The sequence below is a fragment of the Stakelama portus genome, assembly GCF_003171655.1.
Taxonomy (GTDB): Bacteria; Pseudomonadota; Alphaproteobacteria; order Sphingomonadales; family Sphingomonadaceae; genus Sphingomonas; species Sphingomonas portus.
In genome coordinates, this window is the sequence record NZ_QFZL01000001.1 from 685,653 (window position 1) to 741,580 (window position 55,928).

The 55,928-nt window shown below is 63.5% G+C and carries 57 protein-coding genes and 1 tRNA gene (2 of these 58 cut by a window edge); 38 read left to right on the forward strand and 20 right to left on the reverse strand.

Annotation, left to right across the window (positions count from 1 at the left end; all coding sequences use genetic code 11):
* The 3 genes from DKB74_RS03135 to DKB74_RS03145 form a co-directional block, all read left to right on the forward strand.
* Positions 1–891: the 3' portion of a glycoside hydrolase family 1 protein gene (locus tag DKB74_RS03135; RefSeq protein ID WP_239987349.1), read on the forward strand. 459 nt of this gene lie to the left of the window's left edge; the window shows 891 of its 1,350 coding nt (coding positions 460–1,350); its start codon lies beyond the left edge, outside the window; it ends in the stop codon at positions 889–891.
* 177 nt (positions 892–1,068) lie between these two features.
* Positions 1,069–2,253 (forward strand): RsmB/NOP family class I SAM-dependent RNA methyltransferase, encoded by a 1,185-nt coding sequence (locus tag DKB74_RS03140; RefSeq protein ID WP_109806620.1) that lies wholly within the window; start codon positions 1,069–1,071, stop codon positions 2,251–2,253.
* A 32-nt stretch (positions 2,254–2,285) separates the two neighbouring features.
* A complete protein-coding gene (locus DKB74_RS03145) occupies positions 2,286–2,792 on the forward strand; it encodes a tetratricopeptide repeat protein (RefSeq protein ID WP_109806621.1) in 507 nt (168 codons plus the stop codon).
* 8 nt (positions 2,793–2,800) lie between these two features.
* On the opposite strand, the gene rsmA is transcribed toward DKB74_RS03145, so the two are convergent.
* From rsmA to DKB74_RS03165, 4 genes are all read right to left on the reverse strand, one after another.
* Positions 2,801–3,619, reverse strand: a complete 819-nt coding sequence (gene rsmA / locus DKB74_RS03150; protein ID WP_109806622.1) for a 16S rRNA (adenine(1518)-N(6)/adenine(1519)-N(6))-dimethyltransferase RsmA — start codon at positions 3,617–3,619, stop codon at positions 2,801–2,803.
* Entirely contained in the window at positions 3,616–4,599 is a 984-nt protein-coding gene (gene pdxA, locus DKB74_RS03155) for a 4-hydroxythreonine-4-phosphate dehydrogenase PdxA (RefSeq protein WP_239987393.1), read from the reverse strand. The genes rsmA and pdxA overlap by 4 nt, the downstream gene beginning before the upstream one ends.
* A 37-nt stretch (positions 4,600–4,636) precedes the next feature.
* Positions 4,637–5,959, reverse strand: coding sequence for a peptidylprolyl isomerase (locus tag DKB74_RS03160; RefSeq protein ID WP_239987350.1), 1,323 nt, complete (start codon positions 5,957–5,959; stop codon positions 4,637–4,639).
* A gap of 144 nt (positions 5,960–6,103) precedes the next feature.
* On the reverse strand, positions 6,104–8,389 hold the full coding sequence (locus tag DKB74_RS03165; protein ID WP_109806624.1) for an LPS-assembly protein LptD: 2,286 nt from the start codon (positions 8,387–8,389) through the stop codon (positions 6,104–6,106).
* Positions 8,390–8,521: 132 nt separating this feature from the next.
* On the opposite strand from DKB74_RS03165, the gene DKB74_RS03170 reads away from it, so the two are divergent.
* Together DKB74_RS03170 and ndk are read left to right on the forward strand one after the other, a co-directional pair.
* Complete coding sequence (locus DKB74_RS03170) at positions 8,522–8,959, forward strand: DNA polymerase III subunit chi (protein WP_109806625.1); 438 nt, start codon at positions 8,522–8,524, stop codon at positions 8,957–8,959.
* 83 nt (positions 8,960–9,042) lie between these two features.
* A complete protein-coding gene (gene ndk, locus DKB74_RS03175) occupies positions 9,043–9,465 on the forward strand; it encodes a nucleoside-diphosphate kinase (protein WP_109806626.1) in 423 nt (140 codons plus the stop codon).
* A gap of 37 nt (positions 9,466–9,502) precedes the next feature.
* Here the strand turns inward: ndk and DKB74_RS03180 are convergent, their stop codons facing one another.
* From DKB74_RS03180 to DKB74_RS03190, 3 genes are all read right to left on the reverse strand, one after another.
* Positions 9,503–10,843: a sensor histidine kinase gene (locus DKB74_RS03180; RefSeq protein ID WP_239987394.1), complete on the reverse strand. Its 1,341-nt coding sequence runs from the start codon at positions 10,841–10,843 to the stop codon at positions 9,503–9,505.
* On the reverse strand, positions 10,843–11,562 hold the full coding sequence (locus DKB74_RS03185; protein ID WP_109806627.1) for a response regulator: 720 nt from the start codon (positions 11,560–11,562) through the stop codon (positions 10,843–10,845). The genes DKB74_RS03180 and DKB74_RS03185 overlap by 1 nt, the downstream gene beginning before the upstream one ends.
* A 99-nt stretch (positions 11,563–11,661) precedes the next feature.
* Positions 11,662–12,234, reverse strand: a complete 573-nt coding sequence (locus DKB74_RS03190) for an EF-hand domain-containing protein (RefSeq protein ID WP_239987351.1) — start codon at positions 12,232–12,234, stop codon at positions 11,662–11,664.
* A gap of 403 nt (positions 12,235–12,637) precedes the next feature.
* Between DKB74_RS03190 and DKB74_RS03195 the strand changes: the two genes are divergently transcribed.
* Positions 12,638–15,376, forward strand: a complete 2,739-nt coding sequence (locus DKB74_RS03195; protein ID WP_193504376.1) for a TonB-dependent receptor — start codon at positions 12,638–12,640, stop codon at positions 15,374–15,376.
* A gap of 123 nt (positions 15,377–15,499) precedes the next feature.
* On the opposite strand, the gene DKB74_RS03200 is transcribed toward DKB74_RS03195, so the two are convergent.
* Positions 15,500–16,750, reverse strand: coding sequence for a TetR/AcrR family transcriptional regulator (locus tag DKB74_RS03200; RefSeq protein WP_109806630.1), 1,251 nt, complete (start codon positions 16,748–16,750; stop codon positions 15,500–15,502).
* 173 nt (positions 16,751–16,923) lie between these two features.
* Between DKB74_RS03200 and DKB74_RS03205 the strand changes: the two genes are divergently transcribed.
* The 5 genes from DKB74_RS03205 to DKB74_RS03225 all read left to right on the forward strand — a co-directional run bounded on the left by DKB74_RS03205 (position 16,924) and on the right by DKB74_RS03225 (position 22,199).
* Complete coding sequence (locus DKB74_RS03205; protein ID WP_109806631.1) at positions 16,924–18,180, forward strand: acyl-CoA dehydrogenase family protein; 1,257 nt, start codon at positions 16,924–16,926, stop codon at positions 18,178–18,180.
* 33 nt (positions 18,181–18,213) lie between these two features.
* Positions 18,214–19,299 (forward strand): Zn-dependent alcohol dehydrogenase, encoded by a 1,086-nt coding sequence (locus DKB74_RS03210; RefSeq protein WP_109806632.1) that lies wholly within the window; start codon positions 18,214–18,216, stop codon positions 19,297–19,299.
* A complete protein-coding gene (locus DKB74_RS03215; protein ID WP_109806633.1) occupies positions 19,296–20,315 on the forward strand; it encodes a phosphotransferase family protein in 1,020 nt (339 codons plus the stop codon). Before DKB74_RS03210 ends, DKB74_RS03215 begins: the two co-directional genes overlap by 4 nt.
* Before the next feature lie 14 nt (positions 20,316–20,329).
* The gene (locus DKB74_RS03220) at positions 20,330–21,130 is read left to right on the forward strand and encodes an SDR family NAD(P)-dependent oxidoreductase (protein WP_109806634.1); all 801 of its coding nucleotides are present in this window, start codon (positions 20,330–20,332) and stop codon (positions 21,128–21,130) included.
* A gap of 376 nt (positions 21,131–21,506) precedes the next feature.
* A complete protein-coding gene (locus DKB74_RS03225) occupies positions 21,507–22,199 on the forward strand; it encodes a TonB-dependent receptor (RefSeq protein WP_109806635.1) in 693 nt (230 codons plus the stop codon).
* 7 nt (positions 22,200–22,206) lie between these two features.
* Here the strand turns inward: DKB74_RS03225 and DKB74_RS03230 are convergent, their stop codons facing one another.
* The 6 genes from DKB74_RS03230 to DKB74_RS03255 form a co-directional block, all read right to left on the reverse strand.
* Positions 22,207–22,605: a hypothetical protein gene (locus DKB74_RS03230; RefSeq protein WP_161956784.1), complete on the reverse strand. Its 399-nt coding sequence runs from the start codon at positions 22,603–22,605 to the stop codon at positions 22,207–22,209.
* Between the two features lie 71 nt (positions 22,606–22,676).
* Entirely contained in the window at positions 22,677–23,567 is an 891-nt protein-coding gene (locus DKB74_RS03235; protein WP_109806637.1) for an acyl-CoA thioesterase, read from the reverse strand.
* Positions 23,568–23,644: 77 nt separating this feature from the next.
* On the reverse strand, positions 23,645–24,757 hold the full coding sequence (locus DKB74_RS03240; protein ID WP_109806638.1) for an acyl-CoA dehydrogenase family protein: 1,113 nt from the start codon (positions 24,755–24,757) through the stop codon (positions 23,645–23,647).
* 35 nt (positions 24,758–24,792) lie between these two features.
* The gene (locus DKB74_RS03245) at positions 24,793–25,974 is read right to left on the reverse strand and encodes an acyl-CoA dehydrogenase family protein (RefSeq protein ID WP_109806639.1); all 1,182 of its coding nucleotides are present in this window, start codon (positions 25,972–25,974) and stop codon (positions 24,793–24,795) included.
* A 61-nt stretch (positions 25,975–26,035) separates the two neighbouring features.
* Positions 26,036–28,060: a 3-hydroxyacyl-CoA dehydrogenase NAD-binding domain-containing protein gene (locus tag DKB74_RS03250; protein ID WP_109806640.1), complete on the reverse strand. Its 2,025-nt coding sequence runs from the start codon at positions 28,058–28,060 to the stop codon at positions 26,036–26,038.
* A gap of 38 nt (positions 28,061–28,098) precedes the next feature.
* Entirely contained in the window at positions 28,099–29,319 is a 1,221-nt protein-coding gene (locus DKB74_RS03255) for a serine hydrolase domain-containing protein (RefSeq protein WP_239987352.1), read from the reverse strand.
* A 212-nt stretch (positions 29,320–29,531) separates the two neighbouring features.
* On the opposite strand from DKB74_RS03255, the gene DKB74_RS03260 reads away from it, so the two are divergent.
* Together DKB74_RS03260 and DKB74_RS03265 are read left to right on the forward strand one after the other, a co-directional pair.
* Positions 29,532–31,232: a class I adenylate-forming enzyme family protein gene (locus DKB74_RS03260; RefSeq protein ID WP_109807093.1), complete on the forward strand. Its 1,701-nt coding sequence runs from the start codon at positions 29,532–29,534 to the stop codon at positions 31,230–31,232.
* A 42-nt stretch (positions 31,233–31,274) separates the two neighbouring features.
* Complete coding sequence (locus tag DKB74_RS03265) at positions 31,275–31,730, forward strand: GNAT family acetyltransferase (RefSeq protein ID WP_205007832.1); 456 nt, start codon at positions 31,275–31,277, stop codon at positions 31,728–31,730.
* A 46-nt stretch (positions 31,731–31,776) separates the two neighbouring features.
* Here DKB74_RS03265 and DKB74_RS03270 read toward each other — a convergent pair whose 3' ends face one another.
* Positions 31,777–33,249: an FGGY family carbohydrate kinase gene (locus tag DKB74_RS03270; RefSeq protein WP_109806642.1), complete on the reverse strand. Its 1,473-nt coding sequence runs from the start codon at positions 33,247–33,249 to the stop codon at positions 31,777–31,779.
* A gap of 184 nt (positions 33,250–33,433) precedes the next feature.
* Between DKB74_RS03270 and DKB74_RS03275 the strand changes: the two genes are divergently transcribed.
* The 3 genes from DKB74_RS03275 (at position 33,434) to DKB74_RS03285 (ending at position 35,205) form a co-directional block, all read left to right on the forward strand.
* The gene (locus tag DKB74_RS03275) at positions 33,434–34,588 is read left to right on the forward strand and encodes an AI-2E family transporter (protein WP_239987395.1); all 1,155 of its coding nucleotides are present in this window, start codon (positions 33,434–33,436) and stop codon (positions 34,586–34,588) included.
* Positions 34,589–34,631: 43 nt separating this feature from the next.
* Positions 34,632–34,708, forward strand: a tRNA-Asp gene (locus DKB74_RS03280).
* A gap of 131 nt (positions 34,709–34,839) precedes the next feature.
* Positions 34,840–35,205 carry a PRC-barrel domain-containing protein gene (locus DKB74_RS03285; protein ID WP_161956785.1) on the forward strand — a complete coding sequence of 122 codons (366 nt, stop codon included), beginning with the start codon at positions 34,840–34,842 and terminating at the stop codon, positions 35,203–35,205.
* A 15-nt stretch (positions 35,206–35,220) separates the two neighbouring features.
* On the opposite strand, the gene DKB74_RS03290 is transcribed toward DKB74_RS03285, so the two are convergent.
* The 4 genes from DKB74_RS03290 to DKB74_RS03305 all read right to left on the reverse strand — a co-directional run bounded on the left by DKB74_RS03290 (position 35,221) and on the right by DKB74_RS03305 (position 36,673).
* Positions 35,221–35,445: a DUF2842 domain-containing protein gene (locus DKB74_RS03290; RefSeq protein ID WP_109806644.1), complete on the reverse strand. Its 225-nt coding sequence runs from the start codon at positions 35,443–35,445 to the stop codon at positions 35,221–35,223.
* A complete protein-coding gene (locus DKB74_RS03295) occupies positions 35,442–36,008 on the reverse strand; it encodes a 5-formyltetrahydrofolate cyclo-ligase (RefSeq protein ID WP_109806645.1) in 567 nt (188 codons plus the stop codon). Before DKB74_RS03295 ends, DKB74_RS03290 begins: the two co-directional genes overlap by 4 nt.
* A gap of 171 nt (positions 36,009–36,179) precedes the next feature.
* Entirely contained in the window at positions 36,180–36,482 is a 303-nt protein-coding gene (locus tag DKB74_RS03300; protein WP_109806646.1) for a cell division protein ZapA, read from the reverse strand.
* A complete protein-coding gene (locus tag DKB74_RS03305; protein WP_109806647.1) occupies positions 36,482–36,673 on the reverse strand; it encodes a hypothetical protein in 192 nt (63 codons plus the stop codon). The genes DKB74_RS03300 and DKB74_RS03305 overlap by 1 nt, the downstream gene beginning before the upstream one ends.
* Before the next feature lie 482 nt (positions 36,674–37,155).
* Here DKB74_RS03305 and tkt point away from each other — a divergent pair, with 482 nt between their 5' ends.
* The 7 genes from tkt (at position 37,156) to thiE (ending at position 45,706) form a co-directional block, all read left to right on the forward strand.
* The gene (tkt, locus tag DKB74_RS03310) at positions 37,156–39,123 is read left to right on the forward strand and encodes a transketolase (protein WP_109806648.1); all 1,968 of its coding nucleotides are present in this window, start codon (positions 37,156–37,158) and stop codon (positions 39,121–39,123) included.
* Between the two features lie 4 nt (positions 39,124–39,127).
* Complete coding sequence (gene gap, locus DKB74_RS03315; protein ID WP_109806649.1) at positions 39,128–40,132, forward strand: type I glyceraldehyde-3-phosphate dehydrogenase; 1,005 nt, start codon at positions 39,128–39,130, stop codon at positions 40,130–40,132.
* Complete coding sequence (locus DKB74_RS03320; protein WP_109806650.1) at positions 40,132–40,590, forward strand: MOSC domain-containing protein; 459 nt, start codon at positions 40,132–40,134, stop codon at positions 40,588–40,590. Before gap ends, DKB74_RS03320 begins: the two co-directional genes overlap by 1 nt.
* Positions 40,591–40,718: 128 nt before the next feature.
* A complete protein-coding gene (locus DKB74_RS03325; RefSeq protein ID WP_109806651.1) occupies positions 40,719–41,915 on the forward strand; it encodes a phosphoglycerate kinase in 1,197 nt (398 codons plus the stop codon).
* Between the two features lie 127 nt (positions 41,916–42,042).
* Entirely contained in the window at positions 42,043–43,821 is a 1,779-nt protein-coding gene (locus DKB74_RS03330) for a methyl-accepting chemotaxis protein (protein WP_109806652.1), read from the forward strand.
* Positions 43,822–43,976: 155 nt separating this feature from the next.
* The gene (locus DKB74_RS03335) at positions 43,977–44,882 is read left to right on the forward strand and encodes a fructose bisphosphate aldolase (protein ID WP_109806653.1); all 906 of its coding nucleotides are present in this window, start codon (positions 43,977–43,979) and stop codon (positions 44,880–44,882) included.
* 137 nt (positions 44,883–45,019) lie between these two features.
* Entirely contained in the window at positions 45,020–45,706 is a 687-nt protein-coding gene (thiE, locus tag DKB74_RS03340; RefSeq protein ID WP_109807096.1) for a thiamine phosphate synthase, read from the forward strand.
* Here the strand turns inward: thiE and DKB74_RS03345 are convergent.
* Positions 45,703–46,782, reverse strand: a complete 1,080-nt coding sequence (locus DKB74_RS03345) for a potassium channel family protein (protein WP_109806654.1) — start codon at positions 46,780–46,782, stop codon at positions 45,703–45,705. The genes thiE and DKB74_RS03345 overlap by 4 nt on opposite strands.
* 133 nt (positions 46,783–46,915) lie before the next feature.
* Between DKB74_RS03345 and DKB74_RS03350 the strand changes: the two genes are divergently transcribed.
* The 15 genes from DKB74_RS03350 to nuoF all read left to right on the forward strand — a co-directional run.
* The gene (locus DKB74_RS03350; protein ID WP_239987396.1) at positions 46,916–47,593 is read left to right on the forward strand and encodes a M23 family metallopeptidase; all 678 of its coding nucleotides are present in this window, start codon (positions 46,916–46,918) and stop codon (positions 47,591–47,593) included.
* Positions 47,594–47,635: 42 nt separating this feature from the next.
* Positions 47,636–48,199, forward strand: a complete 564-nt coding sequence (gene efp, locus DKB74_RS03355) for an elongation factor P (protein ID WP_109806655.1) — start codon at positions 47,636–47,638, stop codon at positions 48,197–48,199.
* A gap of 129 nt (positions 48,200–48,328) precedes the next feature.
* On the forward strand, positions 48,329–49,144 hold the full coding sequence (locus DKB74_RS03360) for an inositol monophosphatase family protein (RefSeq protein ID WP_109806656.1): 816 nt from the start codon (positions 48,329–48,331) through the stop codon (positions 49,142–49,144).
* On the forward strand, positions 49,141–50,028 hold the full coding sequence (locus DKB74_RS03365) for a YncE family protein (protein ID WP_109806657.1): 888 nt from the start codon (positions 49,141–49,143) through the stop codon (positions 50,026–50,028). The genes DKB74_RS03360 and DKB74_RS03365 overlap by 4 nt, the downstream gene beginning before the upstream one ends.
* 99 nt (positions 50,029–50,127) lie before the next feature.
* The gene (locus DKB74_RS03370) at positions 50,128–50,502 is read left to right on the forward strand and encodes an NADH-quinone oxidoreductase subunit A (protein WP_109806658.1); all 375 of its coding nucleotides are present in this window, start codon (positions 50,128–50,130) and stop codon (positions 50,500–50,502) included.
* Positions 50,493–51,032 carry a NuoB/complex I 20 kDa subunit family protein gene (locus tag DKB74_RS03375; RefSeq protein WP_109806659.1) on the forward strand — a complete coding sequence of 180 codons (540 nt, stop codon included), beginning with the start codon at positions 50,493–50,495 and terminating at the stop codon, positions 51,030–51,032. Before DKB74_RS03370 ends, DKB74_RS03375 begins: the two co-directional genes overlap by 10 nt.
* Positions 51,032–51,568 carry a hypothetical protein gene (locus tag DKB74_RS03380; protein WP_109806660.1) on the forward strand — a complete coding sequence of 179 codons (537 nt, stop codon included), beginning with the start codon at positions 51,032–51,034 and terminating at the stop codon, positions 51,566–51,568. The genes DKB74_RS03375 and DKB74_RS03380 overlap by 1 nt, the downstream gene beginning before the upstream one ends.
* Complete coding sequence (locus DKB74_RS03385; RefSeq protein WP_109806661.1) at positions 51,565–52,413, forward strand: NADH-quinone oxidoreductase subunit C; 849 nt, start codon at positions 51,565–51,567, stop codon at positions 52,411–52,413. Before DKB74_RS03380 ends, DKB74_RS03385 begins: the two co-directional genes overlap by 4 nt.
* The gene (locus tag DKB74_RS18760; RefSeq protein WP_161956786.1) at positions 52,410–52,565 is read left to right on the forward strand and encodes a hypothetical protein; all 156 of its coding nucleotides are present in this window, start codon (positions 52,410–52,412) and stop codon (positions 52,563–52,565) included. Before DKB74_RS03385 ends, DKB74_RS18760 begins: the two co-directional genes overlap by 4 nt.
* Positions 52,558–53,793, forward strand: coding sequence for an NADH-quinone oxidoreductase subunit D (locus tag DKB74_RS03390; RefSeq protein WP_109806662.1), 1,236 nt, complete (start codon positions 52,558–52,560; stop codon positions 53,791–53,793). The genes DKB74_RS18760 and DKB74_RS03390 overlap by 8 nt, the downstream gene beginning before the upstream one ends.
* The gene (locus DKB74_RS03395) at positions 53,790–53,984 is read left to right on the forward strand and encodes a hypothetical protein (protein WP_145960889.1); all 195 of its coding nucleotides are present in this window, start codon (positions 53,790–53,792) and stop codon (positions 53,982–53,984) included. The genes DKB74_RS03390 and DKB74_RS03395 overlap by 4 nt, the downstream gene beginning before the upstream one ends.
* 90 nt (positions 53,985–54,074) lie before the next feature.
* Positions 54,075–54,314, forward strand: a complete 240-nt coding sequence (locus tag DKB74_RS03400; protein WP_145960890.1) for a hypothetical protein — start codon at positions 54,075–54,077, stop codon at positions 54,312–54,314.
* A complete protein-coding gene (locus DKB74_RS03405) occupies positions 54,304–54,981 on the forward strand; it encodes a complex I 24 kDa subunit family protein (protein ID WP_109806665.1) in 678 nt (225 codons plus the stop codon). The genes DKB74_RS03400 and DKB74_RS03405 overlap by 11 nt, the downstream gene beginning before the upstream one ends.
* A complete protein-coding gene (locus tag DKB74_RS18675) occupies positions 54,978–55,139 on the forward strand; it encodes a hypothetical protein (RefSeq protein WP_154670826.1) in 162 nt (53 codons plus the stop codon). Before DKB74_RS03405 ends, DKB74_RS18675 begins: the two co-directional genes overlap by 4 nt.
* Positions 55,136–55,928, forward strand: partial view of an NADH-quinone oxidoreductase subunit NuoF gene (gene nuoF, locus DKB74_RS03410; protein WP_109806666.1) — the 5' portion only. The gene runs 524 nt beyond the window's last position; 793 of the gene's 1,317 nt are visible here — the first part of the coding sequence; it begins with the start codon at positions 55,136–55,138; its stop codon lies beyond the right edge, outside the window. The genes DKB74_RS18675 and nuoF overlap by 4 nt, the downstream gene beginning before the upstream one ends.

Sequence of the window (55,928 nt, forward strand, 5' to 3'; positions counted from 1 at the left end):
CATTTCACCACGCCGATATGGTTCGCTGCGCGTGGCGGGTTTGAAGTCGCCGATTCCCCCGATCTTTTCGCGCGCTTCTGCGGTCGCGCGGCGGAACATCTCGGCGGTCTGATGCACATGGCGACGACGTTCAACGAAGCGAATATCCAGCTGTTCGTCGCGCTGTTTCCGCTGGCCGAAACTGTCCGCAACGCCGCGCAGGCGATGGTCGATGCGTGCCGCCGCGCGACCGGTTCGCCGCGGTTTTCCCGGCTGGCCTTTGCCGACCCGGCGATCAGCACGCCGCTGATGATCGAAGCGCATCGCAAGGCATATGACGCGATCAAGGCGGTTCGCCCCGACCTCCCCGTCGGGCTCAGCCTGACGACCACCGATATCCAGCCGGTCGGCGAAAATTCGCTCGCATCGCAATATCGCGACAGGCTCTATGGCGATTGGGTCGCGGCGGGGCGCAGCCATGCCGATTTCATCGGCGTTCAGACCTATACCCGGCTGCTTGTCGATTCGCGCGGCTTCGTGGCACCGCCCGAAGGCGCGGAAATGACCGATGCCGGATATGAATTTTATCCGGCCGCGCTCGGCAACACGATACGCTGGGCGCATGGCGCGATCGGAAAGCCGATATTCGTCACCGAAAACGGCATTGCGACCGATGACGACAGCCGGCGGATAGCGTTCATCGACGCCGCGCTCGACAGCCTTGGCGACTGCATCGCCGACGGCATTGCGGTGCACAGCTATATCCATTGGTCGCTGATCGACAATTTCGAATGGACGTCGGGGTACGACAAGCATTTCGGGCTCGCCGCGGTGGATCGCCGGACCTTCCGTCGGACGCTGCGACCCAGCGCAACGCATCTGGGGGCGATCGCCAAAGCCAACCGGATCTGAGATGCCCCTTCCAAATTAGGATTTCGTCTGCTTTGGCTCGCGGATGGAATGTACCGCTTCTCACCGGGCTTTCGGTGCCGTCGATTCTATCGCCTCCCTCGCGTGCGCGCAGATGCATGGGTGCGCGCCCGCGCGTAGGGGTGCGAACCGGTGCGAACTTTGCACGGAAATCCGCCAATGACGCCCGCAGCACGAACCCGGTCGGCGATTGAGCTGCTCGATGCGATCATCGCCGCCGCGCGCGATGGCGGTGCGGCAGCCGATACCATTATCGCGCGCTGGTTCGCCGAGCGCCGCTATGCCGGGTCGAAGGACCGGCGCGCGATCCGCGAACGGGTCTATGATGCGATCCGCCTGTGCGGCGAACGCCCCGAAAGCGGCCGGGCGGCGATTCTGGCGCTGCTGGCGTTGCAGCCCGAACTTGCCGACACGTTCGACGGGTCGTCCTATGGCCCCGCGCCGATCGCCGATGGCGAAGCTGCGGCGGTGCCGGGCGTCGCGCCGGCATGGCTGGTCGATGCGCTGACTGCATCGGGGCTCGACGAAGCGCAGCAGGCCGCGTTGCTCGATCGCGCGCCGCTCGACATTCGTGTCAACCGGCTGAAGGGCGATCGCGACCAGTTGCTTGCCGAACTGGAAGGCGCCGAACCGCTCGATTTCGCGCCCGATGCACTGCGCCTTCCGTCCGACACACGCGTCGATCAGTCGCCCCGCTATCGCGAGGGCTGGTTCGAGGTTCAGGACGCGGGCAGCCAGCTGGTATCGCTCGCCGCGCCGTTGCAACCGGGGATGCAGGTGATCGATCTGTGCGCAGGCGGCGGCGGCAAGACACTCGCGCTCGCCGCGGCGATGAACAATCACGGCCATATCCTTGCCTGCGATATCGATCGCCCGCGGCTTTCGCGGCTTGTGCCGCGTGCCGAACGGGCGGGGGTCAGCATTGCCGAAACCCGGTTGTTCGATCCGGGGCGCGAGCATGCGGCGCTCGACGGCTGGGCGGAACGCGCCGATCTGGTGCTGATCGACGCGCCTTGTTCGGGCACCGGCACCTGGCGGCGCAATCCCGAGGCGCGGTGGCGGCTGACGCCCGCGCGGCTCGATCGGCTCGTGGAAACGCAGCGGCATTTGCTCTCGCTGGGCGCGGAGCTGGTGCGGCCGGGCGGTGCGCTGGTCTATATCGTCTGTTCGTTGCTCGATGCCGAAGGCGCCGATCAGGTCGCGGCGTTTCTGGACGCGCATTCGGGATGGGATGCAGAGCCGCCGCAACTCGCGATCGGGACGCCGCGCGGCCATGGCATGCGGCTTACGCCAAAGTCGCACTCGACCGACGGCTTTTTTGTCGCGATGATGCGCCGGTCATGATAGCCATGCGTGCAACACCTGCGGAGATTTTCATGCGTTTCACGAGCGTTTCTGTCGCCATTGCCCTTGTCGCGCTGTCGGTTTCGACGTCGCTCTATGGCCAGCGTGCGGATGATCAGATCGATGCCCGCTCGATGGCGCTGTTGCAGCAGGGGCGTCAGGCACAGGCGGCGGGCGATCTGAGCGGCGCAGTCGATTCGCTCGAAACCGCGCTGGCGGTCGATCCGCGCAATCGCGAAGCCTTTGTCACGCTCGGCGATATCGCCCGCGCGCGCGATCTGCCGGGCAAGGCGATCCGCTATTATCGCCATGCGCTGACGCTCGACCCCAATGACACCGTCGCGATGCGCGGCGAAGGCGAAGCGCTCGTCGCCAAGGGGGCGATGGACAAGGCGAATGAAGTGCTCGCCAATGTCCGCACCATTTGCAACGGCGGTGCATGTCCCGATGGCGACCGGCTTGCCGCTGCGATCGCAAAGGGGCCGCCGCCGACCGCTACGGCATCGACCGAAACGCCCAGCCCCGAAACGGCGCAATAGCCCTCGGGCTAGTCGGACAACAGCTTCGCCAGCGCGACATATTCGGCAACGCTGACGGTTTCTGCCCGTCGGCTCGAATCGATTCCGGCGGTTTCCATCGCGGCGATCGCGCCGGGCACCGATTTCAGGCTCTGGCGCAGCATCTTGCGCCGCTGGCCGAATGCGGCGGCGGTCAGTGCCTCCAGCCGATCGAACCGCACCCCCTCGGGCGCGGTTTGCGGCAGGATATGCACCACTGCCGACATCACCTTGGGCGGCGGGGTGAAGGCCGACCGATGGACCGGCATCGCGATCTTCGCGCTCGATCGCCATTGGGCGAGAACCGCCAGCCGCCCATAGGCGTCGCTTCCCGCCGGCGCGACGATCCGGTCGGCAACCTCGCGCTGGAACATCAGCGTCAGGCTCTGCCACCACGGCATCCACTGCGCCGACAGCCAGCGGACGAGCAAGGCGGTGCCGACATTATAGGGAAGGTTGGCGACGATATGCGGCTTGCCGGTGAACAGGGCAGGGACGTCGATTTCCAGCGCATCGCCTTCGATCACGGTCAGCTTGCCGGGATAGGCATCGGCCAGTTCGCCCAGCGCGGGGATGCAACGCCGGTCGCGCTCTACCGCGGTAACCCTCGCCCCGGCACGCAGGAGCGCGCGGGTCAGCCCGCCGGGGCCCGGGCCGACTTCGAACACTTCGGCGCCGTTCAGATCGCCGGGCACCGCCGCGATGCGATCGAGCAACTGTTCGTCGAACAGGAAGTTCTGGCCAAGCGCCTTGCTGGCGCTCAGTCCGTGGATGCGGATCACTTCGCGCAGCGGCGGCAGGTCGCTCACGCTGCTCCTGCCGAGGCCAGTTCCGCGCGGTGCTCGGCGGCGCTTGCCGCCATGCGCAGCGCGGCAATCATCGCGCCGGGCTCCGCCTGATCGGTGCCGGCGATGTTGAACGCCGTGCCGTGATCGGGCGATGTGCGCACGATCGGCAGGCCGAGCGTGATGTTGACGCCCTCGTCGAAATGCAGCGTCTTGATCGGGATCAGCGCCTGATCGTGATAGAGGCACAGCGCCGCGTCATATCCGGCACGGGCGCGGGCATGGAACATCCCGTCGGCCGCCCAGGGGCCGACCGCGTCGATCCCTTCCTCACGCAACTGCGCGATGGCGGGCTTCAATATGTCGATTTCCTCGCGCCCGATCGCGCCACCTTCGCCCGAATGGGGATTGAGCCCGGCAAAGGCGAGGCGGGGATTTTCGATGCCGAAATTGCGATACAGGCCACGCGCGGTGACCCGCGCCTTGTTGAGCACCAGTTCGATCGAAATCAGCTCTGGCACTTTGGCGAATGCGACATGCACCGTCATTGGCACCACCCGAAGCGTGGGGCCGGCCAGCATCATCACGGCGTTTTCGACCGACACGCCGCAGCGTTCGGCGACGAATTCGGTCTGTCCGGGATGCGAGAAACCGACCTGATAGAGCTGTCCCTTGGACACCGGACCGGTGACAAGCGCACCGGCCGCGCCCGACCGGGCCAGCCCGGAAGCGGTCTCCAGCGTCTGAAGCGCACAGCGCGCGCCTTCGATGCTCGGTTCGCCGGGCGTGATTTCTCCGGCATCGGCGACCGACAGGACCGGCAGCGCATCGGCAAAGCAATCGGGCGCCTGAGCCGGGTCGTCGATTTTCGCGACCGGGCCGTCCCACACGCGCGCAATCGCGCGAACGTCCCCCACGGCAAAGAACGGCGCCAGCGAATGAAGCTGGCGCGCATTCCATGCCTTGGCCACGATTTCCGGGCCGACCCCCGCGGGGTCGCCCATCGCCACTGCCAGCGGCCGGATGGTCACCAGCCTCCGCTCACCGATATTCGATCAGGGCGTCCCGCCGCAGGTCGCGCAGCATACGCTGAGCGCGAAGCGAGGTGCGCTGCTGTTCGATCTGATCGCGGACCTGATCTTCCGACGGCAGAAGCGGTTCGGACGGGGCATCGCGACCGCACAGGACCAGAACGCTCACGCCATCGTCGAGCGATCCGAACGGCTGGGTGGCGGTGCCGATTTCCATCGTCTGCATCGTATCGCGCAGCTGGACCGGCAGGTCGCGGACCCGCATCGAATCATTGTCCACCACCGTCGCGCCGATCTTCTCGGCGGTCGCGGCCACGTCGCCGCATCCGCGCATTGCCTGGGTCGCGGTTGCGAAGGCCGATACGAGCGATGTTGCCTGGGCCTGTGCCGTGCCCGGGGGGAAGCGGATCGTCATCTGCCGCAGGCTGAGACGCGCATCGCCCGGATCGGCCGTCAGCACCTTGCGCTTGTCGACCAGATAGAGGAGCGAAAAACCACCGCCGACATCGATCGGTCCTGCGATCTGACCCACTTCCATCGACTGTGCGGCCTGCGCCAGCGGCTGCGGCACCATCCCGGCACGGACCCAGCCCAGATCGCCGCCAAGCGGTGCGGTCGTGGCTTCCGAATATTGCCGGGCAAGCATTTCGAAGGGCGTGCCTTCGCGCATCTGCGAGGCCATTTGCTGGAAGGCGTCATAGACCTGACGCTGACGCTCCGGCGTGGACGCGGAAATATAGATTTCCTTCAGGTGAAACTCCTCGGTTCCGCGTGCTTCGCGGATACGGTCGATCGTCGCGCGCACTTCGTCGTCGCTGACGTTCACCTGCACCTGCTGGCGAAGCAGCTGCTGCCACGAGATTTCACCTTCGATCTGGCGCTTGACCGTTGCCGCCGACGATCCGATCGAGGTGAGCCACGCGGTCATTTCTTCGGGCGTCTTGTTGAAGTTCCGCTGTGCATAGACGGCGAAATACCGATCGATCTGATCGGGCGTGACTTCGATCTTGTTGGCCTTGGCTTCCTGAATCTGCAGCGTTTCGTCGATCAGCTGCGACAGGATTTCCCGGCGAAGCTGAAGCTTGTCCTCGTCGCTGAGTTCGAAATTGTTGACCGCAGTGACGAAGGCAAGGCGTTGGTCGATATCGGTCCCGGTGATCACCGTATCGTTGACGACCGCCGTCGGCTTGCGAACGTCCGGATTGGGATCGCCGAAAATCTGAAGATTGGATGGCAGATCGAGGCCGGTCGAGGGGAGCGGGGCATCGTCGGGGACGGTTTGCGCGCCAGCAGCGGGCGCGAGAGCCATGAGTCCCAAGGCCAGCGCGGCCATGCCGCCCATCCGGGCCGCCTTCGCAACAAGTTTCACGAGAACCAGAACCTCACCATCTACCGGAAGAATTGGCGGCTTTAATCGGCAATTGTGCCTGAACCAAGGCTGACTTGCCGATCGTTTCCGGTCCGCCCTGTCTTCCGATTACCCGCCCAGATTGGTGAATGCAAAGGTCAGAAGATAGGTATTGCCCCGCACAGCGTCGCCGGTGGTCTGATAGTCGCGTTTCCAGGTGACGCCGAGCCGCAGACAATTGTCTTCATACAGGACACCGAGCCGGTGGCGGACCGGCTCGAATCCGTCCGAACTCGACAGCAGATCTTCGTTGCTGTCGGTCAGATCGACGAGAATCGATCCCGATATCGACCAGAAGCGCGAAATCTGAACGCGGGCACCCAGTCGCGCTTCCTCACGGTCCTGCAAATCCTCGAGCGCCGGCCCGATATCGCGATTCAGCCGCAGATACCCGAGCTGGACATACGTCGCGCGCGATCCGATCGTCGCATCGACTTCGTTGCGGCGGAACGCGACATTGTCCTTGTCGATCCGGAAGCGATGGGTGAGGGTAAGGAAATCGCGATAGCGGACCACCGTCCGCCCCACGAAATCCGATACCCGGTTGGTAAGGCCGGTTCCGTCCGGAAACAGCGTTTCCCGCGACGTCAGCCGATAGCTCTGCCCGACATTGGCGTCGATCGACAGGCCGGGCAAATAGAGGGCATATTCGATGCCCCAGGTGAACCGCGTCGAATCCTCGAACCGGTCATATCCCGGAAAGCGATTGAGCGCGAAAAGGTTCGAATCCTCCAGATCGACTGCGCGAGCATCCTCATTCGGTACCGCCAGATTGTCGAGCTTGGGCGCCGCCACTACCTGAAATCGCGGCGTGATGCGCTGGGTGCCGCCGAATGCCGGGCCGATCAGCGGCCAGCGCATGTCGAGCGCGACGGCGCCGATGGCGCGGCCGTGAACGCCCTCGCGCCCGCGATAGCTTTCCACCGTGGTCGCGAGCGTATCACGGGCATTGTAAACGTCGCCGCGACCAAAGGCGGTCAGCGTGATTTCCTGACCCCAGCTGGTAAGCCGGCGCATATCCCAGCGGAGCGAGGCGAAGGCGCGTTGCGTGTCCTGGCCGCCGGTGCGTGTCAGCGCCAGCGTATTGACCTGTGCTTCCACCTTGCCGCCCAGCGGTCCGTCGAACCGGCGACGATAGTCGATTTCGGGAAGCGCGATCGGCTGAAGCCGTTGCAATTCGCCGACGCGCAGCGTCTGCACCGCCCAGCCGTTGATCGCGAAATAGCTCGATTCGTCGATCCGCTCGACCCGGATGTTGTTCCGTAGCCGATCGTCGCGCGAGATATCATAGCGACGCAGGAACGTGCGATCGGTGGCGACGCGTACCGAGCCGCTGACCGACCAGTTGGGATCGATCTGGAAATTGGCGATGCCGTCCAGATATCCGCGGAAACTGTTGGTCGATGTGGCGGGCGTCAACGGCACCGTGAGGTCGTCGCTTCTGCGGCTATAGGTGCCATAGGCAGCGACCCGGAACGCGCCGAGCGAGTTGAGCTCGCGATATTCGGCGCGCAGCATCGGCGCGACATCGGAAAAAACCGTCGGCGTGATCGTCAGGTCGCGGTCGGGTGCCAGCGCGATGAAATAGGGCAGCGACACCTGAAAGCCGTTGGTGCGCGTATAGCTGATCGACGGTGCCAGGAGGCCGTCATCGCTTTTTCCCCCGGCCGGATGCGAAAATGCCGGTAGCGGCAGCGTCGCGAACCCGAATACCGAAACGCGCGCGCCATGATAGCGGATACGACCGCTACCGGGATCATAGACGACTCGGTTTGCCGTGATCTTCCAGGACGGTTTTTTGGGACATCCGTCCGAATCCACAACGTCGCAGGGGGTGTAGGCAGCGTCATACACCGTAACGATGCCGTCCGAACGCTCGCCGCGCCTTGCCGCGATTCGCCCGCCGGTTTCAAGCACGACGAGCATGTTATCGACCACACCGTCCTTCAGCGTGTCGGTCAGTTCGATGCGATCGCCATAGGCCGCGTCGCCACCGGCATTGATGACGACGATATTGCCCTCGGCAATCACTTCGCCGGTCTTGCGGTTCCAGGTGACGCTGTCGGCACGCAGCCGGTCGCTCCGGCGATAGACGCGCACGTCGCCGCGCGCCGTCACCACATCGTTTTCGTAGTTATATTCCAGTTCTTCGGCACTGAACTGAAGTTCGTCGGGATCGTCGCTCGGCGCGGTTTGCGAAGGCGGGGGCGGATCCTGTGGCCGGTCCTGCAGCCGGGCATCATCGGCCGTCAGATGATCGGCCGGTGGGGGCGACGCGTCCTGAGCGCGCGCGCCATCGGCGAAACAGAGTGCCAGCGGCAGCGCACTCGATAGCAGCAATGCCTTGCGCGTCACGGAAACGCCTACCCCTTTGCAATATGAACCCGCGCGATGCGCGCAAACTGGCCCTATCGCACCGGAAGCCGCGCATCGCAACGCCCGGGCAACACGCTGGCGGTGCATCCTGCCGCACGTTAGGGAAAGGCGATGCAGGTCGATTTCTATCATCTTACCCGTTCGCCCATCGATCGCGTGCTGCCGCAGATCGCCACGCGCATCCTTTCCGATGGCGGACGGCTGCTGATCGTGGCGGATGCGCAGACGATTCGTACACGTCTGGACGCCAGCCTGTGGACCTGGTCTGCGGAAAGCTTCCTGCCGCACGCACAGACGGGGCGGGGGGATGATTCGCTTCAGCCGGTGCTGATCGCTGGCGCGATCGGTCAGGCCAATGGCGCGCGCAATGTCGCGCTGGCCGATGGCATGTGGCGCGACGAGGCGCTCGATTTCGACCGCGCCTTCCACTTTTTCGACGAGGACCAGATCACGCAGGCGCGTGCCGCGTGGAAGGGACTTGCCGGGCGCGACGGCGTGGAGCGCCGATACTGGAAACAGACTGACACCGGCTGGGAACAGGCCGGATAGCAGCAACGTCTTGCATCCGATAATCGGCGGGACTAGTGGGACGCGACTTTTCCGTAACATTCAGACATAGGAGCCGCACGGCCATGGCCGCGACCCGGACCTTTTCGATCATCAAGCCCGATGCCACTCGCCGCAACCTGACGGGCGCGGTCACCAAGATGCTGGAAGATGCGGGTCTCCGCGTCGTCGCATCGAAGCGAATCCACATGACTCGCGAGCAGGCCGAGGAGTTTTACGGCGTTCACCGCGAACGTCCCTTCTTCGCCGATCTGGTTGCCTTCATGACCTCGGGCCCGGTCGTCGTGCAGGTGCTCGAAGGCGAGGACGCCGTGACCCGCAACCGCGACGTGATGGGCGCGACCAACCCTGAAAACGCCGCGGAAGGCACGATCCGCAAGACCTATGCCGAATCGATCGAAGCCAATTCGGTCCATGGTTCCGATTCGGCCGAAAACGCCGAAATCGAAATCAATTTCTTCTTCAAGCCCGAAGAAATCGTCGGCTGAGCGACTGTTTCCCTTCCCGGTTCCGGGAAGGGAAGCCTCAGCGCGGTAGCGTGATGGTGGCGGTCAGGCCGCCGCGATCGCGATTCGCGAGCGTGATCTCGCCCCCCGCCTCGCGCACGATGGCGCGTGCCAGCGCCAGCCCCAGACCGATCCCGCCGGTTTCGCGATTGCGCGATGTTTCCAGCCGCGTGAAGGGATCGAACACCAGCGCGATCTGGTCGGGCGCGATACCCGGGCCGCGATCGGCCACTTCGATCCGGACCGCGCGTGCTTCAGGCACCAGCCGGACTTGCGCACCGCCGCCATATTTGACTGCGTTTTCGATAAGATTGCGTACCGCGCGGCGCATCAGCGATGGCCGCAGGTGCATGGTCAGCCGGGCGGCCTCCTCAAAAGCGACATTCGCGCCCAGATCCTGAAAATCATCGACCACAGCGTCGATCAGCGCCGCCATGTCGACATCGGTCGCCGGTTCGCTGGGGCGGCCGAGCCGCGCGAGCGAAAGGATATCGTCGAGCGTCCGGTTCATCTCGTCGATCGTGTCGGCCATCTTTGCACGATCCTCATCATCCTCGACCGATTCGATCCGCACCCGCAGCGCAGCCAGCGGCGTCCGCAGGTCATGGCCGATCGCGCCCAGCATCTTGTCCTTCTCGTCGATCATCGCGTTGACGCGCAGGCTGAGTGCATTGAACGCCGCAATCACGGCACGCACATCGCTGGGCCCGGCTTCCTCGACCGGCTCGGCTGGTTCGCCGGGACGGAAATGCCTCGCCGCCTGGGCCAGACCGTTGAGGGGGCGGGCGATCCGATGCCCCGCCCACAAAACGGGAACGAGCACGACGATATAGAGGATCAGCGTCTGCAACAGCAGCTGAAAGATCAGCCCGCGCTCGGTGCGCGGCCAGGGTGCGTGGAGTACCAGCCAACCCCGTCCTGGCATTTCCACGGCGATATGCAGTTCGCCGCCGCGGCGCACGATGCGTTGTTTGCGTGCGGCCGACAGGTTTTTCAAACGCGGGTCATCGGGAGAAACATCGTCGATTCGCGTGATGATCGCACCCGCGCTCAGCCCGGCATCCGAAAGCCCCTGGCGAATTGCCGTTTCGACATCGCTGCGGTGCCGCGCCGAGGGGTCGATGGGATTGCGCGGTTCGAGCTGCACCCGCGTGCGCCGGTCGCGTTGAAATCGGCCGCTCGTCAGCCGTTCGGCGGCGTCGACGACGCGCGTCACCGACGGCGCGATGATTTCCGCGAAACGGACCTGCTGGCGTTCGCGAAGCAGCATGGTGAAATTGATCGCCTGCGCGACGAACAGCGCGATCGCCACCAGCACTGCGATCTGGCCGGGCAGGCTGCCGGGCAGGCGACGCGGGATCACAGCCGCGTGACCTCTGCAGAGAGCGTATAGCCGCCACCCCACACCGTCTTGATGATCGCCGGATTTTTCGGATCGTTTTCGATCTTCTTGCGCAGACGGCTGACCTGATTGTCGATCGCGCGATCGAATGCTGCGGCTTCGCGGCCCTGTGTGATGTCGAGCAGCTGGTCGCGGGTGAGCACCTGGCGCGGCCGCGTGACCAGCGCATGCAGCAGGCTGTATTCGCCGGTCGAAAGCGGCACCGATACGCCTTCGCGGTCGACCAGCGCCCGCTCGCCGGTCTTCAGCACCCAGCCGGCAAAGGAGAAGCTGCCCGATTCGGGCGCGTGCTGGCGCGTTCCGCCCGCCGAAAGACGACGCAGCACGACCTTGATCCGTGCGGCGAGCTCGCGCGGGCTGAAGGGTTTCACGACATAATCGTCCGCGCCCATTTCCAGGCCGATGATCCGGTCGGTCTCTTCGCTTTTCGCAGTCAGCAGAATCACCGGCGTCTCGCTGGTCGCGCGGATATGACGGCAGAGGCTGAGGCCGTCCTCGCCCGGCATCATGATGTCGAGGATCACCAGGTCGATACTATAGGCGTTGAGCCGCGCGCGGGCACTTTCAGCATCGCCGCACTGGGTGACGCGAAAACCCTGTTTGGTTAGATATTGCGCGAGCGGCTCCCGGATCGAGCGTTCGTCGTCGACGAGAAGAAGGTGCGGTGTGTCGGACATGGGGTGGCGTTAGCATATCCTGGGGAAGTCGGAAGCGCCGGGTGGGCAGGGGGGAGCCCACCCGGCGTGCCGCATGCATCGTCGGTGCGCAAAAGCGCCTTAGTCTGCAGGCGGCGGGGGAGGCGGCATTTCACCAGCGGGAGGCGGCGGCGGACCCTGACGGTGCCGCATCGCCATCATGCGATCGCGCATCGCCGCACGTTCGGTCTGGTCGATCTTGCCGTCCTGATTGGTGTCGACCATGGCGAAACGCGCAAGCGCCGCATCCCGCGCTTCGGCGAGCGTGACCTGACCGTCGCCGTTCGCGTCGACCCGGGCCATCATGCGTTCATGCTGGGCGCCGCGGCGTTCGCCATGTCCGCGTCGTCCGGCGCGGCGGCGATCGGGCGCGTCGCCATTTTCGGCGCGCTGGCTGCGGCGTTCGCGCATCCTTTCGCGCATCGCCTCGCGTGCCGCTTGCCGTTCCTCGGCGGTAATCACGCCGTCGCCATTGGTATCTACCCGGGCAAAGCGGCGCTCGGCATCGGCAATCACTTCTTCGCGCGTGACGATCCCGTCATGGTTGGCGTCGGCCATCATGCCGGGTCCGTGGCGCGGCGGGGTCTGGCTTGCGTCCTGCGCGACGGCCGCGCCGATACCCGTAAGCATCGTGGCGGCAAGCGCGGCGGACATCAGGGATGTTCTGTATTTCATCATCTGCTCCAAATTTCGCTGCTGACAAGGTTGTCGTGGCAGGCTGTTTTCTGGAGCGTCGCTGTCGCGCCGGTATGTCAGATTGCTCGAAAACTGTCGCAAATTGTCGCGGGGGCATCGCGCGCACCCGTCAGACCCGCTTAAAATCGCCCGGATCGCACCGGCAAGAATGCCGCGGAGCAGCATTTTCAAATATTCGGTATTGTGGGCCTATTTGGCGGCCGCTGCTGCAGTGCATGAAAATAGCTATGGCTTTTACGCAACATAGCGTGCTCTTGCGGCATTCGAGTGGCGGTTATGCTTGACGTCCTTGGGCTGAAATAGTGTATTCGAGTTTGGGGTACGGAACCTTCAGTGTTCCGACCAAACGGAGGAGAGGATGATGCGCTATCGCCTTTTGTCGGCATGTGCGGTGCCGGCGTTGATTATTTCGCTTGCGGCTCCGGCCCAGGCTCAGGAGGCCACTGCCTCTCAGGATGCGGCCGCGCAAAGCCAGGACGTATCGCAATCGGAAATCGTCGTGACGGCGCAGGGGCGCGCTCAGGTGCTGGCCGACGTGCCGGTCGCCATCTCTGCGGTTTCCTCCGAACAGCTGGCGGAAAGCGGAACGAACGATATTCGCGAGCTCAATCAGCTTGCGCCTTCGCTGCTGGTTTCTTCGACCGGTAACGAAGCGAATGGTTCGGCCCGTATTCGCGGCATCGGCACGGTTGGTGACAATCCCGGCCTCGAAAGCTCGGTCGCGGTGTTCATCGACGGCGTCTATCGTTCGCGCAGCGGCAATGCGCTCGGCGAACTCGGGCCGATCGAACGTATCGAAGTGCTGCGTGGTCCGCAGGGCACGCTTGGCGGTCGCAACTCGTCGGCGGGCCTGTTGAGCATTTTCACGGCACCGCCCGAATTCGAATTTTCGGGCTATGGCGCCTTTACCTATGGCAATTATGATGCGTTCCGCGTCGAGGCGGGCATCAACGCACCGATCGGCGAAACCGTCGCGGCGCGCGTCGATGGCGTCTATTTCAAGCGGGACGGCTTTTATCACGATGTGGTGAATGACACCGACATCAACAATCGCGACCGCTATCTGGTTCGTGGTCAGTTGCTGTTCGAACCGAGCGCCGACCTGTCGGTTCGGATCATCGGCGATTATTCGGAAAAGAGCGAAGATTGCTGCGCGGCGACCTTTGTCCAGACCGATTCCGCGCCGCTCGCCCGGATCAGCCCGGGCCTTGATCCCTATAATCGACCGCTCCCCGGTTCGCCGGCACTGACCAGCACGTCGAATCCGATCATCCCGATCCTGCTCGCGCTGGGCCAGAATCCCGACGGGCTGAACGGCAGCACCTATGATCGCGACATCTACAACACCGCCGGTCGTTCGTTCGCGGGCAAGACCAAGGATTACGGCATTTCGGGCCAGATCGATTATTCGTTCGGTTCGGTGAACTTCACCTCGATCACCGCCTATCGCGAATATTCGAACTATCAGGGTTCGGACACCGACTATACCCAGGTCGACATCCTGTATCGCGCGCCGAACGAAGATGGCGCGTCGCGTGCGTTCAAGACGTTCAGCCAGGAACTCCGCCTCCAGGGTTCGGCGTTCGATGACAAGGTCGACTGGCTGATCGGCGGCTATTACGCCAATGAAAAGCTCGAAACGCGCGATAATCTGCGCTTCGGCACGCAATATGGCGCATTCGCGCCGTGCCGTGTGACGATCGGGCTTGCCGGTGCCGGATTCGGCCCGGGCGCGATCAACCCGGCCAATTCGGGCTGCCTCGGCAATGTGACGCGCGCGCAGCTCAACAGCGGCCTTACGCCGTTGGGGGCCGCGGGTGGGTTGCTGGTCGCAGGCCTCGACCAGCTGTCGACGCTGAACGACATGGGATCGACGCGCGACGTCTATAACCAGGAAAGCAATAACTTCGCGCTGTTCACGCACAACATCATCCATCTGACCGATCGCTTCGATGTCACGCTCGGCCTGCGCTATACGAGCGAGAAGAAGGATTTCGCCGCGACCTTCGGCAACGACAACACTGTCTGTCCGGCGAACCGTGCGCTGCTTTCGGGCTTGCTCGGCATCAATCCGACGCTCGACAGCCTTGCCGGCGGAATCATCGCGCTTTCGTGTCAGGGCAACTCGACATCGGAACTCAACGGGGTGTCGATGTCCGACAGCCGCAGCGAGGATGAGTTCACCGGTACGGCGATCCTGTCCTATCGCCCGACCGATGACCTGATGATCTATGGCAGCTATTCGCGCGGCTATAAGGCTGGCGGCTTCAACCTCGATCGTTCGGCGCTTCAGGCGAGCCCGGTGCTCGGCAATCCGGCGACCACGGGTTCGACTGCGAACCTTCAGTTCGACGCGGAAACGGTCAATGCGTTCGAAATCGGTGCGAAATACGCAACGCGCGATTTCATGGTGACCATCGCCGGCTTCCGTCAGGAATTCAGCAATTTCCAGCTGAATACCTTCAACGGTTCGGTCTTCCTGGTTCAGAATATCAACGGCTGTAGCCAGGATCTGGGCACCGCCGATCAGGATGCCAGCGCTGCCACCGGTTCTTGCGCTGCCGGTGATGTCACTGCGGGCGTTATTGCCCAGGGCGTCGAACTGGAAGGCACGCTGCGTCCGACCCGTGACCTGACCTTCACGATGGGCATCACCTATGCCGATACCCATTATAAGGATGATCTGGTCGGCACCGACAATGGCGCCCCGCTGGATCCGGCACTGCGCCTGCTGCCCGGCGACAATCTGTCCAATGCTCCGGAAATCGTTGCGACTGCGTCGATGTCGTGGACGCCGGAAATCGGCAGCACGGGTCTGTCGGGCCTGTTCTACCTCAACGCCCGTGCGGTCGACGATTACAACACCGGTTCCGACCTGCTCTATGGCAAGGAACAGGACAGCTATGTGATCGTCAACGGTCGCATCGGTATCCGTGGACCGGACAATCGCTGGGGTATCGAGTTCTGGGGCCAGAACCTGTTCAACGTCGACTATACCCAGGTCGCGTTCAACACGCCTTTCGTGGCGCCGCAGCAGACCTATTCGGCCTATCTCGCCGAACCGCGCACCTATGGCATCACGCTGCGCGCGGGTTTCTGAAGCCTTTGGAGGGGAGCCGGCCGTAAAGGCCGGTAACAGGGGGAAGCGGTCGGCATTGCCGGCCGCTTTCTCTGTTTCGGGGAACGAAAATCCGAACTGCCGCCGGTCGTGCGGAAAGGCAGGTCAGCCGGCGAGAACGCGGTCGTCGAACAGCCCGAACGCGAGGGTCGAGGCGTAAAATGCGACGGCCTTGTCGCGCGGCATGGTGCTGGCCCATTTGCGCATGTCGAAGGCCGCGTTCTGCAGCGCCATCAGCGCCTGGCTGGCGATCAGCGGATCGACTGCGCGAACCGAACCTTCGGCGATCCCGTCCGAAATCATGCCGGCGAAGCGCCGCGCGATGCGATTGGACCGGTCGACCATCGCGCTGCGCGTTTCCGGCGGCAGGCCGAACAGCGCGGTCGTGCGCAGCAGCGGGCCATGTTCGGAAAACTGCACGTCGAGCAGGGTCGCGACGATATTGGTAAGCCGTTCCCAATAGCTTCCCGGCTGTTCGGCACCCAGCCGCTGTGCGTCGGTGAGCACATCGAAGCTGCGTTCGTGGCACGCGACGGCAAGATCGTCCTTGGCATCGAGGTGATGGTAGAAACTGCCCTTGGTGACGTTGAGTTCGGACGCGATCCGCTGCACCGACGCTCCGCGATAGCCGAGTTCGTTGATCAGCCGCGTCGCCGCCAGCAGAAATGCCTCGCGACCCGGTTCGTTGCCCGGCGGCTCGAGGTCGAGCAGGTGCGGGTGCCAGCTGCTTCCCGGCGCGGCGATGCCGTGCAGGAAAATCTCCATCTGGCGCGCTTCGACCCGCGGATATTCGTCAAGCTCGTACCGATCGAGCCATGCCGGCAGCCAGAAGGTGTTTTCCAGCAGCACATGGGCGCGCCCGCCCCATAGATTGATCTCTTCGCGTGAGCGCGCTTCATCGCCCCAAAGTGCGCGGGCGCGGCGAAAGACGCCGCGCCATCCGTCGAGCAGGCGCCGTTTGATCGGCTCTTCCATTGCGCGAAGGTCGGACAGCGTCGCCGCCGAATGCGCCTCACCGCGGCGAATGCGCGCAAGACGCTCCATGTTTACCGCCAGATAGCGTGCGACGCGATCGCGCGGGGTCGTTTCGCGTTCGGCCTCTGCCAGCATGCTGTGCAACAGATCGAGCGTCTGTTCGAAACAGGCGGCGGCAAGGTCTTCCTTGCGCTTGAAATAATAAGTGACGCTGGTGGTGTTGAGCCCGACCCGCCGCGCCACATCGGCGAAGGTCATGCCTCGCGCGCTTTGCAGGTTGATCGTTTCCGCAGCCGCCGCGAGGATCGCGTCGCGCTTTTCGCGGAATCGCTGCGTACCCTGTGCCTCGTCCTCCTCGCGGACGTCTTTCGGTTTCGACATCAGATCAGTTTAGCGAATTTGGCGCCGCGCCAAAGCGTTTTTTGATGTTGCGGCATGCCAAAATTCGATAAAAAATTGCTCTGCAACAGCGTTCGTTTCCCTTTACCGAATATCCGGTACGTTCTAAGCCGGGTCGGTTGGTATGTCTGGGCGGTATAAGAGAGGATGGAAAGATGGATTTCACGCTGACCGAACGCGAAACGCATTTTCGCGACCGGGTTCGCAATTTCATAGCGCGCGAAATCCTCCCGCGCACGCCGCAATATCGTGCCCAGCTCGCCGAAGGCGACCGGTGGCAGCATGTCCCGGTGATCGAGGACGTCAAGAAGCTCGCACAGGCCGAGGGGCTGTGGAATCTCTTCATGCCGCCGCATTCGGGTCAGAAGCATGTCGATGAAAGCTTCCGGTTCGAAGGCGAACAGCTCACCAACCTCGAATATGCGCTCTGCGCCGAGGAAATGGGGCGCAGCGAATGGGCGTCGGAATGTTTCAACTGCTCGGCGCCCGATACCGGCAATATGGAAGTGTTCCATCGCTATGGCACGCTGGCGCAGAAGGAAGCGTGGCTGCGCCCGCTGATGAATGGCGAGATTCGTTCGGCCTTTCTGATGACCGAGCCGGCCGTGGCAAGCTCGGATGCAACCAATGTCCAGACGCGGATCGAGCGCGACGGCGACGAATATGTGATCAATGGTCGCAAATGGTGGTCGTCGGGCACGGGCGATCCGCGCTGCAAGGTCGCGATCGTGATGGGCAAGACCGATCCGACAGCGTCGCGTCACGCGCAGCAGAGCATGATTCTGCTGCCGCTCGACACGCCGGGTGTGAAGATCGAACGGATGCTGCCCGTCTTCGGCTATGACCATGCGCCGCACGGCCATGGCGAAGTGTCGCTGACCAATGTCCGCGTGCCCGCCGACAACCTGTTGCTTGGCGAAGGGCGCGGGTTCGAAATCGCGCAGGGTCGTCTGGGGCCGGGGCGCATCCATCATTGCATGCGCACCATCGGCGCTGCGGAAGAGGCGATCGACGCAATGGGCCGCCGCCTTGTCAGCCGGATCGCATTCGGAAAGCGGATTTCGGACCATTCGGTCTGGGAACAGCGGATCGCGCGGGCGCGCATCGATATCGAAATGACGCGCCTTTTGTGCCTCAAGGCCGCTGACATGATGGACAAGGCCGGGAACAAGGCCGCGCATCTCGAAATCTCGATGATCAAGGTTCAGGCGCCGAACATGGCGCTGTCGATCCTCGACGATGCGATTCAGGCGCATGGCGGCGGAGGCGTTTCCGACGATTTCGCACTGGCCGCCGCCTGGGCGAATATCCGGACGCTGCGGTTCGCCGACGGGCCGGACGAAGTGCACAACCGCACGATCGCCCGGCACGAATTCGCGAAGCATGGCGAACATATGGCGGAGCGGCCGTAAGCGCCGACCGCGCCGGGAAGAGGGAGAAGAGGCATGAAGGCTGCGGTACTCCGCGAGGCAGGCAAGCCGTTGACGATCGAGGAGGTCCGGGTTTCGAAGCCCGGGCCGCGCGAAGTGCTGATCCGTACTGCGGCGGTCGGTGTTTGCCGGTCCGACCTCCATTTTATCGACGGCGCGTTTCCGCATCCGTTGCCGACCGTGCCGGGGCACGAAGCGGCGGGTATCGTCGAAGCGGTCGGCAGCGATGTGGCGCAGATCAGGCCGGGCGATCATGTCATTACGTTCTTCACGGTATTTTGCGGATCGTGCGAAATGTGCGTGACGGGGCGGCCGTCGCTTTGCATCGATCCATCGACGCGGCGCGCCAAGGGTGAGGAACCGCGCCTCAGCCTCGCGGACGGTACGCCGCTGGCGCCGTTTCTGAACCTGTCGGCCTTTGCCGAAACGATGCTGGTGCATGAAAATGCCTGTGTCGCGATTTCGAAGGAAATGCCGCTCGACCGTGCCGCGCTGCTGGGTTGCGCGGTGATCACCGGGGCGGGTGCGATCTTCAACGACAGCCGGGTGCGACCGGGCGAAAGCGTCGCGGTGATCGGGGCCGGGGGCATCGGCCTTTCGGCGATCAACGCTGCCAAAATTGCCGGAGCGGGCATGATCCTGGCAGTCGATCCGGTGCCCGAAAAGCGGCAGCTCGCGCTGAAGATGGGCGCGACGCATGTCGTCGATCCGGGCGAGGACGGCATCCTGAAAACCGTCCTGAAAATGACCGATGGCGGCGTCCATTATGCGATTGAGGCAGTGGGCCGTCCCAATACTGCCGAGCTTGCCTGGAACATCCTGCGGCGCGGCGGGACCGCGACGATTTTGGGGATGATCGCGCCGGGCAACAATGTGTCGATCCCCGGCCCGACATTCCTGACGGGCAAGAAGCTGCAGGGATCGCTGCTCGGCTCCACGCGCTTTCCGATCGACATGCCGCGATTGGTGCAGATGTATCTCGACGGCAAGCTCGACCTCGACACGATGGTGGCCGAACGGATCCGGCTGGAAGATATCAACGATGCGATGGAAAAGCTGCGCAAGGGAGACACCGTGCGTTCGGTGATCGAATTCGCATGAGCGACCTTGATTGCGAGAGGCTCGCCGACTGGATGGCCGCGAATGTGGCCGGTTTCGAAGGACCGGTCACTGCGGAGAAATTTCCGGGCGGGCAGAGCAATCCGACCTATCGGCTTCAGGCCGCGAGCGGCGCCTATGTGCTGCGGCGCAAGCCGTTCGGCCCGCTGCTGCCTTCGGCGCATGCGGTCGACCGCGAATATCGCCTGATTGCGGCGCTGCATCCGACCGGCTTTCCGGTCGCGCGGCCCTATGGCCTGTGCGAGGACGACGACGTCATCGGTTCGGCCTTTTACATCATGGAGATGGTGGTCGGGCGGACGATCTGGGACGGCAGCCTGCCCGACATGGCGCCCGATCTGCGGCGCGATCATTATTGGGCGATGGTCGACACGCTGGCCGCGCTCCACAATATCGATCACGAAGCGGTCGGGCTGGGCAGTTACGGCAAGCCGGGCAATTATTTCGAGCGGCAGGTGGGGCGCTGGTCGAAACAATATCGCGCCAGTCAGACCGACGATATTCCCGAAATCGAAAAGCTGATCGAATTTCTGCCGGCGACGGTGCCCGAGCAGACGCGGACGTCGATCGTCCATGGCGATTACCGGATCGACAATATGATCTATGCGCCCGATCGGCCCAGGGTGCTGGCAGTGCTCGATTGGGAATTGTCGACGCTGGGCGATCCGCTTGCTGATTTTTCGTACCTGTTGATGAACTGGGTGACGCCCGCCGATGGCCGCGCGGGAATCGAAGGGCTGTCGGGCGGCGACAGCGGCATTCCGACGATCGAGGAGACGGTTGCACGTTATTGCGCGGCGACCGGACGCGATGGCGTGCCGCAGCTCGACTGGTATTTTTCGTATAATTTCTTCCGCCTGGCGGGGATTGTTCAGGGCATCAAGAAGCGGATGATCGACGGCAATGCTTCGAGCGATCAGGCCGCCGCGACGGTCGCCCGCTTGCCGGCGCTCGCCGCCGCCAGCTGGAAATTCGCGCAGCGCGCGGGCGCGCGCTGACAGGAGACAAAGCGATGGGCAGATTTGACGGCAAGTCGGTGATCGTCACCGGCGCGGGATCGGGCATCGGTCGGGCGACCGCGACATTGTTCGCCGCCGAAGGCGCCAGCGTGATCGCGGCGGACCTGTCGGACAGCGTGCAGGCGACGGTTGCTGCGATCCGCGATGCCGGCGGCACGGCGCAGGCAGTGCAGATGGATGCCGGATCGGAAGACGATGTTGCGGCGCTGGTCGCAACCGCGTGCGCGGCATATGACGGGCTCGATATTTTCTATGCCAATGCCGGAGTTTCGGGCGGCGCCGCCGGAATTTTCGACCAGAGCGCAAGTGATTGGGCCGATATATTGCGGATCAATCTGATCGGCCCGGCAATGGCGATCAAACATGCCGGCCCGAAGATTGCCGAACGCGGCGGCGGCGCGATTATCTGTACCGCCAGCGTCGCGGGGCTTCGTTCGGGCGCAGGCGGGCCGGCCTATTCGGCGTCGAAGGCGGGCGTGATCAATCTGGTCCAGACCGCTGCGCAGCAATTTTCGGGCAGCAATGTGCGTATCAACGCGATCTGCCCGGGGCTGATCGAAACCGGTATGACCGCTTCGGCATATGAATATGCCCGCGCCAAGGGGGTTGAGGACAGGATCGGGCGGCTGAACCCGATGCGCCGCGGTGGCGTGCCCGAGGAAATTGCGCGGGTTGCGCTGTTCCTTGCCTCGCCGGACGCCAGCTATGTCAACGGACAGGCATGGGTGGTCGATGGCGGGCTTTCGACCAGCCATCCGGTGACGCGTCAGGAATTCGGAAAAACGAGCTTTTGACGCGGCGACGGACGCCGGTGCACTTTTGCTCGCCATTGTCCCTTCCGGCGACCGGCTGATCCATCGGCACTGAGAAAGAGCGGCGAGGGCGGGGCGATCCGGCCTCCGGCCCCGAGAGTGTTCGCGGCAAAAACCACGCAAATCCGTGCAAAGTTCGCATCGGTTCGCACCGTAACGCGCGCGCACCTGCGCATGCGCGCGCGCGAGCGATGCGATCCGCAGTGTAACTATCGATCGCCTCAATTGTAGGACAGCGAAAAATCGCAGTGCCGCTGATCGTGTCGGAGCGGCGCCATTTACCTGCGTCTTTGTCATTTGACTTGGCGGCAGTCGTCGCCGAACCTTGCCTGTCGGCAAGCGGCGGGGGGAGAGAGCGATGAAGCGCATTTTCATGGCGGCGGCGGTATTTTCCGCATTGCTGCCGTCGGTTCCGGCATTCGCGCAGGAAATCGTCGTCATTGCCGCGCGGCGCACCGATTACACCAGCATTCCCGTCATACGGCTGAAACGGACCGCCGATTTCGCGATCCTGGAAGTCGTGGTGTCGGGCGACACGCGCGACAGCGCGCAACGCCAGGAAGAGATTTACGGCATGGTGCGCAAGGCGATCGAGCTGGCGCCGCGCTATGGCGTCGAACTGGCGACAGGCCAGCTTGTCGTCGAGCCGCTGACGATCGACAATTATCGCGATCTCGGCCTGGAAAAAGGCGAGCGCGAGGACAGCGACGAAGCGCGTTTCTATGTCAAGGCGCGGCTCGAATCGGGAATGGGTTCGGCCGACGCGCTCGGCCGGATCACACGCTTTGTCGAAGCAGTGCCGACCGTTGGCCGCGCGCTGATCGAAGCGGACGGCGATCTGGCGCTGTCGGTGGTGCAGCCCGACCAGTATCGCGGGCAGATCATCGCGCTGATCGCAGAGGATGCCAATCGCACCGCATCGGCATTCGGACCCGGATATGGCGTGCAGGTTTCGCAGCTGGAACAGCCGGTGCGTTGGGTGCGGGCCAGCCTGACCGAAGTGTTTCTGTATCTGCCGATCAGCTATGCGGTGGTGCCTCGCGGCGAATAGCGCCGCTTCACTGGCATTGCGGGGAGGTGATTTCGCGCCCCGTGGCGTGGAACAGGCCGTCGCTGCCTTCGGCCACTTCGACTGGCTTCACCGTGAAATAGCTGCCGCCGTTGAGTGCACGATCGAGCACGCAGATGCGGATCGTGTCTCCGCTCGCGCCGAGCACGCGGATGCGGAACACCCATTCGCCATCGGCGCGGGTCAGCTGTGCGGTGCCGCCATCGTCGGTGATTTCGGTAAAGCCATAATCGGCGAACCGATGCTTGTCCGCCTCACGGCGCGGCCCGATCGAATTGGGAAAGCTGGTGACGTCGAGCCGTTGCGCGATTTCGGTCGCGTCGAACATCGACGTTTCGGCGAGCAACGCGTCTTGCGGCAGGGCCAGCATCAGCAGGGCGACGATCATGGGCGCTTTCCGTGGCATTCGGGACTGGATGCCTTTGGCAACGCCCCGATACCCCCAGCGTTCCCGCGCGGTCAGTCCTTTGCCGGTTTGTCGCGCAGGCGGATCAGCCCTTCCTGACTGGTGCTTGCGACCAGCCGGCCGTCCCGGGTGAAGATCTTGCCGCGGTTGAAGCCGCGACCATGACCCGCCCAGGGGCTGTCGCAATGATAGAGCAGCCATTCGTCGGCGCGGAAATCCTCATGCAGCCAGACCGCATGGTCGAGGCTCGCAGTCTGCATCCGGGTGTTGAGCCAGTTGACGCCGTGCGGCAGCATCGACGTGCCCAGCAACGCCATGTCGGAGGCATAAGCGAGGATCGCGCGATGCAAAGCGGGATCGTCGGGCGCCCTTCCGACCAGCCGGAACCAGCTGTTCTGGACCGCGGGGCGCGGTTCGGGGTGCGTCCAGTCGCGCGGATCGCAGGGGCGAATTTCGATCGGGCGTTCGCGCAGGAGAAAGGGGCGGAATTTCTCCGGCAACTCGGCGGCATGTTCGCTGCGCACTTCCTTTTCGGATCGCAGCGTTTCGGGTGCCGGCACATCGGGCATTGCGTCCTGATGGCGTAGCCCTTCCTCGGGCCGCTGGAACGAGGCGATCATGTTGAGGATGGGCTGACCCTGTTGCAACGCGATGATGCGGCGATTGGCGAAGCTGCCGCCGTCGAAATCGCGCACGACGCGAAAGATGATCGGATAATCCTCATCGCCCGGCCGCATGAAATAGGCGTGGAGCGAATGGGCGATCTTGCCCTCGACCGAGCGCTGCGCCGACTGCAGCGCCTGTGCGATCACCTGACCGCCGAAGACGCGGCCGACGCCGCCGGGCTGGCGACTGCCGCGATACAGGTCGCGGTCGATTTCCTCGACATCGAGCAGGGTTACCAGCTGTTCGACAAGCTGTTCGGCGGTGGGTTTGTCAGTCATGCCAGATCCAATGTTCCAACCGGCGGCGGCAGGCAAGTTTCGTCAGCGTTCGGTGCGAGGGTCTTCCCCGCCGCTCGCTAGAACCCCGCCATCCGCGCCACGGCGTCGGCGTGGAAATTGGTGTCGCCGAACATTTCGGCAAGGACACGGCCGCGCTTCATGTAAAATCCGATGTCATGCTCGTCGGTCATGCCGATGCCGCCATGCATCTGGATGCCCTCCTGCACCGCCAGCGTGGTGGCGAGGCCGGTCATCGCCTTGGCGACAGCAGCGGCCATTGCTGCTTCGTCCGAACCGGTGTCGAGCAATTGCTGTGCCTTGAGCACGGCGGCGCGGGCGACTTCGAGTTCGGAATAGAGGTGCGCGGCGCGGTGTTGCAGCGCCTGAAAGCTGCCGATCGCGACGCCGAACTGCTTGCGGTCCTTGAGATAGGTCATGGTCCTGTCCATCGCGCCGCCGCCGACACCGAGCATTTCCGCCGATGCGCCGATGCGCGCGGCATCGAGCAGCCGGGCATAGGCGGCGCCGCCATCCTCGCCACCGATCACGGCGTCGCCATCGAGCTGAACCTCGTCGAACTGCACATGTGCGGCGATGCTGGCATCGGTCAGCCGCTCGGGCGTGGCGGTAACGCCGGCAGTGCCCGCGGGGACGGCGAAGAGCGTGACATCCGCATTGTCTTCGACATGCGCGGCGACGATCATCAGATCGGCGACATGGCCATGGGTGACGAACTGCTTCGCGCCTGACAGGCGATAGCCGTTGCCCGCGCGCTTTGCCTGCATCGCGACCTGGCCATTATGTTTGGGCTTTTCGTCGATCGCGAGCGCGGCGACCGTTTCGCCGGCGAGGATGCCGGGGAACCAGCGGTCGCGCTGCGCCGATCCCCTGAGCGCTTCGACCGCCGCGACGGCAGTGGTGAGGAAGGGGGAAGGGGACAGGTTGCGGCCGATCTCCTCGAGCACCACGCCCGCTTCGACATGGCCGAGGCCGAGGCCGCCATCGGCCTCTGGAATCAGGATGCCGGTAAAGCCCATTTCGGCGAAGGATTTCCAATGGTCGCGCGAGAAGCCATCGGCATTCTTCTCGTCGCGCAGCTTGCGCATATGGGCGACCGGCATTTGTTCGGAAACGAAATCGCGCGCGGTGTCGCGCAGCATCGTCTGTTCGTCATCGAGGAAGAGAGGCATTTGCTGTTTCCTTGATCGTCGCTGCAGCGGGGGCCTCAGGCGCCCGGCAGGTCGAGAATCCGTTTGGCGATGATGTTGAGCTGAATTTCGCTGGTCCCGCCTTCGATCGAATTGGCCTTGGTACGCAGCCACGCGCGCGCCGCAGCGCCGCCGTTGGATGCGTCGCTTTCCCATTCGAGCAGGTCCGATCCGCCCGCCGCCATCATCAGCTCGTTGCGGGTCTTGTTCAGTTCGGTGCCGTAATATTTCATCATGCTCGGCTGGGCAGGGTGCGCTTGCCCCGACTTGAGTTCATCGATGAAGCGTTCGGACATCGCCTTGAACGCGCGGCTGCGCACTTCATAAAGCGCCATCTGCGCGCGCAGCAGCGGGTCGGCGAGGCGGCCTTCGCCATCGAGCCCGATCTTTTCCCGGGCAAGGCTGTGGAGCGCGCGATTGCCGCTTTCGCCGCCCATGCCGGAGATCATCTCGCGCTCATGGCCGAGCAGATATTTGGCGACATCCCAGCCGCGATTAAGCTCGCCGACCAGATTTTCCTTGGGCACCTTCACATCGTCGAAAAAAGTTTCGCAGAAGGGGGAATAGCCCGAGATCAGCAGGATCGGCCTGGTCGAAACGCCCGGCGTTTCCATGTCGAACAGGACGAAGCTGATGCCGCGATGCTTGTTCGTCCTGTCGGTGCGGACAAGGCAGAAGATCCAGTCGGCCTGATCGGCATAGCTGGTCCACACTTTTTGCCCGTTGACCAGGAAATGGTCGCCCTTGTCCTCCGCCGAGGTGGCGAGGCCGGCGAGGTCCGATCCGGCATTGGGTTCGGAATAGCCCTGGCACCAGCGGATTTCGCCGCGCGCGATTTTAGGCAGATGTTCGAGCTTCTGTTCCTCGGTGCCATATTTGAGCAGCGCCGGGCCGAGCATCGAAATGCCGAAGCTGTTGAGCGGATTGCGACAGCCGAGCCGGGCCATTTCCTCGCGCAATATCTTGGTTTCGGCAGGCGAAAGCCCGCCGCCGCCATAGGCTTTGGGCCAGTCGGGCACGGTCCAGCCGCGGCTGGCCATCGCGTCCATCCAATCCTTCTGCCCCGGCTGGTATTCCGCGTTGCGGCCACCCCAATTGGCGTCCTTTTCGCTGCGCATCGGCTGCCGCATTTCCGGCGGGCAATTTGCCTCAAGCCATGCGCGCGTTTCAGCGCGAAAGGTGTCGAGCGCTTCAGTCATCTAATCTCTCCGGGAGCCCGGCGGGGAGCGGAAAGGGAGAAACGCTCCCCGCCGGACAAGCTTAGTTGAACCGTTCGCCCTTTTCCGCCTTTTCGCGGAGCAGCGGGGCGACTTCGAGGCCGTATTTCTCAAGGCCTTCGACCACCGTCCTGGCGCCGATCGTGTCGGCCCAGAACATCGGGCCGCCGCGATAGGGAGGCCAGCCATAGCCATAGATCCAGACGACATCGATGTCCGACGCACGCTGGGCGATGCCTTCGGCAAGGATCTTCGCGCCTTCGCTGACCATCGGATAGAGCGTGCGGGCGACGATTTCCTCGTCGGTCACTTCATGCTGCTGCGCGCCGGTCTTCTTGCGGAAATCATCGATGATTTCGGCGACGCGCGGGCTGGGCGAGGGCTGACGCTTTTCGTCATAATCGTAAAAGCCCGCGCCCTTTTTCTGGCCCCAGCGATCCTCGGCGCACAGCGCGTCGCGGATATTCTCGATCCGGCTGGGATCGCGGTGCCAGCCGATATCGACGCCGGCGAGATCGGCCATCTGAAACGGGCCCATCGGCATGCCGAAATCGGTGTGCACCTTGTCGACCTGCGACGGCGTGGCGCCTTCCATCAACAGCTTTTGCGCTTCGAGCTGGCGCGGGATCAGCATGCGATTGCCGATAAAGCCGTAGCAGACGCCCGAAACCACGGCGACTTTCCGGATTTTCTTGGACAGCGCCATGACGGTGGCGAGCACGTCCTTGTCGGTTTTTTCGCCGCGCACGACTTCGAGCAGCTTCATGATATTCGCGGGCGAGAAGAAATGCATGCCGACGACGTCGCCCGGACGGCTGGTCGAAGCGGCAATCTCGTCGATCGAGAGATAGCTGGTGTTCGACGCGAGGATCGCGCCTGGTTTGGCGATCTTGTCGAGCTTGCCGAACACGTCCTTCTTGACGTCCATGCTTTCATAAACGGCTTCGATGATCAGGTCGCAATCGGCGAGATCCTCCATGCTGAGCGTCGGGGTGAGCGCGCCCATCGCGGCTTCGACCTGATCCTGCGTGATCCGGCCCTTTTTCGCCGTGCTTTCGTAATTCTTGCGCATGATGCCGACGCCGCGATCGAGCGCTTCCTGCTGCATCTCGACGATCGTCACCGGGATGCCGGCGGAGAGGAAGTTCATCGAAATGCCGCCGCCCATCGTGCCGGCGCCGATCACGCCGACGCGCTTGATGTCGCGCAATTTGATGTCTTCGGGCACGTCGTCGATCTTCGACGCCTTGCGTTCGGCGAAGAAGACGTGGCGCAGGCCCGCCGATTGCGTGCCCATGATCAGTTTCATGAAGCTCTGACGTTCGCGCTGCACGCCTTCGGCATAGGGCTTGTCCCAGGTCGACTGGACGACGTCGATGATTTCATAGGGCGCTTCATAGCCGCGCATCTTGCGCGCATTGGCGGTCCTGAATTCCTCGAACATCGCGTCGTTGCCTTCGACCGTGCGCTCGCTGGTGCGGGGCAGGGGGCGCGTTTCGGCGACTTCGTTGGCAAAGGCGATGGCGTCCTGAAGCAGGCTGTCTTCACCGGCGAGGCGATCGAGCAGCCCGGCCTGCTTTGCCTGTTTCGCAGAGATCGGCGAACCGCCGGTCATCATGCCGAGCGCGGCGGGGATGCCGATGACGCGCGGCAGCCGCTGGGTGCCGCCCGCACCCGGCAGGATGCCGAGCTTGACTTCGGGAAGGCCCATTTTCGCCGAGGGAACGCCGATGCGATAATGGCAGGCGAGCGCGACTTCGCAGCCGCCGCCCAGCGCGGTGCCATGGATGGCGGCGACGACCGGCTTGTCGAGCGCTTCGATCGCGTCGACGACGGTCGGCAGGCCCGGCTCCTTCATCCCCTTCGAGAATTCGGTGATGTCGGCCCCGGCAAAGAAGGTGCGGCCCTTGCACGCGATCACGACTGCCTTGACGCTGTCGTCGCCAGCGGCTTGCTGAATCCCTTCCTGCAGGCCGAGGCGCACGGCATGGCCGAGGGCGTTGACCGGCGGATTATCCGACGTGATGACGAGAACGTCGCCATGGCGTTCGGTGGTGATGACGGACATTGGTTGCTTTCTCCTATAAACTGTTCTGCGGCGCGATTTCAGGTCAGCGCCGAGTAGATGAGCGTTTTGAGTTCGCGCCGGATCGGGAAGGCGGTCGAGGGCGAAACCTGGGTCATGAACACCATGTGCATGTCTTCGACCGGATCGATGAAGAACGCCGTCGCGAACATGCCGCCCCAATAATATTCGCCTGCGCTTCCCGGAATCAGCGAGCGCGCCGGATCGACCGTCACTGCGAAGCCGAGGCCAAAGCCAGTCCCGGCATTGGTCGCCTCGCTGAACAGCGATTGCGACATCGCCGTCAGGTCCGAACCGCCGGGCAGATGGTTCGCAGTCATCAGATCGATCGTCTTGCGACCGACGATCCGCGCGCCGTCAAGTTCCCCGCCATTGAGGCACATGCAGCAGAAACGATGATAGTCGAGCGACGAGGAGACCAGCCCGCCGCCGCCGGAAACCAGCGTGGGCGGCTGGCTCCAGTGCGAATCCGCGCCGCGATCGAACATCACGCGGCCCTTGCCCGGCTGCATCGTGTAGCAATCGACCAGGCGATCCAGCTTGTCGGCCGGTACCTGAAAGAAGCTGTCGTCCATTCCGAGCGGCGCAAAGATGCGCGTGGCGAAGAATTCGGCGAGCGGCATGTCCGCCACGCGTTGCACCACGGCGCCGAGCACATCGGTCGACACCGAATAATTCCACGCCTCACCCGGCGAGAATTCCAGCGGGATTTTGCCGAGCGCGGCGATAAACCCGTCGAGATCGAGATTGCCCCACCAGTTTTCGATCTTGCCTTCGCGATAGGCCGCGTCGACGTTCGAGCGATTCTGGAAGCTGTAAGTCAGGCCCGATGTGTGGCGCAGCAGATCCACCATCTGCATCGGCCGCGCAGGGCGCGTGGTCGCGAACGGTACGCCAGCGCCGCCACCGGCATAGACGCCGACACTCGCGAGTTCGGGAATGACTTTGGCGACCGGCGTGTCGAGCGCCACCTTGCCCTCTTCGACCAGCATCATGAATGCGATCGACGTGATCGGCTTGGTCATCGAAGCGATGCGGAACAGCGAGTCCTGATCGATCGGGGCGCCGCCTTCGCGCGCCGCGCCCTGATGCGAGAAATGGACGATTTCGCCGTGCCGCGCGACCAGCAGCTGGGCATGCGGAAGCCGCCCGGTGTCGAGATAGCGTTCCTTCAGATAGGTGTCGATGCGGGCCAGCCGCGCGCTGCTGAACCCATGAGACTCGGGCGCTGCCAATTGCATGTTCAGGTCCATACCCCTTATTCGAAAAAGTAACAAAGCAAATCGGCGCTTTGCCGGTTCGCGGTTTCTATTGCCTTGAGAGTGCGTCAAATCAACAGTAACATTGCCTGCAAAGAGCGGATAACGCCAAACCCGATATTCAACACTCCAAAGTGCGGAGAGGATTTTTGACCACCCAAGCGCTAGTGCCGCTCGACCCCTCCTGGCCGCGCATGACGCTCGCCCAGACAGAGGCGTTGCTAACCGCCCCCAATGCGAAGTTCGAGATGGAAACCGTGAATATTCGCGGCATTCCAACCCGCGTGTGGAAGAACGCGCCACCGTCGCTGCGGTTTCTGGCGCAGGCAGTACGCGCCCATGGCGATCGCGTCTTCACGGTCTATCAGGACGAGCGCGTCACCTATGAAGCCAATTGGCGCGCGACGACTCAGCTTGCCAACCGGCTGTGGGAAATGGGCGTGCGCAAGGGCGACCGGGTGGCGGTCGCGATGCGCAACCTGCCCGAATGGCCAGTCGCATTCTTTGCTGCGGCGAGCATTGGCGCGATCGTGGTTCCGCTCAACGCATGGTGGGTTGGCGAAGAGCTGGAATATGGCCTGCGCGATTCGGGGACGAAGGTGGCGATCCTGGACGGGCAGCGCCACGAGCGGCTGCTGTCGCATTATGATAATCTGCCCGAGCTGGAACGCGTGATCGTCGCGCGGGCGCGCGGTCCGATCGAAGGGCCCAGATTCAGCCGTCTGGAAGTGCTGATCGGCACGCCGCACGACTGGGCGGGGCTGGACGACATGCCGCTCCCCGATGTCGCAGTGGGGCCGGAGGACGACGCCACCATTTTCTACACCAGCGGCACCACCGGCATGTCCAAGGGCGCGCTGGGCACCAATCGCAATATTTGTTCGAATATCGTCACTTCCGGCTATGTGCAGGCACGCGCGATGCTGCGACGGGGCGAAACGCCGGGCGAGCCGGAACCCAAAGTGTCGCTGCTGGTCATTCCGCTGTTCCATGTGACGGCATGCAGCGCGGCGCTGATGTCGGCTATCGTGTCGGGCTCGACGGTCATCTTCATGCGCAAATGGGACCCGGTCGAAGCGATGCAGATCATCGAGCGGGAAAAGGTGCAGTTCACCGGCGGCGTGCCGACGATCGCCTGGCAGCTGCTCGAACATCCCGATCGCGACAAATATGACCTCTCGTCGCTCGACACGATTTCCTATGGCGGCGCGCCGTCGGCGCCCGAACTGGTCAAGCGCATCTATGAGGAATTCGGCGCGCTGCCCGGCAATGGCTGGGGCATGACCGAAACCATGGCCACCGTGACGCAGCATAGCGGCGAGGATTATCTCAACCGACCGACCAGTTGCGGACCGGCGGTGCCTGTCGCGGAGCTCAAGATCATGGCGCGCGACGGGACCAGCGAATTGCCCGTCGGCGAAGTGGGTGAGCTGTGGGCCAGCGGGCCGATGATCGTGAAATGCTATTGGAACAAGCCCGAAGCGAGTGCCGAAACCTTTGTGAACGGATGGGTGCGGACCGGCGATCTGGCGAAGCTCGACGAGGAAGGCTTTTGCTATATCGTCGATCGCGCCAAGGACATCGTCATTCGCGGCGGCGAGAATATCTATTCGAGCGAAGTCGAGGATGTCCTCTATGCCCACCCCGCCGTGACCGATTGCGCGCTGATCGGCATTCCGCACCGGACGCTGGGCGAGGAGCCGGTCGCGGTGGTGCATCTTCAGCCCGGCACATCGGCGAGCGTCGAGGATCTGCAGCAATGGGTGGGGCAGCATCTGGCTGCGTTCAAGGTGCCGGTGGCGATCAAATTCACCGACGAAGTGCTGCCGCGCAACGCCAATGGGAAGATATTGAAAACGGATCTGCGCGGGATGTTCGAAGAGGAAGCGGCCTGATCGCCGCTTGCGAAGCATTGGAGGCGGCGGCACGGGAGGTTGATGACCGACGCCGACTCGCTGTCCGGGCCGATAATCCGGCCGATAATTCGGATGTATCGCGATTCCGATTTCGACGGAGTCGATCGATTGTGGCGCCGCGTCTTTCCCGATGATCCGCGGCGCAATTCGGCGCCGCAATCCATTCCCCGCAAGCTGGCGTTTCAGGGCGAGCTGTTTTTTGTGGCGACGCTGGGTTCGGCCGTGATCGGGACGGTGATGGCCGGTTATGACGGGCATCGCGGATGGCTCTATTCGGTTGCGGTCGATCCGGATCATCGCCGCGCGGGGATCGGCAAGGCGATGGTGCGCCATGCCGAGCGGGCGTTGCGCGACCTTGGCTGCGACAAGATCAATCTGCAGGTGCGCGAGCGCAATGCGTCGGTCGTCGCTTTCTACGAAAGCCTTGGATACGCCGTGGAGCCGGTATTGGGGATGGGGCGTTATTTCGGGCCGTGAGGGCCGGGCGGCAGGGACGCCGGTATCCACTTTTCCTGAAAATGCCCTAGCGCTCCCTATGCGCAATGACGTTCTTCACCGTTGCCTGCCACCCCGCGAGCCGGGCCTGACGCGCATCTTCGTCGAGTTTGGGTTCGAAGGTTTCGACTGCGCTGCGCATCGCGTCGGCGTTCTTGAGCGAGGTGAAGATGCCGCAGCCGCGCGCCGCGAGCATCGCTGCGCCGAGCGCGGTGGTTTCGGGCATTACCGGGCGATCGACCGGGATGCCGAGCATGTCGGCCATGTCCTGCGCGATCCAGTCGTTGCACACCATCCCGCCATCGATGCGCAGCCGCGTCCAGTCGGCGCCGTCGGCGGCAAAGGCGGTTTTGAGGTCGTGCGTCTGTAGCGCCTGCGATTCGAGCGCGGCGCGGACGATATGCCGCTTGCCGGTGGCGAAGCTGAGGCCGGAAATGGCGGCGCGCGCCTCCGGCTCCCACCATGGCGCGCCGAGCCCGGCTAGCGCAGGGACGCAATAGACGCCGCCATTGTCGCTGACCGACCGGGCGAGCTTTTCGGTTTCGTCCGCCGATCCGATCAGGCCGAGCGAGTCGCGCAGCCACTGGATCAGGCTGCCGGCGACGAACACCGCACCTTCGAGCGCATAGGCGCGGCGACCGTCGAGTTGCCACAGCACGGTGGCGAGCAGCCGGTTCCGCGACGAAGGCGGGGTGGCGCCGGCATTGGCGAGGACGAAGGCACCGGTGCCATAGGTCCCCTTGGCCTCGCCGCGCTGAAAACAGCCCTGGCCGATCGTCGCCGCCTGCTGGTCACCGGCAAGCCCGCAAATCGGAATCTCGCCCCCCAGCAGCTTTGTGGTGCCGAATTGCCCGGCGCTGTCGACAATGCGGGGCAGGGCAGTGCGCGGTACGCCGAACAGATCGAGCAGGCCATCGTCCCAGCTTCCCGAGCCAAGCGCCATCAGCAGCGTGCGCGAGGCATTGGTCGCATCGGTGACATGGAGCCCGCCGGTGAGTTTCCAGACCAGCCAGCTTTCGACCGTACCGATGGCGAGACGATCGCCCGCACCCTTTAGCTGGGGCCAGTGTTCCATCGCCCAGGCGATCTTGGTGCCCGAAAAATAGGGGTCGAGCAGGAGTCCGGTGCGCGCCTGTACCCCCGGTTCCTCGCCGCGCTCCTTCAGCCGGCGGCAGATCGCGGCGCTGCGCCGATCCTGCCATACGATCGCGGGGGCGAGCGGTTCGCCGGTGGTGCGATCCCAGAAGACGATGGTTTCACGCTGATTGGTGATGCCGATCGCGGCGATGGATTCCGGTCCGCCCGCCTTGCCGACCACGGCGAGCGCGCAATCGAGCGAATGGCTCCAGATTTCGTTGGCGTCATGTTCGACCAGACCATGGGCGGGATAATGTTGCGTCAGCGCGATCGCATGGCTGGCGCGGACGCGTCCGTCCGGGCTGAACAGCATGGCGCGCGTCGAAGTCGTCCCTTCGTCGATGACGAGCAGCATCTCTCCCATTTCCTCTGCCTAGCCGGGATTACAAGCGCTGCAAACCACGCTAGAGCAGAGCTTCCATACTATGTCATCGTGGGTTCGATGACCGATATCGGCGGCGAGCGCGGGAAGAGGGGCAGTGGAAGGCGAGTTCAGCGCGCAGGACGGCGAAACGACGAACGCGGCGACGGCGCCGCCTTCGGCGCCGGTGCAATATCCGGACGAAAGCGCGATCGAACTGCGCCGCGACCGATTGCTTGCCGGGCTGACGCTGATGGGCGGTGTCGCGCTGGTGCTTGCGCTGCCCTTTGCATTGCAGGCGGGATCGGAGTTTTTCCTGCCGCTGACCGCCGCGCTGGTGATCGCCGTCGCGCTGGTCCCGTTGCTCGAATGGCTGGAGCGGCATCGCGTGCCCGCACCGCTCGCGTCGCTGATCTGTGTGCTGTTGTTCATCGTCGCCGTGAATGCGGCGCTGGCGCTGATCGTCGTGCCGGCATGGCAATGGCTGCGGATGCTGCCCGACCGGGTGGATCTGATTCAGTCGAATCTGCGTCCGCTGATCGATTTCTATTCCAGCCTGCAGCAATTCATCGACGACACGCTGCGCAATTTCGTTTCCGGGCCGATTCAGGAACCGGTCGCGGTTTCGGGGCCGCCGCCGCAATCGCTGGTCGATCTGGTGACGAGTTCGGCGCCCAATGTGCTGATCCAGCTCTTCTTTGCCGTGCTGGTCATTTATTTCTTCCTGTCCGGATGGACGCGGTTGCGCAAGAAGGCGATCACCAGCCGGTCGAGCTTTGGCGGCGCGATGGCGACGGCGCGCGTCATTCAGGATGTGGTCGACGATACATCGGCCTATCTGGGCACGATCACGCTGATCAATTTGTTGCTCGGCATGTTCGTCGCGGGATGCCTGTGGCTGCTCGGCATGCCGACGCCGCTGATGTGGGGCGGCATCGCGACTCTGCTCAACTATATCCCCTATTTCGGGCCGGTGCTGGCGGCGATCCTGCTCGGTCTGGGCGGGCTGATGACCTTTCCCGACCTGTGGCTGGCGATGCTGCCGGGGCTGATCATGATCGGTGCGCATCTGGTCGAGGCGAATCTGATCACGCCGCTGGTCGTCGGGCACCGCCTGACGATCAGTCCGCTGATGATTCTCGTGTCGCTGAGCTTCTGGAGCTGGGTATGGGGTACGCCGGGCGCGCTGCTGGCGGTGCCGCTGCTGATTATCATCCAGACGGTGATGGAAGCTGCCGGAACGCCGGATATCGCCGGATTCCTGTTCGAACACGGCACGCTGGTCCATGATAATAGCGGGCGTCGCAAACAACGTGGTGCAGGGGATGAGCATTCGGGTTGACAGCCCCCAACGCCTCCCCTAACAGCCGCGCTCTCGCAAGAACGCGGGTGTAGCTCAGTTGGTTAGAGCGCCGGCCTGTCACGCCGGAGGTCGCGGGTTCGAGCCCCGTCACTCGCGCCATTTCCTGCATCGGAAATGGCGCTGCGGTTCCCCGGAAAATTCGAATCATCGAACGCAACGCGATGGGCCCGCCATGCGTTTTTCCTGCACGGCCGCAATGTATGCGGCGTTTGCGTAACAGGAGAGACAGGATGGATGTCGACGCCCATGAAACGAACCGGCTGATTGCGTCGGACAAGGTGGAAGGTACCGCCGTTTACAACCGCAGCGGCGAGCGACTGGGGAGCGTCGAGCGCTTCATGGTCGATAAACGCTCGGGACAGGTCGAATATGCCGTGATGGCGTTTGGCGGGCTGTTCGGGCTGGGGCACCGCCATTATCCGCTGCCCTGGCGTGCGCTGACCTATGACACCGATCAGCAAGGCTATGTCGTCGATGTGACGAAAGAGCAGCTTGAAGGCGCTCCCAGCTATGATCCCGAAGGCGAGAGCGAACCGGTCTATGACCGTATGTTCGGCGAGACCATCTATGCCTATTACGGGATCACCTTTCCCTGAGGCGCGGACCGGAAATCAGGCGCGCCAGCGCCCGGTTTCCATCCAGCGCAGCAGCGGCTTCAATGGCGCGATCCAGATGATGCCGGTGACGATGTAGAATAGCAGCTGAAGCAGGAACGGCAGCGTCGCCAGCCATTCGGACAAGCTGGCGACCAGCACGACCCACACCAGGATCAGCCCGCATATGGCGAGCATCCCCGCCGGTTTGCGCCAGGTGGGTTGCCATTCGGGTTCGGTCATAACGGCGCCTTGCTGAACAGGCCGCGTTCGGTGACGACGGCGTCGAGGGGTTCGTCCCAGCTGTCGACGGGAACGGCGGCTACTTCCTGAATCGACCAGGCGACGCCGATGCGCAGTGCCTGCCCGAAATGGGCGAAGGCGCGGTCATAATAGCCGCGCCCCTGTCCCAGCCGGTGCAGCGCATCGTCGAACGCCATCAGCGGTGTCAGGATGATGTCGGGAGCCAGTTCCTCCGCATCGGCGCGCGGCTGGCGAATCGCATGTTGATTGACTTCGGTTTCATCGCCCGGTTGCCAGGCGAGGAACCGCATCGGAACTGCGGGAGTCTGAATATAGGGCAGGGCGATTCGCGCGCCCAGTTCGCGCGCGCGTTCGGCCATCGGCCCCGGATCGGCCTCGAATCGCATCGGCAGATAGCTGGCGACCACGGTGCCCGGCGATATGCGCTGCTGCAGCATGGCGGGAAGCGCGATCGGCTGATCGCTCGCGGCGATCGCAAAGCCGCGACGCAAACCGCGCATTTGCGCGCGCATCGCCTGTTTTTCTTCGGAAATCGTCTTCATGTGGCGGGACCACCCTGGCCGTTTGCCTGAATATCCTCTGACGCCTGTAACGTCAGGTGGGCGCCGTGTACGTCGGGCCAGAGCCCGGGCAGGGACAGCTCCCTTGGATGTATCTATCGCCTCAGGGATAATCGCTAAAGCTCGTACCGGGCAGTACCCGCCGTCCCTAACTTAAGACGTGGCGGGGTCTTCCTCAAGTGCTGCTGCGACGGCTTCGAGGCGGTCGGCGAGATTTTCGAGCAGGATGGGCGATACGCCCGAGGGCGGATTGCGCTGCGCCTCGTCGAGAAGATCGGCGAGAATCAGCGACAGATAGAGCAGGGTGCGTTCGCTGCTGAGCCCTCCCGAAGCGCGCTGCGCCGTTTCGGCATGGCCCGCCATCAGCGATTCGAGGCGCCGCAGATGCGGTTCCTCGCCATCGCGACAGGCGACCGAATAGCTGCGGCCGGCAAGGGAAAGCGAAACTTCGGCCATCAGTCCTGACGCTCCTCGCGTGCGATAAGATTGTCGAGCGCCGCCACCGCTTCCTCGATCCGGCCACGCAACACGGCATGGCGCCGGGCAAGCCGCTCCGACGCGAAAGCCCGTGCTGCCGCCGCTGCTTCAATCCGTTCCAGGGCGCGGTCGATCCGCGCGGTGGCGTCATTGGGGGGTGTGTCCGCCATGTGCATGCCACTAGCATGCGATTACGGCGCGACAACCCCCTGGTATCGGGCGGGCGCCGATGCGGGGCGGACGAAGGATAAGACGGGGTAACGCATTGAGCTGCCCGCGATTTGGCCGCGCTGCCATCGGCGGCGCGTGTGGCAATGTTCGGCAGAATTGATCGAGGTCGATCACTGCAACGCGATCGGGCCCCGGGTGCTGCATTCGCCCTGTGGCATGGCGGCCGTTACGGCAGGACAGTCCGGTTCCGGGCGGCGATGCAATGAGCCGGACGGGGACTATATCCGGGGCACGCGACGGACATTGCGATCGGCGGATTCAAGTGCTTTCGCCTATCCGGAAAAACCGTCCGCGCCGCCGATCGGGCCCGCGCTCTGGTTGACGTGCGGGCGGCGGGGTCGCAAAGGCGTGCGCGACTCGATTCGCCGCAAAAGTCGCGGCTGGGCTGCGGGCTTTGTCCCCGCTGCATCAAGGGAGAGCAATGACCGCGTCGTTCAAAGACTGCGCAAACGCCATTCGCGCGCTTGCCATGGATGCCGTCGAGGCGGCCAATTCGGGTCATCCCGGCATGCCGATGGGCATGGCCGATGTCGCGACCGTGTTGTTTCACGACTATCTGAAATATGACGCCGCCGATCCGCACTGGGCCGACCGCGACCGTTTCGTCCTGTCGGCAGGCCATGGGTCGATGCTGCTCTATGCCGCGCTGTATCTGAGCGGCTATGCGCGCCCGACGCTGGAGGACATCCGGAATTTCCGCCAGGTCGGCAGCCCGTGCGCAGGCCATCCGGAAAATTTCGAACTGCCCGGCGTCGAATGCACCACCGGTCCGCTGGGCCAGGGGCTGGCGATGGCGGTCGGCATGGCGATGGCCGAGCGCCATCTGAACGCCGTTTATGACGACAGCATCGTCGACCACCGCACCTGGGTGATCGCCGGCGACGGATGCCTGATGGAAGGCATCAACCATGAAGCGATCGGGCTTGCCGGGCATCTGAAGCTCGGGCGGCTGATCGTGTTGTGGGACGATAATGACATCACCATCGACGGCAAGGTGAGCCTGTCGTCGAGCGAGGATATCCCTGCGCGCTATACCGCGACCGGCTGGCATGTCGTCGAATGCGACGGCCATGATGCGGCGAGCATCAAGGCGGCGATCGATGCGGCGCTGGCCGATGACCGCCCCTCGCTGGTGCGCTGCAAGACGATCATTGGCAAGGGCGCCCCGACCAAATCGGGCACGTCGGGTGTCCATGGTTCGCCGCTGGGCGCCGACGAGATCGCCGGCGCGCGCGAAGCGCTGGGCTGGAGCTATCCGCCGTTCGTCATCCCCGACGATGTGCGCGAGACCTGGCTGGCGGCGGGCAAGCGCGGCGGTCAGCCGCGTGGCGCATGGCAGCAGCGGCTCGACGGTCATGCCGACAAGGCCGAGTTCGAACGTCGCATGGCAGGCGATCTGCCCGACGGTTTCAGCCTCGACGAGTATGTCGCCGGGCTGCTCGCCGATCCCAAGAAAGTCGCGACGCGCAAGGCGAGCGAAATGGCGCTGGGCGCGATCAACGATCTGCTCCCCGAAACGATCGGCGGTTCGGCGGACCTGACCGGATCGAACAACACCAAGACCAAATCGACCGGCCCGCTGACTGCGGAAGATTATAGCGGTCGCTATGTCTATTACGGCATTCGCGAATTCGGCATGGCCGCGGCGATGAACGGCATGGCGCTGCATGGCGGGGTGATCCCCTATGGCGGTACCTTCCTGGTCTTCTCCGATTATTGCCGTCCGGCGATCCGCCTGTCGGCGCTGCAGCGCACACGTGTCGTCTATGTGATGACGCATGATTCGATTGGCCTTGGCGAGGACGGGCCGACGCACCAGCCGGTCGAGCATGTCATGAGCCTGCGTCTGATGCCGAACCTTGAGGTTTGGCGTCCGTGCGACACGATCGAAACCGCCGAAGCATGGCAGGCGAGCCTGGAAAATCGCGACGGGCCGAGCCTGCTTGCGCTCACCCGTCAGAATCTGCCGCAGCTGCGCACCGGCGGCGGGATGGAAGCGGCACGGGGCGGCTATCGCCTGACCGCCGCCGATGCCGCGCGCAAGGTGGTGCTGATCGCGACCGGTTCGGAAGTCGAAATCGCCGTTGCGGTGCGCGAACAGCTTGAAGCCGAGGGCCTTGGTGCCGATGTGGTTTCGATGCCCTGCTGGGAGCGGTTCGATGCGCAGCCCGACAGCTATCGCGCGGATATCCTGCCCGACGACGCGCTGCTCGTTTCGATCGAAGCGGGCACGACGATGGGCTGGGAACGCTATACCGGGCGCGACGGCATGCGGTTCGGCATCGACAGCTTCGGCGCGTCGGGTCCGGCGCCCCAATTGTTCGAACATTTCGGCCTGACTGCGGAGGCCATCGTGCCGCAGATCCTGCAACGACTCCGGGAGAAGTGAGACAATGACGAAGGTAGCGATCAACGGGTTCGGACGTATTGGCCGTCTGGTGGCCCGCGCGATCCTCGAACGCCCCGATTGCGGGCTGGAGCTGGTGACGATCAACGATCTGGCGGACGCCAAGTCGAACGCATGGCTCTTTTCGCGCGACAGCGTCCATGGGAAATATCCCGGTGACGTCAGCGCGGACGGTAACGACCTCGTCATCGACGGCAAGCGTATCAAGGTGACCGCCGAGCGCGATCCGGCGAACCTGCCGCATGCCGAAAACGGCGTCGAACTGGTGCTCGAATGCACCGGTTTCTTCACCAAGCGCGCCGATGCGCAGAAGCATATCGATGCCGGTGCCAAGAAGGTGCTGATTTCGGCGCCGGGCAAGGATGTCGATCTGACCGTCGTCTATGGCGTCAACAATGACAAGCTGACCGCCGAGCACAAGATCGTGTCGAACGCTTCGTGCACGACCAACTGCCTTGCCCCGGTCGCCAAGGTTCTGAACGACGCGATCGGCATCGAACGCGGCCTGATGACCACGATCCACGCCTATACCAACGATCAGAAGATCCTCGACCAGATCCATCCGGATCTGCGCCGCGCGCGTGCCGCCGCAATGTCGATGATCCCGACGACGACGGGCGCTGCCCGCGCGGTCGGTGAAGTGCTTCCCGAACTCAAGGGCAAGCTCGACGGTTCGGCGGTTCGCGTGCCGACGCCGGACGGCAGCCTTGTCGACCTGACCTTCACGCCCAAGCGCGACACCAGCGTCGAGGAAGTCAACAAGCTGCTCAAGGAAGCCGCCGAAGGCCCCATGAAGGGCGTTCTGGAATATACTGACGAGCCGCTGGTTTCGATCGATATCGTCCACACGCCGTTCAGCTCGACGGTCGACAGCCTGGAAACCGCCGTCATCGACGGCAAGCTGGTGCGGGTTGTCAGCTGGTACGACAATGAATGGGGCTTTTCGAACCGCATGGTCGATACCGCCGGCGCGATGGCCAAGCTGGGCTGATGGCGAGGATCGCCGGCATCGCCCGCCACGATCGCCCGCGCGGGCCGATCGAAACGATCGACACCGTCGAAGTGACGATCGATGGCGGGCTTGCCGGTGATTTCCGCGGCGCAGTGCGTCCGGGGAAAAAGGCAAAACGCCAGGTCTCGCTGATCGAGGCCGGCGACTGGGATGCGGCGATGGCCGAAACCGGCCATTCGCTGGCCTGGTGGCATCGCCGCGCCAACTTGCTGGTCGCGGATTTCGACCTTCCGCAGGTTCCCGGCGCCCGCATCCGCATCGGCGCGGACGTCGTGCTGGAAATCACCATGGAATGCGATCCGTGCAGCCGGATGGACGAACTGGTCGACGGCCTGCGGCTTGCGTTGATACCCGATTGGCGGGGCGGGGCGCTGGCCAAAGTGATTTCGGGCGGTACGATTTCCGTGGGCGATGCGATCGTAATCGAACAGGTTTAGCTGCTGACGATCTTCCACCATTTGCCCTGAGCGTGTCGAAGGGCAGTTCTTCTTTCGGCGCACGGCAAGAAGACGAGGACGGTGGTTCGGGACGCTCGGCACCAACGGCAACAGGAACGAGGGATCGAATGACGCGCAGCTTCAAGACGCTGGACGATATGGGCGATATCAGCGGCAAGCGCGTGCTTGTTCGCGAAGACCTGAACGTGCCGATGGCCGATGGTGCAGTGACTGACGATACCCGCTTGCGCGCGGCGATGCCGACGGTCGCCGAACTCGCCGACAAGGGCGCCAGGGTGATCGTGCTCGCGCATTTCGGCCGTCCCAAGGGCGAGCGTAAGCCCGAAATGAGCCTCGCGCTCGTGACCAGGCCGTTTGAGGCAGTGCTCGGCCGCCCGGTCCGCTTTATCGACGATCAGGGCGCGGCCGACGCCATCGCGACGATGGAGCCCGGCGATATCGGCATATTGGAAAACACTCGCTTCGATGCGGGCGAGGAAAAGAACGCGCCGGAAACGGTGGCGCGGCTGGCCGCGCTTGGCGACCTGTACGTCAACGATGCCTTTTCGGCGGCGCATCGCGCGCATGCCTCGACCGAAGGGCTGGCGCACAAGCTGCCTGCCTTTGCCGGTCGCCAGATGGAAGCCGAGCTCGACGCGCTCGACAAGGCGCTGGGCAATCCCGAACATCCGGTGGCCGCAGTGGTCGGCGGCGCCAAGGTTTCGACCAAGCTCGACGTGCTCAAGCATCTTGTCGCGAAGGTCGATCATCTGATCATCGGTGGCGGCATGGCCAACACCTTCCTCGCCGCGCGCGGCGTGGATGTGGGCAAGAGCCTGTGCGAACATGACCTGACCGGCACGGCGGAAGAAATTCTCGAAGCCGCCGATGCCGCCGGCTGCACCGTGCACCTTCCCTATGATGTGGTGGTGGCGAAGGAATTTGCCGCGAACCCGCCGAGCCTGCGCACCTGCAACGTCCATGAAGTCGCGGCTGACGAGATGATCCTCGATATCGGCCCGGCAGCGACCGAGGCGCTCGCCGACGCGCTCAAGACCTGCAAGACGCTGGTGTGGAACGGGCCGCTGGGTGCGTTCGAAACGCCGCCGTTCGACATTGCGACGGTTTCGCTGGCAAAGACGGCGGCTGCGCTGACCAAGGAAGGAACGCTGGTCTCTGTCGCAGGTGGCGGCGATACAGTCGCGGCGCTTAATCAGGCCGGGGTTTCGGACGAATTTACCTTCATATCGACGGCTGGCGGCGCTTTTCTTGAATGGATGGAAGGCAAGGAACTCCCGGGTGTTGCTGCGCTTGCGAGAAAATGAGTCCTCAGGTCGCCGGTAAAAGTGCCTGCGACCAAATTCTTTGCCCAGCGGACTCCGGCTCTACTTGGCGCGTCTATAATTGGTGGGATGTCCTGCGCATTTTGCGCAACAAGAGGCTTCTCGACCGATGCTCAATTCGCTCCCGATTTCGCGCAAGCTGGCCGCAGCGTTCGGCACAATATTTCTGATCGCCGCCGTCGCGATGGGATTTGTCTTCGTGACGGCAAATCACGTCAGCAAGCTCAGCGACCGAAACGAAGTGTTCGATCGCGAACAATCGCTTGCCGCCGAGGTCGAGACCAGCCTGCTTCGCGCGGTCGGGCATTATCGCGCGTTCGAGGCGAAGAATGATGCGGCGCAGGCGGTCGCCTATCAGGAATCGATTGCCGAGTTCGACGAGCACGTAAAAGCGCTGGCCCCGCTGCTGACCGAGCAGCAGGACATCGCCTTGCTGGAAAGCACCCGTGCCACTGCGGCAAAATGGCGCCGCGAAGTAGCCGACCCCGCAATCGCGCGCGCGCAACTGGGTGAACTGCCCAAAGGTTCTCAAGGGGCACATCTGATCGAAGGGATCATCTCCGGCGCGGAGAAGCTGCGCGAGGAGAAGCATCTCCAGGTCGAACATGCGCTGCAGGAGATCAAGGCCGCCGGCAAGCGCGAGGATATGGTGATCGCTCTGGGCGGGATCGCGATGTTGCTCGTCGCGTTCCTGATGTGGATGGTGCTGCGCAAGCAGATCGGCCATCCGGTCACCGAAATGACCGGCGTGATGCGCGAACTGGCCGACGGGAATAACGACGTTACCGTGCCGGCGATCGGGCGAGGCGACGAAATCGGCGCGATGGCGACGGCCGTGCTGGTGTTCCGCGACAATGCCATTGCCAAGGCAGAGGCCGAAGCGCGGAAAGCGATTGCCGATGCCGAACAGCGCGAAGTGGTCGAAACGCTTTCCGAGCGGCTGGAGAAGGTCGCAGACGGCGATCTGACGGCGCTGATCCAGGGCGATTTCCCGCAAAGCTATTCGGTTCTGCGCGACAATTTCAATTCCGCCATCGGTTCGCTGCGCGACGCGATCGCAACCGTCGTCATCAGCACCAGCTCGATCCGGGGCAGCTCAAGCGAAGTAGCGGTAGCTTCGGAAGACCTTGCCAAGCGCGCCGAAGGCAATGCCGCCAGCCTGGAGCAGACTTCCGCCGCGCTGTGCCAGATGGACGAACGGCTGCGCGGCACCGCTACCGCCGCTGCCGACACGGTGGCGAGCACGTCGGCAGCGCAGGGCGCCGCAGGCGAGGGGCGCAAAGTCACCGATGGCGCGGTACAGGCGATGGCGCGGGTCGCGGCAGGCGCCGAAGGCATCGACAGTGTGATCGAGGGGCTGGACAAGATCGCGTTCCAGACGCGCGTGCTGGCGATGAATGCGGCGGTCGAGGCCGGGCGCGCAGGCGAAGCCGGACGCGGATTTGCAGTGGTTGCCGATCTGGTTTCGGCGCTTGCGATGCGCGCCGAAGAAGAAGCCAAGCGCGCGCGCGAACAGCTGGTGTCGACTCAGACCGACATCGGTTCCGCGGTAGAGGCGGTGCGCAACGTCGATTCGGCGCTCAACGGCATTTCCGACGGCGTCGACCGGGTGTTCGAACTGGTCAACGGAATCGCCGTCGACAATACGGCGCAATCTGCCGCGCTTTCGGAAATCAACGTTGCGATCGGCGGGATGGACCGCGCGACGCAGCAGAATGCGGCGATGGTGGAGGAAACCTCGGCTGCATCGCGTACGCTTGCCACCGAAGTCCAGACGCTGGCTGCGCTGACATCGCGGTTCGTCATCGAAAACGGCGGGCGCGCTGCGCGGTCCGTTGCGCCGAAGTCAAAAATGACGGTAACCGCAGTTTCGGCTGTCGCCGCCTGACGTTTCCACGCTTCCGCTCACGCGGAAAACCTCGAAAGAGGCGCCCCGACGATGTTCGTGCCACGGCATCGTCGGGGTTGTTGCGGCTTCCTACCTCCGCGTCTAACAGGTCGTGAAGATTGCCGATCCACGGCAACATTGCGGGGAAAAGACATATGCAAGATGCGGAAATGACGACGAAGATCGCTTCGGGTAAGGGCTTTATCGCGGCGCTCGACCAGAGCGGCGGTTCGACGCCCAAGGCGCTGCGCGGCTATGGAATCGAGGAAAGCGAATATTCGGGCGACGATGAAATGTTCGCGCTCATTCACAAGATGCGCAGCCGCATCATTTCCTCGCCCGCTTTCACCGGCGACAAGGTGATCGGCGCGATCCTGTTCGAAAAGACGATGGACGGCGAAGTCGACGGCAAGCCGACCCCGACCGCGCTGCGCGACAAGGGCGTCGTTCCCTTCATCAAGATCGACAAGGGTCTGGAGGCCGAGGAAAATGGCGTTCAGATGATGAAGCCGATGCCCGAGCTCGACGCGCTGCTCACGCGTGCCAAGGGACTGGGCGTGTTCGGCACCAAGGAACGATCGGTGATCAACGCCGCCAATCAGGCGGGTATCGAAGCGATCGTGAAGCAGCAGTTCGAAGTCGGCCAGCAGGTGCTTGCTGCCGGGCTGATGCCGATTCTCGAACCCGAAGTGAACATCAAGAGCGCCGATCGCGCTGCATCCGACGTGATCCTGCTCGCCGAGATCGCCAAGGCGCTGGCGGCGATGCCGGGCGACGACAAGGTGATGCTCAAGCTGTCGATTCCGGCAGTTGCCGGCACGTTCGATCCGCTGGTCAACCATCCGCGCGTGCTGCGCGTCGTGGCGCTGTCGGGCGGCTATAGCCGTCCCGAAGCCTGTGCCGAACTGGCCAAGAACAAGGGCATGATCGCAAGCTTCAGCCGCGCGCTGCTCGAGGATCTGCGCGCGCAGATGAGCGACGAGGAATTCGACGCCGCGCTGGGCAGCGCGATCGACGAAATCTATGCGGCCTCAGTCGACAAGGCGACTGTCGCGGCCTGACCCATTGGCGCGCGCCGCCATGTCGATGCACTGCCGGAAATGGCGGCGTCGGCATGGCGGTCGTGCGGGTGCCGTCACGCTCCCGCTAGGCGCGGCGCGCGAGTGGCGATATGGCAGGCGCCATGATTCCCGATACCATGACGCCCGATGATGATCCGCTCGGCCCGCTCGATGCCGATTTCGCAACGCGTTTCGAACGCGACGGCACGCGCGGAACGTGCCAGCTCTATCTGATCTCGCCGCCCGATGTCGGCGGGGATTTTCCCGATCGGCTGCGCCGCGCGCTGGGCGCTGGGCCGGTCGCGGCGTTCCAGTTCCGGGTCAAGGGCGTCGATCAGCATGCTGCGGCGAAGCTGGCCGAGCCGCTGCAGGCGATCTGCGCCGAACATGATGTCGCGTTCATCGTCAACGACAGCGTCAGCCTCGCCAAAAGGCTGGGCGCCGATGGCGTGCATCTGGGCCAGGAAGATGGCGATGCGCGTGAGGCACGATCGGTGCTGGGACCGAACGTACAGATCGGCGTCACCTGTCACGACAGCCGCCATCTGGCGATGGAGGCGGGGGAGGCTGGCGCCGATTATGTCGCGTTCGGCAGTTTCTATCCCACCAGCACCAAGGAAGTGCGCCATCATCCCGAACCGGTGATCCTGAGCTGGTGGTCGGCGCTGTTCGAGCTGCCCTGTGTCGCGATCGGCGGGATCACGCCGGAAAATGCCGCGCCGCTGGTCAAGGCGGGCGCCGATTTCCTGGCGGTGAGCGGTTCGGTCTGGAGCGGGGACGAGGAAGCCGCGGTCAAGGCATTTGCGGCGCTGCTGAACGGTTAGAAACGGTTGCGCCCGACCTGCATCTTGGATCTGGGCTGAAACAATGCCCGTGCCACGCGCGATGCGTGGCGCATCACGATCAGCAACCGGTCGCCCGGTTCGATCCGGTCGTCGCTGGCGGGGCGCGTGATGACTTCCTCGCCGCGATCGATCTGGACGATGAACATCGCGCCCTCCGCCATCCGTTCGGCGCCGGACACGGTCATGCCACAGATCGCCGCATTGTCGGGGACCAGTGTCTGTTCGAGCTCAAGGCCGAGTTTTCCCAGTTCGGAACGTGAATGCCGCACCCTTTCGTCGGTCGCGGCCCATTCGCCACGCGGGAACAGGATCATCCGCGCAATCCGCTCGGCGCCGATATGGGTGGGAAAGACGATGTGATCGGCGCCCGCCTGACGCAGCTTGCGATCGGTGGTCGGCGCTTCGCCGCGCGCGATGATCTCGACCCGGTCGTTGAGGCTCCGGGCACTCAGGCTGATGAAGACATTGGCCGCATCGTCGGGCAGCACCGTCGCCAGCGCGCGGGCACGCGCGACGCCCGCGGCGATCAGCGTGTCCTCTTCGGTGGCTTCGCCATGCAGGCACAGATGCCCGGCCTCTTCGGCTTCGTGCAATCGCGCATCGTTGCGCTCGATAATGACCAGCGGGACCTTTGCTTCGGCCAGATCGGCGGCGAGCATCTGGCCGATCCGGCCATAACCGCAGATGACGACATGATGGTCGAGCTTGTCGATGCGCGCCTGCATTCGCGTGGCTCCAAGGATCTGGCGCAACTGGATCACAGTGAAGAACTGGACCAGAGCGCTGGTGAGCAAGATCATTCCGGTGCAACCGAGCACCATGGTGACGATAGTGACGGTGTGGAGATAGGTGGTGTCGATCGGCCGCACTTCGCCATAGCCGACGGTGTAGATGGTGAGCAGCACCATGTAGCTGGCGTCGGTGAGGCTCCACCCCGCCGCCATATAGGCGATCGTCGACACCGCGGTGACCGAGACCACGAAAATCAGGATCGAAACCAGATTGCGCGTCGGCGAACCGAGCAGGTTCTCAGCGCCGGATATTAGTCTCCGCATGTCGGGGAAGGAATGTGACCCTGGTGCAGGGCGCTGTCCAGCAGGGAAACTCTCCGACGCGCAAATCGTTGTCTTTGCGCAACGGCGCGGTCATTCTGCCGCGCGAAGGCGAGGAGAGACGGTTTTGGCCAAGGTGATCCGACGCGTGGCATGGTCGCTGGCGGCGCTGATCGTGCTGACGCTCGCATTGCTGGGTTCGATGGTCCGGGTGGAAATTCACGCGAACGGCGATGCGGTTGCTGCGCCGGCGCGCGCCGTTTCCGCCGATCGGACGGCCGCGCTGCAGGAAGTGCCCGTGGCGACCGGCGCGAGCGCGGATATGCGGGCGAGCGGCGAAACCGCCGTCGCCGATGCCGGACAGCCGCCGCATCTTGTCCTGCCGGTACAAGGCGTGAAGGCCGGGGACCTGTATGACAGCTGGGGCGATCCGCGCGGCGACGGCACGCGGGGCCATACCGGTATCGATATCATGGCGCCGGGTGGCACCCCGGTGCTGGCCGCTGCGCCGGGCACGATCGAAAAGCTCTATTTCAGCCATGGCGGCGGCGGGATCACGATTTATGAACGGTCGACCGACGGTAAATGGAGCTTCTATTACGCGCATCTGGGCGGCTATGCCCCCGGTATCGTCGAAGGGAAGCAAGTGGCGGCGGGCGATCCGATCGCTTATGTCGGCGACACCGGCAATGCCGGTGCGGGCAATCATCACCTGCATTTCGGCGTCTCGCGGATCGAGGCCGGGCAGGGGTGGTGGCAGGGCACGCCGGTTAACCCCTATCCGCTGCTTGCGGAGGCGCAATCCGGCGGCTAAAGGCCGCGCTCGCTCTTTTACAACCAGACTATAGGCGATCCCATGAAGATCAGCGGCGTGGACATCCGTCCTGGCAACATCATCGAATATGAAGGCGGCCTGTGGCGCGCCGTGAAGATCCAGCACACCCAGCCCGGCAAGGGCGGCGCCTATATGCAGGTCGAGCTCAAGAACCTGCGCGATGGCCGCAAGAACAATGTCCGTTTCCGTTCGGCGGAAACGGTCGAGCGCGTGCGGCTGGACACCAAGGATTTCCAGTTCCTGTTCGCCGATGGCGACATGCTGACGTTCATGGACAAGGACACGTACGAACAGATCACGCTGCCCAGCGACCTGCTCGGCGATGCCGCCGCGTTCCTGCAGGACGGCATGGACGTGCTGATGGAAATGTATGAGGAAGAAGCGCTTTCGGTGCAGCTTCCCGACACGATCGAAGCGACGATCGTCGAAGCCGACGCGGTGGTGAAGGGGCAAACCGCCTCTTCGAGCTACAAGCCCGCGGTGCTCGACAATGGCGTGCGGATCATGGTGCCGCCGCATATCGAAGCCGGCACGCGCGTCGTCGTCGATGTGTACGAACAAGCCTATGTGAAGCGCGCGGAATAATGCGTGCTTGCCTCTCCCGCTGGCGGGAGGGGGTAGCGGGTGGGCTAACGCCCGCCGCAATTGCCACCGTTTGCGGCAGGCCGGGTGTCCATCCCGGCCGCTCCCGCATGCGGTAGGGGAGAAGTTAAGTTGGTTTCCCATTCCGGACTTATCACTGTCATGGAACGTGCCGCGCGCAAGGCGGGGCCGCGCCTGCGTCGTGATTTCAACGAAGTCCAGCAGTTGCAGGTTTCGAGAAAGGGCCCGGCCGATTTCGTGTCCGCCGCCGATCGGCGCGCCGAAGAAACGCTGGTCGAGGAACTGCGCAAGGCGCGGCCCGACTGGGGATTCCTGGTCGAGGAATCGGGCGTGATCGAAGGCGATCCGGACAAGCCGCGCTGGATCATCGATCCGCTCGACGGCACCACCAATTTCCTCCACGGCATCCCGCATTTCGCGATGTCGATCGCAGTCGAGGATCCGCGCGGGAGCCAGGGCAAGCCCGAAATCACCCATGGCTATATCTATCAGCCGCTGACCGACGAGAGCTTCTGGGCCGAAAAGGGCCGGGGCGCATGGTTGCAGGACCAGCGGCTGCGCGTATCGGCGCGTCGCCATCTGGACGAAGCGCTGATCGCCACCGGCATTCCCTTTCTGGGTCATGGCAATTTCGCGCAGTGGAACCGCATTTTCGGCGCGGTCGCGCCCGAAGTTGCGGGTATCCGCCGGCTGGGATCGGCGGCGCTCGATCTCGCCTGGGTCGCAGCGGGCCGGTTCGACGGCTATTGGGAAAGCGACCTTCAGCCGTGGGACGTCGCGGCGGGCATGTTGATCGTCAAGGAAGCGGGCGGTTTCATCACCGATTTCCGCGGGCAGGACATGGCGATGCAGCGCAGCCAGTTCCTTGCCGCGAACGATGTGCTTCATTCCAAACTGCATAAGCTGGTGGCCGGGGCGCTGCGGTGATTCGGTTCGGCGCATTGGCGCTGGCGTTTTTCGCCACCGCCAGTTCGCCCGAAGTGATTTTTTCGGTTCCCGAGCAGCATCGCCTGGTCGAAGGCATTGCGACCGACGGCGAGACCATCTGGCTGTCCAGCGTCCTCGATCGCACGATATTGGTCCGCGCCGGCGGAGCGACCGACAGTTTCGCGCTGCCCGCCGGAACATCCTACCCGCTGGGGCTGGCCTGGGACGCGACGCGTGGATGGTTGTGGGTGGCGACCGATTGTCCCGACCTGCCCGATATTCCGCGATGCGATTCGGGCGCGCTGATCGCGCTCGACCGGACGGGGCAGCTGATGGCTAGCGTTTCGCCGGGCGAGGGCTTTCATCCCGGCGACGTCTCGGCCGCAGGCGGCGGCGTGTTCGTTTCGGACGGGCTGAACGGCGCGGTCTATCGATTGCGCGGCGACACGCTGGAAACGCTGGTCGCGCCGGGTGTCGGACGATCGGCACAGGGCAGCGCGCTTACCGAAGATGGTACCAGGCTGGTGGTCGCCGATTATGGGCGCGGAGTCGCCATGATCGACCTGGCGACCGGCGAGCGGACCTTGCTGCCGATGGCGGGGGACCGGCCGCTGCGCGGACTGGACGGGCTGGTGCGCGTGGGTGCGGATTATTATGCCGTCCATAACGGCAGCAGCCCCGGATCGCTGGTCCGGTTCCGGATCGAAGGCGCCGCGATCGACGTTGCGGTGATTCATCATGGTGCCCCGCTGGTCGATCCGACCCAGATCGCCAGCGACGGCGCGCAATTGCTGATCGTCGCGGATGCCGGCTGGCCCGGCGCGAGCGATCCGCAGGCGCCGCACCGCGGCCCGGACACCGTGGTCGCGTTGCCGCTTCGCTGAACCAGTAGTTGCGAATGATTCTCAGGGCTTCCGGGCCTTGCGGCTCACCCGGCACAGTCCTAGAAGCCCCCTGTGTTTCCGCAATTGCGAGAAGGCCCCTTGGTCGACCTCAGCCAATATCTGCCGATCCTGCTCTTTCTGGGCGTGGCTCTGGCGCTCTCCGCCACGTTCGTGTTTCTGCCGATGCTGGTCGCTCGCCTGACGGGCGCGCATCAGCCGACGCCGGAAAAACTGTCCGAATATGAATGCGGCTTTCCCGCGTTCGAGGATTCGCGCAGCCAGTTCGACGTGCGCTTCTATCTGGTCGCGATCCTGTTCATCGTGTTCGATCTGGAGGCGGCGTTCCTGTTCCCCTGGGCAGTGACGGTGTTCGATCTGGGCTGGGTCGCCTGGATTTCGATGATGGTGTTCATTGCCGAGCTGGCGCTTGGCCTTGTCTATGCGTGGAAAAAGGGAGCGCTGGAATGGGAGTAGATCTTACCACGCCGCCGCCGCCCGGCACTGCGCCGGACCTGGCATTCTATAACGACATCAATGCCGAGCTGGGCGACAAGGGCTTTCTGGTCACTTCGACCGAAGAGCTTTTCCAATGGGCGCGTACCGGTTCGCTGTGGTGGATGACCTTTGGTCTTGCCTGCTGCGCGGTCGAGATGATCCATGTGAACATGCCGCGTTACGACATGGAGCGGTTCGGCGCCGCGCCGCGTGCGTCTCCGCGTCAGTCGGACGTGATGATCGTCGCGGGTACGCTGTGCAACAAGATGGCGCCGGCGCTGCGCCGCGTGTACGATCAGATGTCCGAGCCGAAATATGTGATTTCGATGGGCAGCTGCGCCAATGGCGGCGGCTATTATCACTATAGCTACAGCGTCGTGCGCGGATGCGATCGCATCGTGCCGGTCGACATCTATGTCCCCGGCTGTCCGCCGACCGCCGAGGCGCTGCTTTATGGCGTGATGCAGTTGCAGCGGAAGATTCGCCGCGTCGGGACGATCGAACGGTGATGCGAGCGCTGCATATGCTGGCGGCCTGCGCTGCGCTGACTCTCTCGGGGGCGGCCAATGCGGGGCAGGATGGCTGGGCGCCGGCGACGTCCGGAACCGGGACTTTCACGATCGATACGCCGTGCACGGCCGAAGAGATTGCCGCGTTCGACAAAATGCCTTCGGTTACCGAGGGAGTCACTTTCGCGCCCAATTCGCGAATCCTGTGCCAAAAGGGCGCGTTGTTGCTGGTGGCCGGCATTTTCGAGCGGGCCGACTATCCGGAAAGCGCGCCGGCGCTGTTCGACGCGTTTCAGGAAATGATCGAGCATGACGAAAGTGGCGGCAGCATCCGGGCTTTCGACTTTCAGGGCCGGCGTGCGCTGGTCAATCGCGAAGAGGGCGATGGCGAGATCGCGCAGACCCAGTTGATCGAGCTCGATCATTCGCGACTGATCCTGATCATCGGCGGCGTTGGCGATCCGGGAGCCGATTCCGGGGCGCTGCACGCGATGGTCGATCGCATCTTTGATTCCGTCCGGATAAACGAGCAATGACGCAGCGCCACCCTGCACCCAAATTCGCGCCCAATGACGGCGTGATCGACACCGCGACTTCGGCGCTGGGCGCCATGTTGCTTGCCAGCGAGGACAGCGTCGGCGAAGTCAATCTGACGCTGGCGCGCGAAACGCTGGTCGATGCCATGATCGCGCTGCGCGATACGCCGGGCCTTGAATATCAGATGCTGATGGAAATCGCCGGCGTCGATTATCCGTCGCGTCCCGAGCGGTTCGAAGTCGTCTATATGCTGCTCAGCCTGACGCGGAACCACCGCATCAAGGTGAAGGTGATCACCGACGAAGTGAAGCCGGTGCCGAGCGTGACGGGCATCTGGCCGGTCGCAGGCTGGCTCGAGCGCGAAGTGTACGACATGTACGGCGTGTTGTTCGAAGGCAATCCGGACCTGCGCCGCATCCTGACCGATTATGGCTTTGTCGGCCATCCGCAGCGCAAGGACTTCCCGCTCTCGGGCTATGTCGAGCTGCGTTATTCCGAAGAAGCCAAGCGCGTCGTCTATGAGCCGGTGCAGCTGGCGCAGGATTTCCGCAATTTCGATTTCATGAGCCCATGGGAAGGCGCCGAATATATCCTTCCCGGCGATGAGAAGGCGGACGGCAAGCTGCCCGAAGCCAAGGGCGCGCCGACGCCGCTCAAGGCCGATGAAATCAAGAAGGCCGACGAGGCTGCCGACAAGAAGGCAGCGCCCAAGGCCGAAACGCCCAAGACGAGCGAAAGCACGGCGCAGACCGGGGCCGGCGAACCCGATCCTGGCAACCAGCCCGAGGATAAACCCAAGGACCCCGATGTGGTGCCTCCGAAAGACGGGGGTAAGGACGCATGAGCATAGTTGCTTCTCACCAGCCGCCGTTTGCCCTGAGCTTGTCGAAGGGCTGTTCTTCTTCTTTCTGCGTTGCGCAAAAGGCAGGGCAGGGCTTCGACAAGCTCAGCCCGAACGGGTTTGCTGAACCCGGCGCGGAGGCGTTCCATGGCTGATTATATCGACGAAATCGAAGGCAAGACCGACGCGGAAGATCCGACGGTCGGCGATACGGCGATTGCCAATTACACGATCAATTTCGGTCCGCAGCATCCGGCGGCGCATGGCGTGCTGCGGCTGGTCATGGAGCTGGACGGTGAGATCGTCGAGCGCGTCGATCCGCATGTCGGGCTGCTTCATCGCGGCACCGAAAAGCTGATCGAGTACAAGACCTATACCCAGGCGATGCCCTATATGGATCGCCTCGATTATTGCTCGCCGCTCTGCATGGAGCATAGCTTCGTGCTTGCGGTCGAAAAGCTGCTCGACCTCGAAGTGCCGATCCGCGCGCAATATCTGCGCGTGTTCTTCGCCGAGCTGACGCGCATTTCGAACCATATGCTGAACCTGGGTTCGCATGTCATGGACGTCGGCGCGATGACGCCGAACCTGTGGATGTTCGAGCTGCGCGAGGATTGCCTCAATTTCTTCGAGCGCGTTTCGGGCGCGCGGATGCACTCCAACTATTATCGCGTCGGCGGCGTCCATCAGGATGCGCCGTTGAAGCTGCTCACCGATATCGGCGACTGGCTCGACACGCGGCTGCCGCGGCTGTTCGGCGATGCGATCAGTCTGGTCGCGGAAAACCGCATCTTCAAGCAGCGCAATGTCGATATCGCCGTGGTCAGCCGCGAAGATGCGATGCGCTGGGGCTTTTCGGGTCCGATGATCCGCGCGGCGGGCATCCCCTGGGATATCCGCAAGGCGCAGCCTTACGATGTGTACGACCGGATGGAATTCGACATTCCCGTCGGCACCAAGGGCGATTGCTATGATCGCTTCATGGTCCGCGTGAAGGAAGTGTATGAATCCGCGAAGATCATGAAACAATGCCTCGCGGAAATGCCCGAAGGCCCGACCATGACGCTCGACCGCAAGGTCGGCCCGCCCAAGCGCGGCGAGATGAAGCATTCGATGGAAGCGCTGATCCATCACTTCAAGCTCTACAGCGAAGGCTATCACGTCCCCGCAGGCGAAGTGTATGTCGCGACCGAAAGCCCCAAGGGCGAGTTCGGCATCTATATGGTGAGCGACGGCACCAACAAGCCGTATCGCTGCAAGATCCGCCCGACTGCGTTCAGCCATCTTCAGGCGTTCGATTTCATGGGCAAGGGCCATATGCTTGCCGACACCACCGCCATTCTTGGCGCGATGGATATCGTGTTCGGGGAGTGTGACCGGTGAGCAAGCCTATGCTGGTCTCTTTGCTCTTGGCTGCGCTCGCTGCGGCCGGTGTGCTTGCAGCCACCATTGGCTATCTGCCCGTATGGGCGCAGGTGATGGCTGGCGGCGTGATCGTTGTGTCGATCGCTAATCTTCTGGTGCTTTCCCTGACTGGAAAAGACATTTCGAGTTGGAGCCGCAATGGCCGCTAAAACCATCCCCGATACCCCGGAAATCCGCGAGCGCTGGTCGGGCTTTGCCTGGACCAAGGCGAATGCGCGCGCATACGGGGAGTGTGACCGGTGAGCAAAGGCGTCTGGGCTCTCCGGTTGATTGTCGCGCTTTGTGCGGCGGCGGTCCTCATGGCGACTGTTCTGCCGAATTTCCTGAGCGGTCAGGGCGTCGACATTCTGCCGTTCAAATGGATGACGGTGTTTTACGGCGGGATAGCGTTGCTTGGCCTGGTAGGATTGGGGCCGATCTGGCTGATTGTTGAGACGACGATATTCGCTTCCAAAAGGCAAATGAACGATGGCCGCTAAAACCATCCCCGATACCCCGGAAATCCGTGAGCGCTGGTCGGGCTTTGCCTGGACCAAGGCGAATGCCGCCAAGGCGAAGGAAATCCGTTCGCGCTATCCCGAGGGGCGTCAGCAAAGCTGTACCATTCCCTATCTCGACCTTGCCCAGCGGCAGGTGGGTGCGGAGACCGATACGCAGGGCTGGCTGCCGATCCCGGTGATCGAGTTCGTCGCGAAGGAACTCGATCTGGCGGTGATCCGCGTGCTCGAAGTCGCCAGCTTCTACACGATGTTCAACCTCAATCCGGTCGGCAAGCATCATGTTCAGGTGTGCGGCACCACGCCGTGCTGGCTGCGCGGCAGCGACGAAGTGTTCCGCGCGTGCAAGGACAAGGGCATGGTGAAGGGCCATACTACCGAGGATGGCCTGTTCACGCTGACCGAAGTCGAATGCATGGGCAATTGCGCCTCCGCACCGATGGTCCAGATCAACGACGATAATTTCGAGGATCTGAACTACGAACGCACCACCGCGATCCTGAACGCGCTGGCAAAGGGCGAAAGCCCCAGGCCCGGCACGCAGGAGCCGGGTCGTCATACCGTCGAGCCGGTCGGTGAACCGACCAATCTGGCGGCGATGCAGACCGAAAACCACGATTATCGTGGCGAGTGGGAGAAGACGGTATGAACAAGAATCTGATCGTCACCATCCTTGCCATCATTGGCGGCATCGTCGTGCTGGGCTGGGTGCTCAAGCTGACCATCAATCTGATCGGCCCGCTGCTGCTGATCGGGCTGGCGGTGCTGGTGTATCTCGTATTCTTCAAGGACAAGTCGAACCGATGAGCGACTTCACGCCTCTCGCCGACAAGGATCGCATCTTCACCAATGTCTATGGCTTTCAGCCGTGGAACATCGATGCTGCGATGAAGCGTGGCGACTGGGACAATACAAAGGCGCTGCTGGACCTCGGCAACGATACGATCATCGATCGGATCAAGGCTTCGGGTCTGCGCGGGCGCGGCGGGGCAGGGTTCCCGACCGGCGTCAAATGGGGCTTCATGCCCAAGAATCCGACGCCCGAACGTCCGAGCTTCCTCGTCATCAATGCCGATGAATCCGAGCCGGGTTCGTGCAAGGATCGCGAGATCATCCGTCACGATCCGCACAAGCTGCTCGAAGGGGCGCTGGTCGCTGGTTTCGCGATGCGTGCGCGGGCTGCCTATATCTATATTCGCGGCGAATATATCCGCGAGGCCGAAACGCTCTTCGCGGCGATTGCCGAAGCCTATGACAAGGGCTTTCTGGGCAAGAATGCCTGTGGCTCGGGCTATGATTTCGACGTTTTCTGCCATCGCGGCGCGGGTGCCTATATCTGCGGCGAAGAGACTGCGATGCTCGAAAGCCTGGAAGGCAAGAAGGGCCAGCCGCGGCTGAAGCCGCCATTCCCGGCAGGGGCGGGCCTCTATGGCTGTCCGACGACGGTGAACAATGTCGAATCGATCGCGGTCGCGCCGACGATCCTGCGGCGCGGACCCGAATGGTTCTCAAGCTTCGGGCGGGAGAATAACAAGGGCACCAAGCTGTTTCAGATCAGCGGCCATGTGAACCGGCCCTGCGTCGTCGAGGAATCGA

Bases quoted from the DNA above. Each gene is read 5' to 3' on its own strand.
- DKB74_RS03140 (WP_109806620.1), top strand. From the start codon at position 1,069: ATGACGCCCGCAGCACGAACCCGGTCGGCGATTGAGCTGCTCGATGCG.
- DKB74_RS03145 (WP_109806621.1), top strand. From the start codon at position 2,286: ATGCGTTTCACGAGCGTTTCTGTCGCCATTGCCCTTGTCGCGCTGTCG.
- pdxA (WP_239987393.1), bottom strand. From the start codon at position 4,599: ATGGGCGACCCCGCGGGGGTCGGCCCGGAAATCGTGGCCAAGGCATGG.
- DKB74_RS03160 (WP_239987350.1), bottom strand. From the start codon at position 5,959: ATGGCCGCGCTGGCCTTGGGACTCATGGCTCTCGCGCCCGCTGCTGGC.
- DKB74_RS03170 (WP_109806625.1), top strand. From the start codon at position 8,522: ATGCAGGTCGATTTCTATCATCTTACCCGTTCGCCCATCGATCGCGTG.
- ndk (WP_109806626.1), top strand. From the start codon at position 9,043: ATGGCCGCGACCCGGACCTTTTCGATCATCAAGCCCGATGCCACTCGC.
- DKB74_RS03185 (WP_109806627.1), bottom strand. From the start codon at position 11,562: ATGTCCGACACACCGCACCTTCTTCTCGTCGACGACGAACGCTCGATC.
- DKB74_RS03190 (WP_239987351.1), bottom strand. From the start codon at position 12,234: ATGTCCGCCGCGCTTGCCGCCACGATGCTTACGGGTATCGGCGCGGCC.
- DKB74_RS03195 (WP_193504376.1), top strand. From the start codon at position 12,638: ATGCGCTATCGCCTTTTGTCGGCATGTGCGGTGCCGGCGTTGATTATT.
- DKB74_RS03200 (WP_109806630.1), bottom strand. From the start codon at position 16,750: ATGTCGAAACCGAAAGACGTCCGCGAGGAGGACGAGGCACAGGGTACG.
- DKB74_RS03205 (WP_109806631.1), top strand. From the start codon at position 16,924: ATGGATTTCACGCTGACCGAACGCGAAACGCATTTTCGCGACCGGGTT.
- DKB74_RS03210 (WP_109806632.1), top strand. From the start codon at position 18,214: ATGAAGGCTGCGGTACTCCGCGAGGCAGGCAAGCCGTTGACGATCGAG.
- DKB74_RS03215 (WP_109806633.1), top strand. From the start codon at position 19,296: ATGAGCGACCTTGATTGCGAGAGGCTCGCCGACTGGATGGCCGCGAAT.
- DKB74_RS03220 (WP_109806634.1), top strand. From the start codon at position 20,330: ATGGGCAGATTTGACGGCAAGTCGGTGATCGTCACCGGCGCGGGATCG.
- DKB74_RS03225 (WP_109806635.1), top strand. From the start codon at position 21,507: ATGAAGCGCATTTTCATGGCGGCGGCGGTATTTTCCGCATTGCTGCCG.
- DKB74_RS03230 (WP_161956784.1), bottom strand. From the start codon at position 22,605: ATGATCGTCGCCCTGCTGATGCTGGCCCTGCCGCAAGACGCGTTGCTC.
- DKB74_RS03235 (WP_109806637.1), bottom strand. From the start codon at position 23,567: ATGACTGACAAACCCACCGCCGAACAGCTTGTCGAACAGCTGGTAACC.
- DKB74_RS03240 (WP_109806638.1), bottom strand. From the start codon at position 24,757: ATGCCTCTCTTCCTCGATGACGAACAGACGATGCTGCGCGACACCGCG.
- DKB74_RS03245 (WP_109806639.1), bottom strand. From the start codon at position 25,974: ATGACTGAAGCGCTCGACACCTTTCGCGCTGAAACGCGCGCATGGCTT.
- DKB74_RS03250 (WP_109806640.1), bottom strand. From the start codon at position 28,060: ATGTCCGTCATCACCACCGAACGCCATGGCGACGTTCTCGTCATCACG.
- DKB74_RS03255 (WP_239987352.1), bottom strand. From the start codon at position 29,319: ATGCAATTGGCAGCGCCCGAGTCTCATGGGTTCAGCAGCGCGCGGCTG.
- DKB74_RS03260 (WP_109807093.1), top strand. From the start codon at position 29,532: ATGACGCTCGCCCAGACAGAGGCGTTGCTAACCGCCCCCAATGCGAAG.
- DKB74_RS03265 (WP_205007832.1), top strand. From the start codon at position 31,275: ATGACCGACGCCGACTCGCTGTCCGGGCCGATAATCCGGCCGATAATT.
- DKB74_RS03270 (WP_109806642.1), bottom strand. From the start codon at position 33,249: ATGGGAGAGATGCTGCTCGTCATCGACGAAGGGACGACTTCGACGCGC.
- DKB74_RS03285 (WP_161956785.1), top strand. From the start codon at position 34,840: ATGGATGTCGACGCCCATGAAACGAACCGGCTGATTGCGTCGGACAAG.
- DKB74_RS03290 (WP_109806644.1), bottom strand. From the start codon at position 35,445: ATGACCGAACCCGAATGGCAACCCACCTGGCGCAAACCGGCGGGGATG.
- DKB74_RS03295 (WP_109806645.1), bottom strand. From the start codon at position 36,008: ATGAAGACGATTTCCGAAGAAAAACAGGCGATGCGCGCGCAAATGCGC.
- DKB74_RS03300 (WP_109806646.1), bottom strand. From the start codon at position 36,482: ATGGCCGAAGTTTCGCTTTCCCTTGCCGGCCGCAGCTATTCGGTCGCC.
- DKB74_RS03305 (WP_109806647.1), bottom strand. From the start codon at position 36,673: ATGGCGGACACACCCCCCAATGACGCCACCGCGCGGATCGACCGCGCC.
- tkt (WP_109806648.1), top strand. From the start codon at position 37,156: ATGACCGCGTCGTTCAAAGACTGCGCAAACGCCATTCGCGCGCTTGCC.
- gap (WP_109806649.1), top strand. From the start codon at position 39,128: ATGACGAAGGTAGCGATCAACGGGTTCGGACGTATTGGCCGTCTGGTG.
- DKB74_RS03320 (WP_109806650.1), top strand. From the start codon at position 40,132: ATGGCGAGGATCGCCGGCATCGCCCGCCACGATCGCCCGCGCGGGCCG.
- DKB74_RS03325 (WP_109806651.1), top strand. From the start codon at position 40,719: ATGACGCGCAGCTTCAAGACGCTGGACGATATGGGCGATATCAGCGGC.
- DKB74_RS03330 (WP_109806652.1), top strand. From the start codon at position 42,043: ATGCTCAATTCGCTCCCGATTTCGCGCAAGCTGGCCGCAGCGTTCGGC.
- DKB74_RS03335 (WP_109806653.1), top strand. From the start codon at position 43,977: ATGCAAGATGCGGAAATGACGACGAAGATCGCTTCGGGTAAGGGCTTT.
- thiE (WP_109807096.1), top strand. From the start codon at position 45,020: ATGACGCCCGATGATGATCCGCTCGGCCCGCTCGATGCCGATTTCGCA.
- DKB74_RS03345 (WP_109806654.1), bottom strand. From the start codon at position 46,782: ATGCGGAGACTAATATCCGGCGCTGAGAACCTGCTCGGTTCGCCGACG.
- efp (WP_109806655.1), top strand. From the start codon at position 47,636: ATGAAGATCAGCGGCGTGGACATCCGTCCTGGCAACATCATCGAATAT.
- DKB74_RS03375 (WP_109806659.1), top strand. From the start codon at position 50,493: ATGGGAGTAGATCTTACCACGCCGCCGCCGCCCGGCACTGCGCCGGAC.
- DKB74_RS03380 (WP_109806660.1), top strand. From the start codon at position 51,032: ATGCGAGCGCTGCATATGCTGGCGGCCTGCGCTGCGCTGACTCTCTCG.
- DKB74_RS03385 (WP_109806661.1), top strand. From the start codon at position 51,565: ATGACGCAGCGCCACCCTGCACCCAAATTCGCGCCCAATGACGGCGTG.
- DKB74_RS18760 (WP_161956786.1), top strand. From the start codon at position 52,410: ATGAGCATAGTTGCTTCTCACCAGCCGCCGTTTGCCCTGAGCTTGTCG.
- DKB74_RS03390 (WP_109806662.1), top strand. From the start codon at position 52,558: ATGGCTGATTATATCGACGAAATCGAAGGCAAGACCGACGCGGAAGAT.
- DKB74_RS03405 (WP_109806665.1), top strand. From the start codon at position 54,304: ATGGCCGCTAAAACCATCCCCGATACCCCGGAAATCCGTGAGCGCTGG.
- DKB74_RS18675 (WP_154670826.1), top strand. From the start codon at position 54,978: ATGAACAAGAATCTGATCGTCACCATCCTTGCCATCATTGGCGGCATC.